Origin of the sequence: Parafrankia elaeagni (assembly GCF_000374165.1) — a bacterium.
Lineage (GTDB): Bacteria > Actinomycetota > Actinomycetes > Frankiales > Frankiaceae > Parafrankia > Parafrankia elaeagni.
Window position 1 is genome coordinate 1 of the sequence record NZ_KB893750.1, and the last position, 56,358, is coordinate 56,358.

The window sequence follows — 56,358 nt, forward strand, 5'->3', positions numbered from 1 at the left end:
GCTTGGAGAATGTTTGCCGGTGGCGTGTAACGTCGTTGCCGTGCTTCCGACCTGGGGAGTACACGCCGGGTGGCACGCCGAATCCCGCCCCGCCCGGCGCACACCAGATCTGAGGGTGGGAGCGGGGGACCCAGTGTTCCCGGGCGTTCTTTCCGGACGTCCTCGGGGTGAAGCCGTCAGCGCTTTGTGGCGCGGATACGTGTGTGCGGCCGGGCGATTCCCAGCCCGAACCCGACAGCTAACTTCGTAGGCGTGGGGAAGGACATTCATTTTGTCCGTTATGACTTCGGGTGCCCGTAAGAACCGTCGTTCGATCCGCCGTGGCCGCGCTCTGCTGGTCGCCCCGGTGCTGGCCGCGACGATCGGTGGCGGAATCGCGATGTCCCAGCCGGCCAGTGCCGCCGCCCGGCCGAACGCGCATCACTTCCTGAGCGCTGTCGTTCCATGTGAGTCCGGGGGTAACCCCCGTGTGGTCAACTCGATCGGTGCGGGCGGGCTGTTCCAGTTCCTCCCGAGCACCTGGCACTCCGTCGGCGGGAAGGGCCTGCCGCAGAACGCGAGCGTGGCCGAGCAGTGGAAGCGCGCGCACATCCTCTACGCCCAGCAGGGCACCAGCCCGTGGTACAGCTCGCAGGGCTGCTGGGGCCACAAGGTCTGAGCCCAGCGGTCCCCGTAACACGCCGGTGTGCCCGGACGTCCGATGACGTCCGGGCACACCGGCGTTTCGGCGGGTCTGACAGACCTGGGGTCGTGGGGATGGGCTCGCCAGACGTGTGCTGCGTATCTGACGTGGCTCCGGGTGGGCCCCGCTCTCGCGCCGGGCGCGACCCTCGCGGCCTGTGCGCGCAATGATGCATATAGTCAGGGTTGGTCACGGCTTGGGCTGAATGACCGATGTCGGGGGCTGTCGCGCGAGCTGCCCGGGCATCTGTGCTGATCCCGACCCTGAGGGAGACGATGAGCGGGACGCCGGCTGGCACCCCTGGAACGCCCGGCACCCCTGGAACGCCTGGTGGCTCGGGCCCGGTCCTGGACGCCGTGTTCAGCCCCCTCACGCCAGAGGATCCGCGTGAGATCAGCGGTTATCGTCTCCGGGCCCGCATCGGTGCGGGCGGGATGGGCGCGGTGTACCTGTCCTACACCCCAGGCGGGCGGCCGGTCGCGTTCAAGGTCGCCCGGCCGGAGTACGCCTCCGACCCCGAGTTCCGGCGTCGTTTCGAGAAGGAAGTGGCGATCGCGCAACGCGTCCAGGGCCTGTACACGGCACCGGTCGTCGACTGCGACGCGCACGCCCCGCGCCCATGGATGGCGACCGCCTATGTCGCCGCGCCCTCGCTGGCCGTGGCCGTCGCCCGGCAGGGCGCGCTGCCGGCGGAGAGCGTCCTGGTACTCGTCGCCGGAGTCGCCGAGGCGCTGGCATCCATTCATGTCGTCGGCGTGATCCACCGGGACCTGAAACCGGGGAATGTCATCCTCGCCGCCGACGGCCCCCGCGTCATCGATTTCGGTATCTCGCGCGCTGTCGAGGCCTCCTCGGTGCCGCTGACCAGAACGGGTGAACCGGTCGGCACGCCCGCCTTCATGGCACCCGAGCAGATCCGCGGGAAGGCCGTGGACAGCGCCGGGGACGTCTTCTCCCTCGGTGCAACCGCCTACTACGCGGCCACCGGGGAACTGCCGTTCGGTGCGGACGTCGCCGTCTTCCACCGCATCGTGCACGAGCAACCCGACTGGGATCGCTGCCCGGGGCAGCTCCGCGGCATTCTGGAAGTCTGCCTGGAGAAGGATCCGGCGGCCCGGCCCACTCCCGCCGAGCTGATCAGGCTGTGCCAGGAAGTCTCCACCGACGAAAGGCTCCGCATCGGTGAAAGCTGGCTGCCCCCAACCATCCTCGCTGACCTGACCCGCTATGTCATTGCTCCGTCAGAGCGATCCGGAGCCGCTGAAGGCGTGGAATCCGCTGAACCCGCCGACCAGGCAGCCGCAGCCGCAGCCGCTGCTGCAGCAGCAGTTCCCGCAGTCCTCGCAGTCCCCGCGGCCGCCGGGCCGGTGGAGCGGGCTCAGGGCGCGGATTCGCCGACTCCGACACGGTCCGACCGCCAGGGCCGGCGGGGTGCGTCCCGCTTTCTCGGCCCCCTGGTGGCGGCGGCGTTTGCGGCTCTGGCCGCCGCTGCGGTCGTGCTTGTGCTGGCACTGAAGGGCGGACCAGTCGATAGCCCGGCCGGAGGCGACGACGAGCCAGGGGTGCTCCCGGCCGCCGTGGCGGAGGCGGCGCAGGGTGCCGCGCAGCCAGGACCACCCCTGGCCGGTTCCGCGCCAGGCGCCGTGCTGCCGGGAAGCGACCTGCCGCCCGGTGCTTCGGTGCCGCCCGGCCTCGAGCTGTCCACCGCGCCGCCGTCGGTCCAGGCGGCGGCGTCCGGCCCGCCAGCACAGCAGCAGGCACGCCCCACGACCTCGCGCGGCAGTGTGTACCGGCTGGCGCCCAACCAGACCGGCATCGAGATGTACTCGGGATCGGGCGCGGACTGGATTCCGATTGGTGGGCCCACCGGAAAGCTCTACGGCGGGGGCTACGGCCTCTTCGCGACCAGCCGGGAAAGCGGTGACATCTCGCGCTATCTCGGCGCGGCCGGGAGATGGGAGGTCATCGGCGGTCCCGGCGCGCAGTTCGTGGTGACGAGGGACCGTTTGTACTCGCTTACGCCGGATCGGCAGGGTGTGTACATGTATTCCGGGTCGGGTACGAACTGGGTTCAGATCGGTGGGCCCGGGGGGACGTTGTACGGCGGGGGTTATGGTTTGTTCTCGACGAGTCCGGGTTCGGGTGATCTTTACCGGTATACGGGAACGTCGACGCACTGGGAGTTGGTGGGTGGNCCTGGTGCGCAGTTCGTGGTGACGNCGGACCGTTTGTACTCGCTTACGCCGGATCGGCAGGGTGTGTACATGTATTCCGGGTCGGGTACGAACTGGGTTCAGATCGGTGGGCCCGGGGGGACGTTGTACGGCGGGGGTTATGGTTTGTTCTCGACGAGTCCGGGTTCGGGTGATCTTTACCGGTATACGGGAACGTCGACGCACTGGGAGTTGGTGGGTGGNCCTGGTGCGCAGTTCGTGGTGACGGCGGACCGTTTGTACTCCCTCACGCCCGACCAGCAGGGCGTGTACCTGTACTCCGGGTCCGGCACCGACTGGATTCGTATCGGCGGGCCCGCCCGGAGCATCGCCCCCGGGTCGTAGTCGGGCCGGCCGAGTGACCGCACGGCCGAGTGACCGAGTGGTCGAGTGGCCGAGTGGTCGAGCCCGGCGATCTACGCATAAAGCTGTTAGTTGCTCTATGCTAAATAGTTGGACGACTCCGGGTCTGGTCTTGGCCCTGACTGTCCGCGGGTCGGCCGTCAGGCCGGCGGCGCAGAGGCGCACAGCTGCAGTCAGCCCGGGAGGTGGTCCGGATGGCCGAACTGACCATGCGCCGCAAGTTCGCCGTGCTGGCGATCTGCTCGATGAGCCTGCTCATCGTCGGGCTCGACATCACGATCGTGAACATCGCGCTGCCCTCGCTGCGGCGTGACTTCGACGCGTCACCGGCCGGGCTGCAGTGGAGCATCGACAGCTACACCATCGTCCTGGCCAGCCTGCTCATGCTCGCCGGTTCCGCGGGGGACAGGCTCGGCCGCCGGAAGGTGTTCCAGACCGGGCTGGTGCTGTTCACAGTGGGCTCCCTGCTGTGCAGCCTCGCGCCCGGGCTCGGCTGGCTGGTGGCCTTCCGCATGGTCCAGGCCGTCGGCGGTTCGATGCTCAATCCGGTGGCGATGTCGATCATTACCAACACGTTCACCGATCCTCGCGAGCGCGCGCGGGCCATCGGTGTGTGGGGTGCGGTGGTCGGCATCAGCATGGCGTTGGGCCCGGTGCTGGGCGGGGTTCTGGTCGAGTGGGTGAACTGGCGCGCGATCTTCTGGATCAACATCCCGTTCGGCCTGCTCGCGCTGGTGCTGGCGCGGCTGTTCGTCCCCGAGTCGAGGGCCGCGCGGCCGCGTCGGCTCGACCCCGTCGGCCAGCTGCTGGTGATCACGGCGCTCGCCACGCTGACCTACTCGCTCATCGCGGCTCCCGAGGCGGGCTGGACGTCGGCCCGCACCCTGGTTCTGTTCTCGGTCGCCGGTATCGCCACAGTGCTGCTGGTGCGCTACGAGTCCCGCCGGGCCGAGCCGTTGCTGGACGTCCGCCTCTTCCGCGTCCCGTCGTTCTCGGGCGCGACGGCCACGGCGGTCTGCGTGTTCGGCGCCCTCGGCGGGGCGCTGCTCCTCAACACGATCTACCTGCAGGATGTCCGCGGCTACTCGCCGTTGCACGCGGGTCTTGTGACCCTGCCGATGGCCGTGGCCATCATCGTCGGCGCGCCCCTGTCCGGACGGGCGGTGGCGCGGTTCGGCCCGCGGCCGTCCCTGCTCGCCGCCGGGGTCGGGCTCACAGCCGGCAGCCTGGTGATGACCGTGTTCGACGCCGGAACCTCGACCGGTGTGCTCGTCGTCGCCTACATCCTGTTCGGGACGGGCTTCGGGCTGGTGAACGCGCCGATCACGAACACGGCCGTCTCCGGGATGCCGGTGGAGCAGGCGGGGGTCGCCGCGGCGGTGGCCTCGACCAGCCGTCAGGTGGGCCAGTCGCTGGGTGTCGCGCTGATCGGTTCGGTCGCTGCCGTGACGGCTGCGGCGACGACGGGCGCGGCCATGGTCGCCACCGCGGGCGCCGCGGGCGCGGGGGAGGGGACAGTGAGTGGCCCGGCCGGGGGAGGGCCGGTGACCATGATCGATTCCACTGGCGCGGCGGGCCGGTGGGTGGTCGTCGCTGCCTGCGCGGCCGCTCTCGTCCTGGGCCTCACGACGGCGCCTCGCTCCGGGCGGGGCGGTGCTGCCCCCGCCGCCGCTGCCGGGTCCGCTGCCGGTGTCGTCCCCTCAGCCGGGATCCCCTCAGCCGGGGTTGCGTCAGCCGGGATCCCCTCAGCCGGGGTTGCGTCAGCCGGGATCCCCTCGGCCGGGGTTGCGCAGGCCGGCCGCGATGCCGTGCCGGACGGACCGCCGCGGGCTGGGCGCCCGAGGTGACGCCGCCGGGGCGTCAGGGTGATCCTCTCAGACGAGGAGGAGCACGGCAGGGGTGAGGAAGACCGCCGCGGCGCCGAGGTAGGCGGAGCCGGGCAGCCAGATCGGCACCTCGGGCGGGTCGAGGAGGCGGGAGATCCGCGCGACGACCGGAGTCCGCACCGGCTCGGGCCGGGCTGTGTCGGGTCGTGATCCGCCGGGTTTCGCACCGCCGGAGCGTGCCGCGCCGGGCCGGTCACCCGCGATGGCGATCATCGTGGCGACGAGGCGACTGGCGCCTCCGATCACCCCCAGCGTCGCCGGCGAGCCGGGGACGGGGCGCGGCCCGGTCACCCCGAGGGCACCGGACGGGACAGGGGCGCGGGTGACCCCGAGCCGGGCGAGTGCGCGGGCCAGTGTCCGCCCGCTGGTGCGCCGGGCGGCGGCGTCGTCCGCGAGCATCTCGACGAGCAGTGACACCGCGGCCGTCGCCTCCCGGGCCGGGCGCAGGAAGGGGAAGGTGCGCTCCCAGGCGACGAACGGCTGGATGACCAGGTCATGACGCCCGTTCACATGCGCCTCCTCATGGGCGAGGACGGCGTCCAGCTCCTCCGGGGTCAGCGTCCGCAGCAGCCCTTCGGAGACGACGACCCGCGCGTGGCGCACGCCGGGCACGCAGTAGGCGACGGCGAGCGGGTGGTCGAGAATCCGCAGCCGGGCGCCGGTCCGCTCCCGGTGTTCGCACAGCCGGCATCCCTCGGCCGGCTGGTCGTCCTCACCGGCGCGGTCTCGGGGAGTGGGCCTGGTGCCGTGGCGGCGGTGGCGGTGGCCGGCGAGGTCGACGAGATGCCGGTGCCGGTGCCGGTCGCGCAGGGTGGCGGCTGTCGAGACGCACAGCACGCCGAACAGGCGGGCTGCCAGCGCGGCGGCGATGGCGAGGCCGAGGAGGTTCGTCCGGCCCAGCCCGACGAGGGGCTCACCGGCCGCGAGGTTGGCCGCATGGTCGGCGACCGCGGACGGAATGCCCTGGGACAGCGGTGCCACGGTGAACGCGATCGCGGCGAGAAGAGCGGACACCCCGCCGGCGAGCCCGACCGCCTGCCACAGCACGATGGCGGCCCGCGGGCACCGGTACGGCCATCGGGCGGAGGCCAGCAGGCGTGGGACTGGCCAGGCCAGCGCGCACGCGAACAGGGCGAGAAGGACCGCGGTCGTCATGTCCCGCCAGACGCTACCGCTCGGGCGCCCGCGGCGGCGGTGCTGGCGGACGGCGCGCGGGGGCCGGTAGACCGAACCTGCTGGCCCGGGCCTTCAGGCCCCCGCGCAGGGTGACGTCGGTGACGTCCGGTAGCCCCCTGACGGTGGTCGTGTGGCCGGGGCCGAAGGTCACGGTGCGGTGGCGGGGTCGTCGCCCGGTGCGCCGGTGCTGTCGTCAGCGGCTGCCGCGGCCGAGCCGCCGTGGGCTGCGGTGGCCGGTGGGGCTGCGGTGACCGAGGCATCGGTGCCCGGAGCGCTGGCCTCGTCGGTGTGGCCGCCGGTGGAGTGCAGGCCGATGACCTGTGGGTCGGTGGCCTGTGGGTCGGTGGCGTCCACCCCGGCCGGCTCCAGCGCGCGGCGCAGGATCTCGGCCTCCTCCGCGGACACCGAGCCGACGAAACGGACCAGTGCGGAGCCCCGGTCGTCGGCGGTGCCGAGCGCTTCCAGCATCGCCTCGGCGACGACGGTCTCGCGGCTGTCCGTGGCGGCGTAGCGGTGGGCGCGTGCGGCCCGCTGGCGCCGGACGAAGCCCTTGCGCTCCAGGCGCTCCAGCACTGTCAGAACGGTGGTGTAGGCGAGGTCGCGCTCATGGTCGAGCCGGGCCGCCACGTCGCGCGCGGTCAGCCAGTCGTCCGCGGACCACAGGACGTCCATGACAGACCGTTCCAGGTCACCCAGGCGTGCCATGACAACGATCCTACGCCGCGTAGAAGTTCTTGCCCGCAAGTTCGGTGAGGTCGATCGATCTCATGGTCCGGTCGTTCGATCTCACAAGGAAAAATCTTCTACGCAACGTAGAATGTTCTACGTAATGTAGAAGAACGCGACGGGCGTGCTGCCGCCCACGGTGGAGGAGGTCCAGATGGTCCAAGCCGCCGAAGTGCTCTCCCACGTCGCGGCGCTCGCGCAGACCGGAGACCTGAACCCGGCCAGCGCGACGTCCACCGGCCTGGCCCGTGGGCAGACCGCCATCTCCCTGGCGTTCCACATCTGCTTCGCGGTGTTCGGTGTCGGGATGCCGTGGCTGCTCCTGTACGTCGAGGGGCGGTGGGTGCGTACCCGGGACCCGGTCTGGCTGGCGCTGACCCGCAAGTGGGCACGGGCCTTCGCGGTCCTGTTCGCCGTCGGCGCCGTCTCCGGGACGGCCCTGTCCTTCGAGTTCGGGCTGCTGTGGCCGGCCTTCATGGCCCGGTACGGCGGTGTGCTGGGACTGTCGTTCACGCTGGAGGGCTTCGCGTTCTTCACCGAGGCGATCTTCATCGGCATGTACCTCTACGGCTGGAAGCGTCTCTCGCCACGCGCGCACTGGCTCACGCTGTGGCCGATCGCCATCGCCGGCACGTTCTCGACCCTCTTCATCATCACGGCCAACGCCTGGATGAACACCCCTGGTCACGTCACAGAGGTCGATGGCAAGGTCGTTTCGGCGGAGCCGTTCGCCCCGTTCCTGGCCGCGACCGCGCCGCACCAGCTCATCCACATGCTGCTGGCTGCGATGATGTGCACCGGCGGAATCGTCGCGGGGGTGTACGCGGTCGGCATGCTGCGTGGCCGGCGCGACGCGTATCACCAGCGCGGACTGCGCATCGGTCTGACCGTCCTGCTCGTCTGTGCCCCCCTGCAGCTGATCGTCGGCGACTGGGCCGCCCGCGTGGTCGGCAACGAGCAGCCGATCAAGCTCGCGGCGATGGAGGGCCTCGGTCACACCACGACCCACGCCCCGCTGACCCTCGGCGGGATCTACGACGAGCAGACCGGCGAGGTCCGGCACGGCATCGAGATCCCCAACCTGCTGTCGCTGATGCAGGGCTTCAGCGCCGACAAGGAGATCATCGGCCTGGCCGCCGTCCCACCGGAGGAACGGCCGAACGCGCTGCTGGTGCACCTGGCCTTCAACGTGATGGTCGGGCTCGGCATGGCCCTGATCGCGCTGTCGGCCGCCGTCGGGTTCGTCGTCCTGCTCCGCCGACGGCGAGGGCAACGACCGCTGGTGCCCACCGGGAGACCGTGGCTGTGGGCCGCCGCCGCGTCGGGACCGGCGTCCGTGCTGGCGATGATGGCCGGCTGGGAGGTCACCGAGGGCGGCCGCCAGCCCTGGATCGTCTACGGCCGGATGCGGGTGGACGAGGCGGTGACCACCAGCTCGGGCATGCCGGCGATCTTCACCGGCACGGTGCTGCTCTACCTGGGCCTCGCGACCGCCCTGATCCTCATCCTGCGCCGGATGGCGACCGGTGGACCGGAACTCGGTGGGTCCGTCGGCGAGGCCACACGGGCGCCGGACATCCCGGCCGCCCGCCCCGCGCCCGACCAGTCGGCGCCGAACCTGCCCGCCTCCGCCGCCGCGGGTGACGGGAGCGGGAACGGCACCGGGACCGGGACCGACCCGTCCGGACGCGAGGAGGACACCCGATGACCGCCGCCGACCTGCTCGCCGTCGTGATGGTGCTCGGACTGACCGCCTACGCCCTCACCGGGGGCGCGGACTTCGGCGGCGGCGTCTGGGACCTGCTGGCCCGCGGCCGCGACGCCGCCGACCAGCGCCGGCTGGTCTCCGCCGCGCTCGGGCCGATCTGGGAGGCCAACCACGTCTGGCTGATCTTCGTCGTGGTGATGATGTTCAGCGGCTTCCCGGAGGCCTTCGGGATCGTCGGCTCCACGCTGGAGATCCCGCTGATCTGCGCGCTGGCGGGCATCGTGCTGCGCGGGGCCGCCTACGTCTACCGGGCCTACGGCTCCGGCGCCGCCGGGCCGGACCACTGGTGGGGCCATGTCTTCGCCGTCTCGTCCGCGATCACACCGGTCGCGCTGGGGGTCGCCGGTGCCGCGCTGGCCACCGGCGACGTCGCCGAGGGCGCGCCGCTGACCCCGGTGACCAGCGCTTTCGGGATCGTCTGCGGTGTCTTCGCGCTCGCCGCAACGGCGTTCCTCGCCGCCGTCTACCTGTGCCGCGACGCGGCCGCCAGCCCGGAGACGGAACACCTGGTGCCGGGGATGCGCCGGCGTGCGCTCGGCAGCGCCGTGGCCTGCGGACTGCTCGCGGCGGTGCTGCTGCCGCTGCTGTGGTCCGAGGCGCCGGTGGTCGCCGATCGGTTCGCGGACCGTTCGGTGCCGTTCGTCGTCCTCTCGGCCATCGGCGGGGTGACCTCGCTGGTGGCGCTGTGGCAGCACCGCTTCACGGTCGCGCGGGTGACAGCGGGGATCGCCGTCGCCGGAGTGCTGTGGGGATGGGCTGCCGCGCAGTACCCCGACCTCGTCGTGGGCCGGGCCACGGTCGACTCGGCCGCTGCGCCGGAAGCCAACATCGTCGCGATGCTGATCGCGGTCTGCTGCGGGCTGGTCGTGCTGGTGCCGTCGCTGTGGATGCTGTTCCGGCTGTTCGCGAACCCGGAGCCCGAGGCGGAAGCCGAAGCCAGGTCCTGACCCCGCCGGCCCGCCGAGGGCCGGGCAGCCATACCGGCCCGGGAGCCGTCCGCACCACCGGGGCGGTCTCCCGGGCCTTCGCCTGTGTCCGGTGCGACCCGTCCTGGCACGACTACCTTCGACGGGTGACGAGGGCCGGTTCCGGGAGCAGCCAGGCGGACAGCGCCGCCGTACCGGCGACGGACGGGCGTGAGCCGCCGTCCGATGCCCGCGGCGGCCCGCCGGGCGCACTGTCCGGCGAACTGCCGGGCGGTTCACCGGGCGGTTCACCGGGCGGTTCACCAGGCGGTTCATCGGGCGGTTCGCCGGGAGGGCTGCCTGCCGGGGCGCCCGGTCGCCGGTTGCTGCGCAACGAGGTGCTGCTGGTTCTGGGCGTCTCGTTCGGGGCGTCCGGCCTGTTCGCACTGATCCGCTATGTCGGTGTGCTCACCGCCGACCAGTCGGTGCGGTCACAGGTCGCGCGGCTGAACCCGTCCGCCGCGCCCGGTCGCCCCTGGCTGGATCTCGCCCTGCAGGTCGCCTCGATCGCCACCGCGCTCGTGCCGGTGTTCCTTGTCGTCCACCTGCTGGGCAGGCATGGCGGCGGCGCGGGTGCCATCGGGCTGGACCGGCGGCGCCCGCGCGCGGACACCACCTGGGGCGCGGCGCTGGCCGCGGCCGTCGGCGGGACCGGGCTGGCCTTCTATCTGCTCGCCTGGCACAGCGGCGCGAACCTCACGGTCGCCCCGTCGAACCTGCCGGACGTCTGGTGGCGGATCCCGGTGCTGATCGCCTCGGCGGCCGAGAACGGCCTGGCGGAGGAGGTGGTGGTCGCCGGCTATCTGCTGGTGCGCCTGCGCGAGCTGGGATGGGGCGCCAACCGGGCCCTGCTCGCCAGCGCGCTGCTGCGCGGCTCCTACCACCTGTACCAGGGGCTCGGCGGGTTCGCCGGCAACGTGCTGATGGGCCTGCTGTTCGGGCGGATCTTCCAGCGCACCGGCCGGGTGCTACCACTGGTGATCGCTCACACACTCATTGACGTGGTGGCGTTCGTCGGATATGTGACATTGGCCGGAAAGGTCTCGTGGATACCGGTTCCGCGGTAATGTGCTGCCGGCGTTAGGTTAACAATAGGCAAACAAGGATCGCTCTGTCGTGTGTTGATGGTGCTCCTCTGTTGTGTCCCCAGTCCCCGGGCCTGCCTGGCGACCGGCGAACGAGGGCGTGTCCCATATGGGGAAGGGGCTGGCATGGGTTCAGTTCGCGAGATCGAGCGCAAGTACTCAGTGGACCCGGGGTTCGTTCTCCCCCGGCTGGCGGATGTGCCCGGAGTAGCCACGGCGCGCACCCGCCGGGCCGTCACGCTCGAAGCCGTCTACTACGACACCGACGACCTGCGGCTGGCCCGCAACCGCATCACGCTGCGCCGGCGCACCGGCGGGGCCGACGCCGGCTGGCACCTCAAACTGCCGGTCGCCCCCGGAGCCCGCGACGAGATCCAGCGGCCGCTGGGCGGCGCCGGCCCGGTGCCGGAGGAGCTCACCGACCTCGTCACCGTGCACCTTCGCGGTGCCGAGCTGCGCCCTGTCGCCCGCGTGGTCACGCTGCGCACGGCCCGTCGCCTGCGTGACGCAGCCGGCGCCGACCTGGCCGAGGTCGTCGACGACCAGGTCTCCGCCACCACGATGGGCTCCACGATGGCCGCCCAGAAATGGCGCGAGATCGAGGTCGAGCTCGGCAGCGGCGCTCCCGGCCTGCTCGACGATGTCGAGCAGGTGCTGCTGTCCGCCGGCGCGGACCGGTCCGCCTCGTCGTCCAAACTGGCGCAGGTGCTCGGCCCCGCCCTCGACGCGGCGGCCGGTCCGGACGTCCCGGCGCCCCCCCGGAAGCTGCGCCGGCGCACTCCGGCCGGCACCGTCATCCGCGCCTATCTCATCGCGCAGGTCGAGGCGCTGCTGGCGACCGACCCGCGGGTCCGTCTGGACGCTCCGGACGCCGTTCACCGCATGCGGGTCGCCTGCCGCCGCACCCGCAGCACGCTGCGGACCTTCGCGCCCTTCTTCCCGGCCGATCTCGTCGGTCACCTCGACGGGGAGCTGCGGGACCTGGCCGGAGCACTGTCCGCCGCGCGCGACGCCGAGGTCCAGATCGCCTATTTCGCCGAGCGGCTCGACGCGGTCCCCGCCGACCTGGTCCGCGGGGACGTCACGGCGGTGATCAGCGGGCATCTCGCCGCCGACCAGACCGCCGCGCGGGAGCAGGCCCTCGCGATGCTGCGCAGCGAGCGGTACCTGACGCTCGTGCGGGACCTGCTCGCGCTCGTCAACAGCCCGCTGGTGGGGAAGGCGCGCAAGCCCGCGGAGAAGGTCCTGCCCGGCCTGCTGCGCGAGGCCGACCGCCGGCTGAGCCGCAAGGTGTCCCGGGCCGCCGCGCTGCCCGTCGGCACCGAGCGGGACGAGCTGCTGCACTCCGCCCGCAAGCAGGCGAAGCGGCTGCGCTACGCGGCCGAGGCGGTCGGCCCGGTCTACGGCGCGTCGGCGGCCGCGTTCGCCCGGCTGGCGGAGGAGATGCAGGAGCTGCTCGGCACCCATCAGGACGCGACGATCGCTCGCGACCTGCTGCAGGACTGGGGTGTGCGGGCGCAGGTGGCGGGCGAGTCGTCGGCCTTCACCCTCGGTGTGCTGTACGGGCTGGAGGAGCACCGGGCACGCACCGCGGAACGGGACTTCTTCGACCTGTGGCCGGCCGCCTCCGCGCGCCGCCACCGCCGCTGGTTCGGCTGACCGAGTCGCTGGTTCGGCTGACCGAGTCGCTGGTCCGGACGGCCGAGCCTCCGTCCGGACGGCCGAGCCGCTGAAACTGCCGACCGCATCACCCCGTGTACGGGATGTCGGGCATGCGGTGTCGCAGGGCAAGCTCGATTCTTGATCATTATGTAGCGTCGTGTGCGTACCGCGCCGGGAAGACCCTCGGCGCGCGAGCGTCCTCGGCCGTGCGTGCCCGTGCGTGCCCGTGTCATGAGTGCCGTGTCATCAGTGCGCGGTGCCCTCGTCGACGAGGAGATGCCCGATGACCGCTCCCGAAGCTCTCCCCACCACCCGGCTCGGCCGGACTGACATGTACGTCACCCGGGCCGGATTCGGTGCCTGGGCCATCGGCGGGGCTGACTGGGCGTTCGGCTGGGGCCCCCAGGACGACGTCGAGGCCGTCGAGGCGATCCGGGCGGCGGTGCGGGCCGGGGTCAACTGGATCGACACCGCCGCGGTCTACGGCCTCGGCCACTCCGAGGAGCTGGTCGGCCGGGCGCTGGCGGATCTGCCTGCGGCCGAGCGCCCGTACGTCTTCACGAAGTGCGGCCTCGCCTGGGACGTGAACGACCCCTCCCGCCGACCGGCCCGGGTCGGTGCACCGGACTCGATCCGCGCCGAGGCGGACGCCTCGCTGCGACGGCTGCGGGTCGAGCGCATCGACCTCTACCAGCTTCACTGGCCGCCGGAGGACGGAGCGTCGGTCGCGGACGCCGTGGGCACCCTCCACGAGCTCCGGGCCGCCGGCAAGATCCGGGCGGTGGGTGTGTCGAACCTTTCGGTGAGCCAGCTGGAGGAGGCGGCCACGGTGGGCGGCGCCGACGTCCTGCAGCCGCCGTTCTCGCTCGTCAACCGGCAGGCCGCGGCCGACCTGCTGCCGTACTGCGCGCTGCGCGACATCGGGGTGATCGTCTACAGCCCGATGCAGTCGGGGCTGCTGAGCGGCCGGTGGACGCCCGAGCGGACCGCCTCGCTGCCGGCGGGTGACTGGCGCCGGGAAGCCGCCGAGTTCAACCCGCCCGCGCTGGACCGGAACCTGGCCCTGGTCGAGGCGCTCCGTCCGGTCGCGGCGCGGCACGACACGACCGTCGCCGCGGTCGCGGTGGCCTGGACGTTGTCCTTCGACGGAGTGACCGCCGCCATCGTCGGGGCTCGTCGCCCCGACCAGATCGACGCCTGGCTGCCGGCGGCCGGTGGGGTGACCCTCACTGCCGTCGATCTTGACGAGATTGCGGCTGCGATCGAGCGTTTCGGCGCCGGGGCGGGTCCGGCGCGGCAGAGCCCGGCCCTGCCCGGTAGTGCCCTTGTGTGAGACACGAGGGGTGTTACTTCGGCAGCGGCGAAGTAGCGTTCAACTGGCCGCTCGGCTTCGGCACGGTGGACTGTGAGACACCGGGGCGACGCAGTGGACGTTCGCAATGCCGAGCCGTGAAGTGGACTTCTTCTGCTGGAGGACTCCCGTCCGGGGCCGCATCCGTGTAGCGTCAGGCGTGGCCGGTGTTCGTCGGTTCGTGGCTCAACCGAGACACAGCGGAACAACGCGGCGGCGAATCGCATCGCCGACGCGGTTAGGCCCGGGGCCCGCGCGGTGCGGGTCCTGACTGCACCAGCAGGGAGAACGGCACGTGGCTCAGGGCACGGTGAAATGGTTCAACTCGGAGAAGGGCTTCGGCTTCATCTCCGTGGACGGCGGCGGGTCTGACGTCTTCGTCCACTACAGCGCAATCGTGATGGACGGCTACAAGGCACTCGAGGAGGGCCAGCGGGTCGAGTTCCAGGTGACCCAGGGCCAGAAGGGCCCGCAGGCCGACGCCGTCCGCGTCGTCTGAGCCACGAGTAGCAGTAGAACCAGAGTTGGGCAGCCCGTTCGTCGGATCACTCCGGGGGGCGGGCTGTCCGCTTTTCACAGGCTGTGCGCCCGTGATCTGTCTGGATCTGTCCGGTGCTGTCCTGCCTGCGTCTTCTGTGTGGCAGGCCGGGTGTTCACCGGAACGTGCTGGCTCGTGATCTGTCTCGGTGATCGCGTCGGTGGAACGAACATGTTCCGCTAACATGATCCGGGCTGATCCGGTCACAGGATTTGGATGAGACCCGCCCTCCGATGAATGGTGGGTGGGCTTCGTTCCCGGGTAGGTGCGTGCTTTTGTTGATCCGCTCCAAGCATCTCTCTGATTGCCCGGATCCGTAAAAGCTGATGCCTGGAATGCGCTTGGGCCGTACGTGGTTAACGGCTGTTCCGTGGTTAACGGCTGTTCATGGTCCGGTCAGCGCATCGCTATCACCTGAGTGCAGGGCTATCACCTGGTCGGCCGGCGGCAGTCGCATGCTCTGATTTGCCTCGTACCGCGGCCGGCGCCGTGACCGGCGCGGGGCCCCGCCGTGCGGGACAGGGCAGCTGTCCGCCCTGTCCCTGTGCCTGCCCCATCCCCGGGACTCAGCCGCCGGCGAGGAACTCGGCGATCTGCAGGGTGTTGAGCGCCGCGCCCTTGCGCAGGTTGTCCCCACAGACGAACAGAGCGATCTCGTGCGGATCGTCCGGCGACTGCCGGATACGCCCGACCCAGGTCGGGTCCGTGCCCACCACATCCGCCGGGGTCGGGAACTCGCCCGCGGACGGATCATCCAGCACCGCCACCCCCGGCGCCGACGCCAGCACCTCCCGCGCCTGCCCGGCGGTGACCGGCTGGCCGAACCACGCGTGCACCGCCACCGCGTGCGTGGTGACCACCGGAACCCGCACGCAGGTCGCGGAGACCCGCAGGCCGGGCAGCCCGAGGATCTTCCGCGACTCGTTGCGGATCTTGAGCTCCTCGGAGGACCAGCCGCCGTCCTTCAGGGAGCCGGCCCACGGCACCACGTTCAGCGCCAGCGGGGCCGGGAACGGCCCGAGGCCTTCCTCCCCGACGGCCTTGCGCACGTCACCGGCGGTCTGCCCCAGCTCCCGGGTGCCGCCGACCAGCCGCAGCTGGTCGTAGAGCGTGTCGATGCCGGACTGCCCGGCGCCGCTCGCCGCCTGGTAGGACGTGGCGACGAGCGACTCCAGGCCGAAGGCCCGGTGCAGCGCGCCGACCGCCACGATCATCGACAGCGTCGTGCAGTTCGGGTTCGCGATGATGCCGCGCGGCCGGTCAGCGACCGCGTCGGCGTTCACCTCCGGGACGACGAGGGGCACGTCCGGGTCCATGCGGAAGGCACCGGAGTTGTCCACCGCGACCGCGCCCCGCGCGGCGGCGACCGGAGCCCACTGCGCGGACACCTCGTCCGGGACGTCGAAGACGGCGATGTCGACACCGTCGAACACCTCCGGGACCAGCGCCCGGACCGGCACGTCCTCGCCGCGCACGCGCAGCGTGCGGCCGGCCGAACGGGCGGAGGCCACCAGCCGGATCTCGCCCCACACGTCCGGGCGTTCGGTCAGCAGCGCGAGCATCACCGTGCCCACCGCCCCGGTCGCTCCCACCACGGCCAGCGTGGGGCGCTGGGGGATGTCGCTCATGTCCTGCCTCCGGTACTCGTCCTGCGTGCCCTGCCAGTAGTTCTGCGTGCCCTGCGGTGCGGACCCGCTCAGCGGCCCGTGCCGGCGTACACGACGGCGCTCTCGTCCGGGTCGCCAAGTTCGAAGGCGGCATGGACGGCGCGGACCGCCACCGGCAGGTCCGTGTCACGCACGACCACCGAGATCCGGATCTCGGACGTCGAGATGATCTCGACGTTGACGCCGGCGTCGGCGAGAGACCCGAAGAACCGGGCGGACACACCTGGATGCGACTTCATCCCGGCGCCGATCAGTGACAGCTTGCCGATGTGGTCGTCGTAGAGGGTGCGGTCGAAGCCGATCTGGCTGTGGACCTTCTCCAGCGCGGCGAGCGCGGTCTTCCCCTGGGTCTTCGGCAGGGTGAAGGAGATGTCCGTCCGCCCGGAACCGGCCACCGAGCCGACCTGGACGATCATGTCGAGGTTGACGTCGGCGTCGGCGACGGCGCGGAACACCGCGGCGGCCACACCCGGCTTGTCCGGGCAGCCCACGACGGTCACCTTCGCCTCGCTCAGGTCGTGCGCGACACCACGGATGATGGCCTGTTCCACGAGCTGTGCCTCCGGAGTCTCGATGACCCACGTGCCCGGCTTCGACGAGAACGAGGAGCGGACGTGCACGGGGACGCTGTACCGGCGGGCGTACTCGACGCACCGCAGCATGAGGACCTTCGCCCCGCAGGCCGCCATCTCCAGCATCTCCTCGTAGGAGATGCGGTCGATGCGGCGGGCGTCCGGGACGATGCGCGGATCGGCGCTGTACACGCCGTCCACGTCGGTGTAGATCTCGCAGACGTCGGCCTCCAGCGCGGCGGCGAGCGCCACGGCGGTGGTGTCGGAACCGCCCCGCCCCAGCGTGGTGATGTCCTTCGTGTCCTGGCTGACACCCTGGAAACCGGCGACGATGGCGATGGCGCCCTCGTCCAGCGCGGTGCGGATGCGGCCCGGGGTGACGTCGATGATGCGGGCCCTGCCGTGCACCGAGTCGGTGATCACGCCGGCCTGGGAGCCGGTGAAGGAGCGCGCCTCGGCGCCCAGCTTGGTGATCGCCATCGCGAGCAGGGCCATCGAGATCCGCTCGCCGGCGGTGAGCAGCATGTCCAGCTCACGGGCCGGCGGGAGCGGGCTCACCTGCTCGGCGAGGTCGAGCAGATCGTCGGTGGTGTCACCCATCGCGCTGACGACGACGACCACGTCGTTGCCGGCCCGGCGCGTCTCCACCATCCGTTCGGCCACCCGCTTGATGCGATCAGCGTCCGCGACCGAGGATCCGCCGAACTTCGCGACCAGGAGCGCCATGGGTGCCAGATTACCGAGACCGACGACACTTCCGCGCGGTTGCGAACCGTGACAACGGTCCCTGGTCGTCCCCCGGGCCACCTGCTGCCCGGACCGCGGGCCATTCTCGCGCCGTACCCCGGGGTGGCACGTGTGTCATCCGACCGACCGCCTGCCCGCCGGGTTCACGTTCGTGTGCAAGGGTGGCACGAGAAGTGACCGTGTTGGCCCGATGGTCCTCACCGTGGAGGATCGTCGGTGTAGAGGGATCCTTCAGGAAGGACATTCGTCATGGCGATCAGCCTTGCCAAGGGCGGCAACGTCAGCCTCACGAAGCAGGCCGCCGAGGCGGGAACCGGAGCGCTGACCGCGCTCACCGTCGGGCTCGGGTGGGACGCCCGGACCACGACCGGCACCGACTTCGACCTCGACGCCTCCGCCATCGGCGTCAAGAGTGACGGGAAGGTGCTGTCCGACGGGCATTTCATCTTCTTCAACAACATGAAGAGCCCGGAGGGCGCCATCTCGCTCACCGGCGACAACACCACCGGTGCCGGCGAGGGCGACGACGAGTCCATCAACATCGACCTGGGGCTGGTCCCGGCCGAGATCGACAAGATCGTCGTTCCGGTGTCGATCTACGACGCGGCGAACCGGGCCCAGAACTTCGGCCAGGTGCGCAACGCCTACATCCGCGTGGTGGACCAGGCCGGCGCCGAGCTCGTCCGCTACGACCTCTCCGAGGACTACTCCGTCGAAACGGTCGTGATCTTCGGTGAGGTCTACCGCAACGGGGCGGACTGGAAGTTCCGCGCCGTCGGCCAGGGGCACAACGACCTCAGCGGCCTCGCCCGCGACCACGGCGTGAACGTCTGACAGCCGGTTCCGCACCTTCCTGATCCCCGGATCCCACGGGCCCACGGGCCCACGGGCTCGCGGGATCTGCGGATCGCCCGGCCTCGGGGCGCCCGGATGTCCCGGGCGCCCGTACAGGTCGCTGGGCGCTCGGGCGTCCGGTCGGGGACGACCGGGCCGGCCTGGCGTTGCCGTGGGTCCCTGCCCGGGGCCCGGCGCACGGGGGTGAGTGATCGATGTTGGTCTGGCAGGTGGCCATCCCGGGGCCGATGGCCTCGGGCCCGCTGCGAGCGGTGGATCGCCCGGTGCCCGAACCCGGGCCCGGCCAGGTCCGGCTGAAGGTGGCCGCGTGCGGCGTGTGCCGGACGGATCTGCACCTCGCTGAGGGCGATCTCGCCCCGCGCCGCCCGCACACGGTGCCCGGCCATGAGGTCGTCGGCTACGTCGACGCGATCGGCCCGGCCCCGTCGACGAGGGCCGGTGGGGCGCAGCCCGCGGTGCGGCTGGGTGACCGGCTCGGCATCGCCTGGCTCGCCGGCACCGACGGGACGTGCGCCTACTGCCGCCGCGGGGCCGAGAACCTCTGCCCCGCGTCGGTCTACACCGGCTGGGACGTCGACGGAGGCTACGCGCAGTACGCCGTCGTTGATGCCACCTACGCCTACCCGCTGCCGGCCGGGTACAGCGACGGTGAGCTCGCCCCGCTGCTGTGCGCGGGCATCGTCGGTTACCGGGCGCTGCTGCGGGCGGATCTGCCGCCCGGCGGCCGGCTCGGTATCTACGGGTTCGGCGCGTCCGCCCACCTCGCGGCCCAGGTGGCGCTCGCCCAGGGCGCGATCGTCCACGTCATGACCCGCTCCGAGCGGGCCCGGCAGCTCGCCCTCGAGCTCGGCGCCGCCTCGGTGACCGGCGCCTACGACAGCCCGCCCGAGCCGCTCGACGCCGCCGTCCTGTTCGCTCCCGTCGGCGATCTCGTCCCGGCCGCGCTGGCGGCGCTGGACCGCGGCGGGACGCTGTCGATCGCCGGGATCCACCTGACCGACATCCCGCCCCTGAACTACCGGCGTCACCTGTTCCAGGAACGGACGGTGCGCAGCACGACAGCCAACACCCGGGCCGACGGCCAGGAGTTCCTGGCCGTCGCCGCCCGGCACCGGCTGGCGGTCACCGTGACCCCGTACTCGCTGGCGCAGGCGGACCGGGCACTCGATGACCTGGCCCGGGACCGCGTCAACGGCGCAGCCGTCCTGTTCCCCGACGACGGCTGAGCTCCCCTGGCGGGTGGGGCGGTCAGGGGGCGAGGGGCGGTCAGGGGACGAGGCGATAGAAGCGGAAGAAGTCGTGCTCGACTGGCAGTGTCGAGGTGGCGCTGAACCCGGCCAGTTCGGCGTACCCGGCCAGGGTCGACGGGCGCATCACCGTGCCGGTTCCGACCGACGGCTGCCGGGACATGCCGTCCGGCAGGCATCCGGTCAGCGAGTAGCCGTAGAGCAGCCGCTCCAGCTCGCTGCCGGGCGCCTGGAAGGTCTCGGCGCACCGCTCGTCCATGACGATCACGCTGCCGCCTTCGGTGAGCAGGCGGCGGGCCGCGTCGAGCACCGCGACCGGGTCCGGCATGTCGTGGACGCACTCGAAGGCGAAGACGAGGTCGTAGCTGCCAGCGCCGTCGCCGTCCGCGAGGTCGGCGGCGTCGATGTCGGAGAAGGTCACCCGGTCAGCCACCCCGAAGCTGGCGGCGTTGCGCTCGGCGAGACGGATCGCGACGGTGTCCGGGTCGAACCCGTCCACCGTCACGCCCGGGTAGCCGCGGGCGATGGCGACAGCGGACCAGCCCGCGCCGCAGCCGATGTCCGCGACCCTGGCCCCGGCGGTCAGCACGGCGTGCACCTCGGGGGCTCCTGGCAGCAGCTCCTGGCACAGTGCGGAGAGGAACATCGGGCGGTTCATCGCGGCCTGGGCCTCCCGGGCATCCGCGCCGAAGTGCTCCCAGCTGACTCCGCCGCCGGTCCGGTAGGCCGTGACGATCTCGCCGAGCTGCCGGCCCGCGCCGGCGACGAACCGCGCGAGCGGTGCCAGGTAGTTCAGGCTGTCGACGTCGGTGAGCACCTCCGCGTGGCCGCTGGGCAGCAGGTAGCGGCGGGACAGCGCGCCCGCGCCGCCGGTGCCGGTGCCCGAGTCCGAGTCCGAGTCACCGGCCTGGTCGGTTGCCGGCGCCTGCACCGTGAGGTATCCGCAGACGGCCTGGTGCTCGAGCCACTCGCGGGCGTACCGCTCCGAGCTGCCGGTCGCCGCCGCCAGCTCGGTGGAGGTGAGCGGTCCGCCGGCGGCGAGGGCGGTGTAGTAGCCGAGCCTGTCGCCCAGGTAGAGCGCCTGGACCTCCTGCGCTCCGAGCACGGCGTCGAAGACCCGCTGTGCGAAGTCCGCAACTGTCATGCCGGCCCCGGCCCCGGCCCCGGTCTCGGTGTCGGTGTCGGTGTCGGTGGCCGTGGCGGGGCTGCCCGCCGCCGGGTCGGTGCTGACTGTCATGGTCAATCGTCTCCCTCGGTCCGCGAGATCCGCCGATGTCGCTGAGCGCCACCTGCGTGCTCTCGTCCTGTCGCTCTCGTCCTGTCAACCAGGGTGCGGACGGAGGTTGCAGCAGCGCTGCGGTCGGCTTGCATGCTCGATGCCTTCCCGGTTGCGCGGGGATCGCGCGCCGGCGGTGCGGGGAGCGGCGGTATGGCGCGCATCGCGCCTGGGCATGTGTGTCCGGCGTGTGACGAGTTGTTGCCGCGTGTGGCTCCTATGATCGGTTGCGTGCGCGTGCGCCTGCTGGGCCCGGTGGACGTCGTGGACGGCGCCGGGAGAACGATCGTCATCGGCAGCCCGACGCAGCGGCTGCTGCTTGCCGTCCTGGGCTCCCGCCCGGGGGACGTGGTCCCCCCGTCGCGGCTGGTCGACGCGGTGTGGGGGGAGTGCCCGCCACCATCCGCGGATGCGACGCTGCGTTCGTACATCTCGCGGCTGCGGCGCGTTCTCGGGGACGCGCTGCCGACCCGTCCCGGCGGCTGGTCCTTGCATCTTGCCCCGGAGCAGATCGACATCGCGGTGTTCGACCGACTGGTCAGGCTCTCCCGCGAGCTGCCTGACGCCGCGGAGCAGCTCGCCGTCCTGGACGATGCCCTCGCACTCTGGCGGGGCCCCGCCTTCGGCGAGCTGACCGACGACCCGGTGCTGCGACCCGTCGCGGTGCGCCTCGCCGAGGCCCGGGACGCGGCGCGTGAGTCCCGGGCCGCGCTGCTGCTGCAGGCCGGGTATCCCGCCGACGCGGTGGGCGCCGCGGAGGAGGTGCTCGCCGAACTCCCGTGGCGCGAGTCGGCCTGGGTGACGCTGGTGGAGGCGCTGTGCCGGGCGGGGCGCGCGGCCGACGCGGCTGCCGCCTACCGCCGGGCGCACGAGGCCCTGGCCGTTGCGGGCCTGGAGCCGGGCCCCGCGCTGCGCGCCGCGCAGGCCACGGCGCTCGCCGCGGGGAGCGGCCGCGCCCCGGCGTCGCGGGAGGCGGCCCCGGCCCCGGCCGAGTCCCCGGCGTTGCCGCCGCGGGTGCCGCGGGTGCCGCGGGTGCGGCGGCAACGCCGGCCCGTCACGTCCCTGTGGGGGAGGGCGGCTGATCTGGCCGCGGTGAGCGACCTGCTGGGTTCGGCGCGCCTCGTCACGCTGTTCGGGCCGGGCGGGGTCGGTAAGACCCGGCTGGCGCTGCATCTCGCCGACGGCCTCGCCGAGCGGTTCGCGCACGGCGTCCACCTGATCGAGCTGGCGACCGTCAGTGATCCGGGCGCCGTCGCCGCCGTGGTCGCCGACGGGTTCGGGGGACGCGGGACGGATGGCGACGTCGCCGCCGCGCTCGAGGCCGTCGCGGACCTCGACGCGCTGGTGATCCTGGACAACTGTGAGCACGTCGTCGCCGAGGCGGCGGCCGTCGCGGCCGCGCTGGTCGAGGGCGGCAGCGGTGTGCGGGTCCTGGCCACGAGCCGTGAGCTGCTCGGCGTCGACGGCGAGCACTGCTGGCCGGTGCGCCCGCTGCGGGTCGACGGGCCCGAGGCACCCGCGCTCGCCCTGTTCTGGGACCGCGTCAACGCGGCCCGGCCCGCAGCGGCCCGGCCCGCGCCAGTGCGGCCGGCAGCGGGGCTGGCGGCAACGGCGCGGGAGGCAACGGCGTGGGAGGCGGACCGGGCGGCGGCCGAGCGCATCGTCCGTCGGTTGGACGGCCTGCCGCTCGGCATCGAGATGGCGGCGGCGCGCAGCGCCGCGATGTCGCTGCCCGACCTCGCTGATCGTCTCGACAGCCATCTCGGCCTGCTCCGGGACAGTCGCCGTGGCGGCGCGGCTCGGCACCGCACCCTCACCGACGTCGTGGGCTGGTCGGCCTCGATGCTGGACCAGCCGCACCGGGCAATGCTGCGGACGATGGGCGTGTTCGCCGGCCCGGTTGTCGCCACGGACGTCGCCAGGCTCGCCGGGCTGAGCGAGACCGCGGCCCTGGACCTGCTCGACGCGCTGGTCGCGCGCTCGCTGGTGGCCGCGGATCCGTCCACCAGCCCGACCCGCTACTCGTTACTGGACATCATCCGCGACTATGCGCGGCGCCAGCTCGGAGGGGCGGACGACGAGCTGTTCACGGCGCATGCGCGGCACATCCTCGCCGAGCTGCGCGCTGCCGACCTGCTCCTGCGGACGCCGTCCGAGGCCGAGGGCCACCAACGGATGGTCGCCCTGCTCGCCGAGGCCCGGGCGGCCCAGAGCTGGGCGCTGGCGAACGACCCGCCGCTGGCGATCGACATCGCGGCAGCCCTGCACGTGTTCGCGATGTCGCGGCTGCGGATCGAGCCGCTGGCCGCCGCCGTCGAGCTGGTCCGGGCATTCGGGCTGCACCCGCCGACCGGCGCCCAGGTGCACAGCCTGGCGGGCCTGGTCGCCGATCTGACGGCGGGCCTGGCCCCCGGGGTCGCCGCCGGTGCGCTGTCGACCGTGCTGGCGACCGCCGCGGCCTGGTACGTCAGCGCCGGCGATCTGGAGACAGCCGAGGCGTGCGCCCAGCGCGGCCGGCTGATCGCAGGCGACGCCCCGGAACGCCGGTTCGCCCTCGAACTGCTCAGCGACATCGCCTCGTACCGGGGCCGGATCGGTGAGGCGGTGGACCACGGCTGGGAGCTGGTAGCGGCCTCCCGGTCCTGCGGCGACCGTCACACCGAGGTCGCCGGACTGCTCAACATCATGATCGCCCACGCGTACGCCGGGAACGCCGAGGCCGGACGTGCCGTGAGCACCCAGTCTCCGGAGGGACCGCTGGCCCCGTCCGACCTCGGCTGGCTGGCCTACGGCGAGGCCGAGCTCATCCTCGACCGCGACCCGGCCCGCTGCCTGGGGCTGCTGGACCGTGCGATCGCCCTGGCCGACGGGGCCGGCAACGCCTTCCTGGGCGGGGTCGCCCGGGTCTCGGCGGTGTCCGTCCGGGCGCGCTGCGCGGATCCGGTCGAGGCGGTCGAGGCGTTCGCGCAGGTGCTGCGGGACTGGCGCGAACAGCACGCCCTCACCCACCTGTTGACCACGTTGCGTAACCTCGTTGTGCTCTTCCAGCGCCTGGACCGGCCGCGGTCGGCGGCCTGGCTGCTCGGCGCCGTGACGGCACGGGCAAGCAAGCCCAGCTTCGGTGCGGAGGCTGCGATGCTGTCGGCCGTGAGCGGCTGGGTCGACGAGGTTCTCGGATCCGAGGCCGCCGCGCGGGAGCGGGCACGTGGGACGGGCCTGAGCCCGGACGCGGCCGCGGCGATGGCCCTGGACGACCTCGCGCAGGTCGCCGGCGCCTCGCGACCGGCCGGTTCGGGCCGCCCGGAGAGCCGCTCAGTGTGAGCGCGCGGCCAGCAGACGCAGGGTGAGCGCGCCCGCGACCGTGAGCGCCGCCGCGGTCGCGACCTCCCGTGGCAGGCGGTGCCGGGCCTCGTTCTGGATCGCCTCGTGGAACCGGTCGAAGCGGGCCGGCCAGGGACTCGACCCGACGAAGTAGCGGCCGACCTTGTCGGTGTCCGGCAGGCAGGCGCCGACCATCCCGGCGAAAACGCCTACCCGGCGGTCAGCCGGGGCCACCGCGGTGAGCAGCGCCATCTCCGCGAGGCCGGCGACGCCGTCCCTGCGGGCGATCGGCAGCCATTCGGGTTCGGTGCCGGGCCCGGTGCCCCAGTGCGGCATCGCGTCCATGACGAGGTGGGAGAGGAAGCCGAGAGCCAGCGCCGGTCCCGGTTTCCGCGCGGCCATGCCGACAAACGCCCCGGCGCCGACATGGGAACTGATGATCATGAAGGACGGCTCCTGCTCAGGTGATCGAGATCGGTCCTGGCCTGGACCACCAGGCATGGTTCCACCCTGTCCCTCGGCCGGGAGTCAGCCGCACCGGGGTGCGCCCACCCGTTCGGGAGGTGGTCGTCGCCGATGTCCGTTCGTGGCTGGATGTCGATCCGTTGTGCCCTGGCCGGACCTCGGCCGGGGAATGTGTGCCCATAGGACTCCGGACAGTCGGCGCACCACGTAGCATCTGTATGCATAGCGCAGTGGCGCAGTGCCGGAGGCCGAACCTGCGGACGGCGCCGGCTCGCCTCCGTCGACGGGGTGTGACACATCGACCTGAATAAGCTGACTACCTGGGCGGATACCGGGCCCTGGGGGTTGGAAGGTGAAGCGTGACAGCCGTCCCTCGCGGACGCGTGTTCACTGGCACCGGCACGTGCAGCAGCAGGAGTACGTGCACCGGCGTCTGCACTCCATTCTATGGTCAGGCCTGCGCGGCACTGTCCGCTCGTCCGGTCGTGCCCGGTCGGGATGGCTAGGCGGGTGTCGAACATGAGGGTGAACGCCTCGGTGGTCACACCAGCGGATTTCCCGGGCACGCCGGCGGGTGCGATCGTCTCGGTGGCCTGGCGTCTGGAGGGCGCCGGCCCGGTGATCGGCGGCCTGCTGCCGCGCGGGCATCCCGACGGCGGCACCCTGGGTAAGCGGATCCTGCGCGGCGAGCGGGTCTGGGCCGCTGATCTGCATCCCTGGGACCAGGAGATCTCCGCCGAGGCCAGCCTCGTCGAGCCAGGCCCCCCCGGCAGCCCGGCGCGGATAGTCGTCCATGGGCCGGGCGGCGACATCGTCGGCTACCTGGACCAGCCGAGGCTTCCGTCCGGGCGGCTGGCCCGGATCACGACCGGGCTGCGTCGTGACGCGCGGCAGATCCGGATCCGGGCGGGCGGGCGGGTCTGGTGGGTGCGGGCGACGGACATGTTCGGCGTGCGGGTGATGCGGGACGCCGACACCGTGGTCTACGCGACACGAGGTCTGCACGCCGAGTTCGGCTCGGCAGCCGACCCGCTGGACGTCAGCATCGTGCTGCTGACGCTCGCGTCCATCCCGAGCTCCGCCTACGCGCCCATCCTGGGCTTCTGACCGCGGGGTCGGCGGGCCCCGCGGTCAGGCAGTCAGGCGCTGACGACCCGGCGGCCCTCGAAGGCGCGACCGAGCGTCACCTCGTCGGCCCACTCGAGGTCGCCGCCCATGGGCAGCCCGCTCGCGAGCCGGGTGACCGTGAGACCCATCGGCGCGATCTGGCGTGCCAGATAGGACGCCGTGACCTCACCCTCCGTGTTCGGGTCCGTAGCAAGGATGATCTCGGTGACGACCCCGTCCGCGAGCCGGGCCACCAGCTCGCGGATGTGCAGGTCATCCGGCCCCACGCCACCGATCGGGTTGATCGCTCCGCCGAGCACGTGGTATCTGCCGCGGAACTCGCGGGTCCGCTCGATCGCGACGACGTCCTTCGACTCCTCGACGACACAGATGGCCGCCGGATCACGACGCGGATCCGTACAGATCCGGCACAGCTCGGACTGGGCCACGTTGAAGCAGGTCCGGCAGAACCGGACCTTCTCCTTGAGCTCGTTCAGCGCGTGGACCAGCCGGCGGACGTCGGCCGGGTCCGCCGCGAGCAGATGGAACGCAATGCGCTGCGCGCTCTTCGGCCCGATGCCGGGAAGCTGGCCCAGCTCGTCGATCACGTCCTGGACGACGCCTTCGTACACGGCGGCGGCTGACTCAGCCGAGCCCGGGAATACCCAGGCCGCCCAGCGTGCCCCCACCGGGCAGGGCACCGGGCGCCGGCGCTCCGGCACCGAGACCGCCGCCGAGCCCACCCAGCCCGCCGAGCCCACCCAGCGCGCCGCCGAGGCCGCCGGTGGCTGCGCTCATCTTCTCGGCCGCGAGCCGGTGCGCGTTGGTGGTGGCGTCCCGCACCGCGGCGAGGACGAGGTCGGCGAGGGTCTCGGTGTCGTCCGGATCCACCGCCGCCGGCTCGATCACGAGATCGACCAGCTCGCCGCCGCCGTTCACGGTCGCGACGACGAGCTCACCGCCGGCCGAGCCGGTGACACGGGTCTCGGCCAGTTCCTGCTGGGCGTTGAACAGCGCGGCCTGCATCCGCTGCGCCTGCTCGAGAATGTGCCCCAGGTTGGCCCCGCCCCCGGCGGGGATCTGTGGGTTCGACATGACCGTGAGCCTACGTGGCCCCGGATGGAGATCCGAGGGCAGCCGATGCCCGGATTCGGCCGGTCAGCCCGCCTGCTCGATCACCGTGGCACCGAGGCTCGTGCGGAGCAGGGCCATCGCGGCCTCCTCGCCGCCTCGGGCGCCACCGAGGTGGGTGGGTGCGTCCTCGTCGTCGAGGGAGACCTCATCCACCACCGGGGTGTCGCCGACGGCGCCGGCCACCGTTGCTCCGCCCGCCACCCGGTGACCCACGCCGGTCGCCGCGCTCGCCGTCGCGGAGCCAGGCCCGCGGCCAGGTGTGCCCTGCCCGGCCCTGGCGGTCATCACCGCCGCCCGGGCCGCCGCGGCACCGCCGCCGCCACCGCCACCGCCCGGGCGGACCCCGGCTTCCTGCATCGGCCCTGGCCCGGCTTCCGGCGCCGCGCCCTGCCCTGGTACCTGGCCCATCCCGGGGCCTGGTGCCGGCGGGCCACCCGCGGTCACCACGGCACCGGCTCTCACGACGGTGCGCGGCCCGGCTGTCTGAACACCACCGGTGCCGGGCACGCCTACCGCGGCGGAGGTGTCAGCGACGGTGGGTGTGGGGGGCATCGCCGTGTGCGCCCGCGGCCCGCCTCCGCCCCCGGCCTGGTCGGTGACAGGCCCGGACCACCCGCTCGCGGAACCGACGCCGTTCGTCGGCCCACCCGGGCCGTCCCCGTTCCCCGGAACGGGGACGGGGACGGGGACGGCAGGGCTGGATACCGCGCCGTTGTAGGGGCCGCCGGGTGACCCGCCGCCGGGCTGCCCGACCGCCGCCATCTGCGACATGTAGCCAGGGCCCGACCCGTTTCCGTTTCCGTTCCCGTACTCGACCGGCGCAGGTGCGCCCTGCCCGCCGGGGCCGCCGTGAAAGTCCGGCCCGGAGCTGCGGCCGGGTCCGCCGGCGGCCGGCCGCCCGGTGCCGCCGGCCCCACCGGGAGGCGGCTGCGGACGCCCTCCCGACGGCCCGGGACCGCCACCGCCGATCGTGATCCGCCACGACCCACCGAACCTGTCCGCGATCGCGGCGGCCAGGATCTCGATGTTGTTTCCCTGACCGAACATCTTGGCCATCGCCGGCGCGGAGAACGCGATGACGACCTCGTCGCCGCGGACCTCGGTGACCGACGCGTAGTCCTTGAGGATCGCGTGGGTGCGGCGGCTGCGCCGGCCGGCGAACGCGAGCACCTCCTCCCACACCGCGGCGAGCCCCGCTGCGTCGAGACCGCCGACACCCGCCGCGGGCACCGGCCCGCGACCCCGCGGAGCCATGGACGCCACCGGCTGGGAGGGCGGCCCGCCCGCGGCCGGCAGGGGCGCGGGCGCGGAGGGCTGGCCCTGCGGCACGTAGGCGGCCCGCGCGGGCACCGGCGCCCCGTCGGCAGCGCCAGGGGAGTGGGGGCCGCCTGCGTACTCCCGGGCGCCGTCGACGCCCGCCGGGCCTGCCGGCGCCGCCGCACCGGCGGGGGCGGGCGCGGGACGACGCTCGAGCCGTTCGAGCCGAACGGCAAGCGCCGCCGGGTCCGCCGCGGCGCCGGGGAGCAGCGCGCGGGCCAGGATCAGTTCGAGCAGCAGCCGGGGGCTCGCCGTTCCGCGCATCTCGACGAGGCCGGTGTGCAGGACGTCGGCCGTGCGGGAGAGCTCCACCGGCCCGATGCGGCCCGCCTGGGCGCGCATCCGGTCGACCTGGTCGCTGGAGAACGACTCCAGCAGACCGCGCTCGGCGGCGTCGGGCACCGCGGCGACCACGATGAGATCACGGAGCCGGTCGAGCAGGTCCGTCGCGAACCGTCGCGGATCATGGCCGGACGAGACCACCCGGTCGACCACAGTGAACAGTGCGGCGCCGTCGCGCTCGGCCAGGGCGTCCACGGTCTCGTCGAGCAGGATCCCGTCGGTCATGCCCAGCAGCGCCACCGCGCGCTCGTAGCTGAGACCGCCCTCTCCGGCGCCGGCCAGCAGCTGGTCGAGGACGGACAGCGAATCCCGGACGGAGCCCGCTCCCGCCCGCACCACCAGCGGGAGCACCGCCGGGTCGACGACGACACCCTCCTGCTCGCAGATCGACTCCAGGTGATTGCGAAGGACACCGGGAGGCACCAGCCGGAAGGCGTAGTGATGCGTCCGGGACCGGATGGTGGCGATCACCTTGTCCGGCTCGGTGGTGGCGAAGACGAACTTCAGGTATGGCGGCGGCTCCTCGACCACCTTCAGCAGCGCGTTGAACGCCGCCGCGGTGACCATGTGCGCCTCGTCGACCACGAAGACCTTGAACCGTGCCGAGGCCGGTGCGAAGAAGGCGCGTTCCCGCAGGTCACGCGCATCATCGACGAGACCGTGCGAGGCGGCGTCGATCTCGGTGACGTCCATCGACGAACCGGTGCGGATCGAGACGCACTGGTCACACACCCCGCAGGGCTCCGGCGTCGGGCCCTTCTCACAGTTCAGCGACGCCGCCAGAATCCGGGCCGAGGAGGTCTTCCCGCAGCCTCGGGGGCCGCTGAACAGGTAGGCGTGGTGCAGCCGCCCGCTCCGCAGCGCGTGCCCGAGTGCGTCGGTGACGTGCTCCTGGCCGACCACCTGGGCGAAGGTGGCGGGCCGGTACCTGTTGTACAGCGCAGTGCTCACTCGTCTGCTCCGGATGCTCGCAAGGCTCGCCCGAACGAGGAGGACCCCCCGCACACCCGCCAGAGCCCGCTTACCCTTGCTGCCTTCCGGCCCTGGGGGAGTTCACGAGGGTAGCGCCGCACGAGGGGTCTGCTGGGCAGTCTAGCGGTCCACCGGCGATCATGGTGGCGGGGGTCCGGCGGCCGCCTGTGACCTCGTTCGCGCCCCCCGGCGCCCCGCTCCGCGCCACCGTCGGATAGGCTCCCCCACGGAGGATTCGCCTAGTGGCCTAGGGCGCACGCTTGGAAAGCGTGTTGGGGGCAACCCCTCGAGAGTTCGAATCTCTCATCCTCCGCCGTGATCTTCTTGGGTCCGCTGGCCTGCTCAGGCTCTTGACCAGGCGCAACGTGTCGGCCCCGTTCTCGCTCGACGCCTCCCCCGTCCTGCTGAGGACATGGTGCGGACGTCGTGTCGCACGCGGTACCGCAGCTGCGACCGTCTCGGCCGCTTTCTGGCCCGCCGAGCGCAACAGATGCGTGTAGAGCGTCCCCGCCCCCACCGGGTCCCGGTAGCGCACCCCGACGACCAGCTCGACGGCACCGGCTGCCGTGGGATGAGCGTGGCCGAATCCAGATCGACCTTCCGACGGAGCCCTTCTGCTCGGATGCCCCCACCGGGTCGTCGCTATCCGAATCCAAATGATTGCGATACGCTTCCATTGGGGGGATGTGAGCGATGTCCGGACTCCGTAGGGGTGTCGTCGCTGTACACGGCCTGTGGCGCCCGGGCGGCGCGGGTTGCCGGCCACGGGCTTTGAGGTCTGCCGTCGCCGTCGCCCTGACGCTGCTGGGGCTGGATGTTGCTTTCGCGGTGCTGCTGGACCTGCGCTCCGCCCGTGTCGCCACGGACCTCGTCTCCGTCGCCGCCCAGTTCGCCGCCGCGGCCGCCTGTTTCTGGACCGCCCGGTGGGTGGGCGGGGCGGAGCGCCGCTGGCGGGTGCTCGTCGGTCTCACCGCCACCGGAGCGATGCTCGCCAGCCTCGCGATCGTACCGACGTTGCTGGCCGGAGACCTGCCCCACAGGCAAGGCATGTCCCCGGGGTACGCCGTCTTCCTCTCCCTCTACGGGGTGGCCCTTGCCGGGCTGCTGTCCGTGCCCACCGACCCGGTGGATGACCGGGGCGGGAGTGCTGGCGGGCGGCGGCGCGGCGTCTACCGCTGGTATGCGATCACTCTGCTGGACTGCCTGCTGATCGCGGGCTCGCTCGTCCTGTTGCAGTGGGGGACGGTGCTCTCCGCGGTCGTCCAGACGGGCCCCGACATCAGACCGTTCCGGCTCGCCCTGACCCACCAGGGTGCCGGCCTGATCCTCGCCACCGCCGTCGTGCTGATCGCCAGCTTCCGCCGACCCCGCGCCCCCGCGACACTGGCACTGCTGGGCACTGGCCTGCTGGCCTACGGACTCACCACCAACATCATTTCCTACGTCGCCGCGGAGCACGGGTTCCACCTGCCGCCCTGGGGCCTGATCGGGTTCGCTTTCGCCTTCCTGCTGATCTTCCTTGCCGCGTTCGTCCCGGTCCCGACCCGCACGCCCTCCGAGGGCCCCGCCCCGCCCAGCCCGCGGGTGATGTGGGCACACGCCGCGCTGCCCTACGCCGCGCTCACCGCCGCGGGCCTGCTGATCCTGGGCAAGCTGGCCACCGGTGCCCGCCTCGACTGGTTCGAGACCTACGGGATGATCACACTGCTGGTGCTCGCCCTGCTCCGGCAGATGGTCACCCTCGCCGAGAACACCCGGCTGCTCGCCGAGATCCGGGAACGCGAACGGCAACTGCACCACCAGGCGTTCCACGACCCGCTGACCGGCCTGGCGAACCGGGCACTGTTCACCCGCCGGCTGCAACGAGCCCTCACCCAGGGCACCGACAGCGACGCCACCAACGCTCCCGCCGACGGCACGGTGTCTGTCCTGTTCCTGGACCTCGACGGCTTCAAACGGGTCAACGACGCCTTCGGCCACGCCATCGGTGACGAACTCCTCCAGATCAGCGCCGACCGGCTACGCGCGGAAACCCGCGCCATCGACACCGTCGCCCGCCTCGGCGGCGACGAGTTCGGCGTCATCCTCGACGGCGGCGGCCCCGACGACCCCCGCCGTATCGGCGAACGGCTCGCCACCGCCATCCAGGCCCCCTGCCTGCTGGCGGGGCGGCCCTACACCCCCCATGCCAGTCTCGGCCTGGTCACCCTCGACAGCGCCGCCCACCGACCCGCCACTCCCGACATCCTGATCCACCAGGCCGACCTGGCCATGTACGCCGCCAAACGGGAACAAGCCGGCGGACTCGTCATCTACGAACCCGAGATACCCACCCCCACCCACCGCCCCGGCCGCCCTGGGCAGTCATAGACAGCCAACGCGCTGGCGCAGGCGCTGCTACGCCGGTCGCGGCCAGATCCGGAGCAGGCCGCGGACGCCGCATCCCGGGCCCACAGGCGGGCACTGCCAGCAGGGAGCAGCGGATGACCATCGTGTTCGGCCAGCCAGACACCCACGGTGTTCCGACCGTGCTGACGCCGCGGCTGGTGCTGCGCGGCTGGCGTGCGGACGACGTCCCTGCCTACCTGGAGATCGTGACCGGGGAAGGGATGGCCGACCACACTCCCCAGCCGAAGATGGAGGCCGCCGCCTGGTCGCAGACCGCGTTTCAGACCGGGCGCTGGGCCCTGCGCGGGTACGAAGGTGCTGGCCGCTGACATCCTCAGGCACTGGGAGACCCGCTCGGGACGACCGGAACCCACGCGGCGGGTCGCCCGTCGTGTACTGGGCGGTCGCCGACCTGGATGCCGTCCGCGGACAGCTCCTCGACGCCGGCTGCCTCCACCACCGCGGGCCGCTCACGGTCGCGGAGGGGCGGCGAATCTGCCAGGTCGTCGATCCCTTCGGGGCAGTCATCGGCCTCGAAGGGCCTTGAGGCGATCGGCGGGCTCGGCCACACCGCCCAGGCCGCGACCAACCATGACCAGGCTGACGACGCCCATGACCTGGGCAATCACTGCGGCGGACCATCCAAGTGCCGAGGCGCCCACCGCTCCTGGCGGACCAGCCAGGTCCTCCACGGCAGCCCACGCCCCGCCACGGCCGTCTGGTCGCCGCATCGTCGGTCCTGCGACCATTGGTAAGGAGTATGACACCAAGAGTATGGTCTCTTGTATGGCAACGAAGAAGATCACGGTGACGATTCCCGAGGATCTCCTGGACGAGATCCGCGCGGAGGCGGCAGAGCGGGGCCTGTCGGCGTACGTCGCTGACGCGCTGCGCTTCAAGCGCGACCGGGACCGGCTCCTCGAACTGGTCGACTGGCTGCAGGAAGAACACGGCCCCGTCGCCGAGGACGAGCGTGCGGCGGCGCTCGACGAGTTGGAGGATCTCGACGCCGAACATGAGCGGCGCCGTGCCGCCGGGCAGAACAACGCCGGAGAGGCGGCGTGAAGGAGCGGACCGGTGAGTACGGGCAGCGCCCGCTCCGTGTCTTCGTACTGGACTGTGAAGCACTGTCCCTCGCGGTACGCGGCGATCGGAAGATGATCGCCTGGCTCGACCTCGCGGCGCGAGGGGAGGCCGAGGTGGTGACCTCTCCGATGACACTGGTCGAGGCGTACGACGGCAGAACGACCGAACAGCGCTGGGACTGGGTACTGTCCCGGCTTCAGGTCGTCGACATCGGGAAGGACGAGGCCCGCCAGGCGCGCCGACTTCTGGCCAACGCCAGGTTGCACGGCCACAAGTACGCGATCGATGCCGTGCTCGCCGTCATCGCGCGACAGCAGAGGGGACAGGTCACCGTCTTCACGTCGGACGTCGACGACCTGGAGAAGCTGGTTCCGGACACGATCGTCGTCAAGAAGGTGTGACCGGCCCGCGGTGGTCTCAGTGCTGGTCTCATGCACCCACGTCCAGCACCGTCCGGAACCCCACCATCACCCGCTCCGCCGCAGGCCAGACCGACGCCAGCACGACGCCCGCAGGATGGTGGCGATGCTCGGGAAGGGAGGGGTGGCCGTGGCCGCGCTGGAAGTGGGTGGGCGTGCCGCAGCCGGTCAGCGCCTCGGTTGGTCGTCAGCGTTTGACGGGGTGGTCGGCCGTCTCGCGGAGGGTGGCGAGGCGGGCGCGGTACTCCTGTTCGTCGATCTCACCGCGGGCGAAGCGGTCGGCCAGGACCTGCTCGGGGGACAGCCCGGTGGGTCCCCCGGTTTCCGCAGGCCCGGCGGGTGGCCGCACCGGGGGACGAGCGCGGTCGCCGGCGTGGGCCAGTGCCCGTACCACCAGCACCGCCCCGATGATGAGCACAGCCCAGAACAGCAGCATGCCCAGGGACATGGCGAACCAGCCCCAGCCGTTCATGCCGTGGCCGTCATGCCAGTACATCATCACTGCCACCTTCCGGAGTGAGTGGACGGACGGCCCGAATCGGATCCCGCTCCGCACTCCCTCCCACCTCCAGGGTGCGGCGACTCGCGCGAGAGCGCAGGTGCTGGACGACCCGCGGCCACCGGGCGGTCCGGACCCGGACCGTGGGGGCTTCAGCTGGATATCTTCGGGGTGTCTCGGCGGGATGGGGAGATGGGCGCTGCCGTGGTGGCCGGGGCGTCGACCTGTGCGGTGAAGCGGCGCAGGCGCAGGCTGTTGGCGACGACGAACACCGAGCTGAACGCCATGGAGGCACCGGCGATCATCGGGTTGAGCAGGCCTGCCGCGGCCAGGGGCAGCGCCGCGAGGTTGTAGGCGAATGCCCAGAACAGGTTGCCCTTGATGGTCGCCAGGGTGCGGCGGGAGAGCCGGATCGCGTCGACAGCGGCCCGCAGGTCGCCGCGGACGAGAGTGAGATCGCTGGCCTCGATGGCGACGTCGGTGCCGGTGCCCATGGCGAGGCCGAGGTCGGCCTGGGCGAGGGCGGGGGCGTCGTTGACGCCGTCGCCGACCATCGCGACGACCTTGCCCTCGGCCTGCAGGCGCCTGACCACGTCGACCTTGTCGGCCGGCAGCACCTCCGCGATGAGGGTGCCCGGGCCGGTCTCGATGCCGACCTCTGCCGCGACCGTGCGGGCGACGGCCGTGTTGTCGCCGGTGAGCAGCACGGGGGTGAGCCCCAGCCGGCGGAGCTGGGCGACGGCCTGGGCCGAGGTGGGTTTCACGACGTCCGCGACGACGAGGACGGCGCGGGCCTTCCCGTCCCAGGCGACGCCGACGGCGGTGCGGCCGGCCGCCTCGGCGGTGGTCCTGGCCGTGGTGAGGTCGGGCGGCAGCGGCTGGCTCCACTTCTCCAGGAGAGCCGCCCGCCCGATGAGGACGGCGTGCCCGTCGACGACCCCCTGGACACCGAGTCCTTCGAGGTTGCTGAACTGCTCGACGTCGGGCAGGTCGCCGACCCGTTCGCGGGCGCCGCGGGCGACCGCGGCGGCGATCGGGTGTTCGGACGCGTTCTCCAACGCTCCGGCGAGCCGCAGCATCTCGGTCTCGTCGACGCCGGCGGCGACGTGGATCTCGACCAGGTTCATGCGTCCCGTGGTGACGGTGCCGGTCTTGTCGAGCACGATCGTGTCGACGCGTCGGGTGGATTCGAGTACTTCGGGGCCCTTGATGAGGATGCCGAGCTGCGCTCCCCGGCCTGTTCCGACCAGCAGCGCCGTCGGGGTGGCCAGCCCGAGGGCACACGGGCAGGCGATGATCAGCACGGCGACCGCGGCGGTGAACGCGGCGGCCGGGCCGGCGCCCGCGCCGAGCCAGAAGGCCAGGGTGGCCGCGGCCAGGGTGATGACGACCGGCACGAACACGCCGGAGATCCGGTCGGCGAGCCGCTGCGCGGCGGCCTTGCCGTTCTGGGCGTCCTCGACGAGCCGGGCCATCTGGGCCAGCTGGGTGTCGGCGCCGACCCGGGTGGCGCGTACGACCAGTCGCCCGCCGGCGTTCACCGTCGCTCCGGTGACGGAGTCGCCCGGGGCGACCTCCACGGGGACGGACTCGCCGGTCAGCATCGAGGCGTCGACGGCCGAGGAGCCTTCGTCGACCACACCGTCGGTGGCGATCCGCTCGCCGGGCCGGACGACGAACCGCTCGCCGACGGCCAGCTGCCCGATCGGGAGCCGGACCTCCGTGCCGTCCCGCAGGACCGCCACGTCCTTGGCACCGAGCTCGAGCAGCGCGCGCAGCGCGGCGCCGGCCTGCCGCCTGGCCCGCGCCTCGAAGTAGCGGCCGGCGAGGATGAAGGTGGTGACTCCGGCCGCGACTTCCAGGTAGATGTTGCCGGTGCCGTCGCCGCGGGCGATCGTCAGCTCGAACGGGTGCGTCATCCCCGGCGTCCCGGCTGTGCCGAACTGCAGCGCGTACAACGACCAGCCGAACGCCGCACCGACCCCGATCGAGATCAGCGTGTCCATCGTCGCGGCGCCGTGTCGCAGGTTCGTCCAGGCGGCGCGGTGGAAGGGCCAGGCGGCCCAGGTCACGACGGGGCTCGCCAGGGCGAGCGAGAACCACTGCCAGTTCGTGAACTGCAGCGCTGGGACCATCGCCAGCACGATGACCGGAACCGCGAGCACGATGCTGGTGACCAGGCGGTGGCGCAGTGGTCGAGCCGGATCGGGTTCGGAGCCCGCCACACCCGCTGCCGCTGCCGATTCCAGGCCCGCGGCCGGTGGTCGGGGCAGTTCGGCGGTGTAGCCGGCTGCCTGCACCTGGGCGACCAGCACGGCCGGGTCGACGCCCTCGGGGGCGCTCACCCGGGCCTTCTCAGTGGCGTAGTTGACGGTGGCGGTGACGCCGTCGAGCTTGTTCAGCCTGCGTTCGATCCGGTTGGCGCAGGAGGCACAGGTCATCCCGCCGATCGCGAGCTCGATCTCGGTGACCGGGGCGTCGGTGGCGTGCGCCGTGGTGGTGGTGTCGGTTGTGGTTGTGGTTGTGGTTGTGGCGGTGGCGCTCATGCCGGTCGATGTCTCCTCTCGCGATCAGTGTCCATGGCCGTCGTCGGCGTGCCCCGCCGCGGGCGATGCCGTGGGCGATGTCGTGGGCGATGCGGTGGCGGCGTCCGGCACGGCCGGTCCGGTGGGCACCGTGAACTCCGCTGTGCGGACGACTCCGTCGTGCCGGAAGTCGAGGAACAGCCGGTAGCGGCCTTCGGTCGGCACATCGGCCACGAACGGGATGTCCGGGCCGGCCGACGTTTCCTCACCGTCTGGATGTACGTGCAGGTAGGCCAGGTCGCCCTCACGCAGCGCCACCAGGTGCCCGTGGGCGCCGAGGTAGGGCTCCAGGTCCGTCACCGGCCGTCCGTCCCTGCGAACCGTCAGGGTGAGCGGCGACGCCTGCCCGCCGACCAGGTCACCGGCGAGAGTCACCTCGTAGCCGTCCACCGAAGCGCTGCGTGTCGGCAGGTGGGTGATCGGCTCGAACAGGCCCGGGGCGGTCAGGTCGACGCCCAGGGTGGTGGCCGCGGCGCCGGTGGGGGTGAAGTCCGCGAACGCCCGGTAGGAACCGGCTGTGCGCACCGGCAGGGGAACGGACCAGGTCCCGTCGGGCGCCATCGTCGGATGGAGGTGCTGGAACGCGCTGCCGTCACGGCGCACCACGATCAGGTGCATCCGCCTGTCGTGCTCGACGTCGAAGGCGGTGACGGTTTCCCCGCCGGGCCCGGTGATCCGGAACGTGAAGTCGTCCGTGTCATCCAGTGACAAGGTCGACACGGTGGGCGTGAAGGTGTAGCCGCTCAGGCTCGACGCCAACCCGCCCGGCAGGTCCGGGTCGTTGTCCGGGTCGTTGTCCGAGGCGTCATCCGGGGCGGTGCCGCCGTGGCCGTCCCCGTGGCCGGTGCCGCCGGTGTCGGAGCTGTGCTCCGGGCTGGCGGTGACCGCGTCCAACGGACCGACCGCCGCGCCGACGCCGTAGGCGCCGCCGATGACCAGGGCGAGCGCTGCGCCGAAGGCGGACAGTCTCGTGATCGTGTTCATTCGCGTTCCCTTCTCTCCCCTCTCGCGGGGCCTGGCCGTGGGCCGCGTCCCGCAGGGGCGCCGGCCTCAGCCGACGAGCTGGTAGCCGGCCTCCTCGACCGCGGTGCGCACCTTGGCCGGATCGAGCTCCTGGCCGCTGGTCACGGTGACCGCGCCGGAGCCCAGGTCCACGGCCACGTCGGTGACGCCGGCGATCTCGCCGAGTTCCTCGGTGACCGAGGCGACGCAGTGGGCGCAGGTCATGCCCGTGACCGTGTAAGTGATCTCGCTCATCAGAGGTCCTCTCCCAAGGCTGGACGCTTCAGGGGCTGGGGCGATGCGCCGGAACCCCGACGCATTCAAACCATACCCCCGGGGGGTATCCAGGGGAAGGGTGGGGGCCGGGGAAGAGTGGGAACTCGGACTCAGTCGTCGTGAGGTGCGGTGCCCGGAGAATGGGCGTGGCCCGACGTGGGCTGGGGCTGCTGCTCCGGCTCGCGGCTCTCACCCGCCACCGGCGGTGTGGGAGTCACCCCGCCCTCGCCGCCGGCGGGTGTCGCCGGATGCTCCTCGCCATCACTGTGGGGATGCGGGACGGACTCCTCTGTCACCTCGTGGCCGTGGCCATGGCTGTGCGAACCGGCGAGTTCCACGGCGGGCAGCGCGAGACCGGTGACCCCGGCGCCGGCGGCACCGATCACGACGGCCGCGCTGAACGAGGAGCGGAACCCGCGCGTGTGCCGGGACCACAGGCTCCACAGCACGAGGACGCAGACCGCTGCCTCGAACGCGACCGTGGTGAGGTCGACTCTGTCGACCTGTTCGGGCAGGCCGGAGTGGGGGCCGACGGGCAGCCCGGAGGTCCGGCTGACCGCCCACAACAGGATCGACCCGGTGTTGACCAGTAGGCCCGCCGCCATCGTCGGCAGGCTGGCCGTCCGCATCACGGCGAGGGCCCAGCCCACCTGGAAGATCGCGGTCGCGAAGAAGAACACCCCTGACAGCGGCCAGTCCCCGAAGTGGCTCGGCGCGACGGCGAGATGGGTGGCGGCGGCGCCGAGCGAGGCGAACGACGCCGTGATCCTGCCTGCCCCGAGGTCGGTCATGATCCGAGGAGCGGCTCGCTCGTACCCGTACCGGGTATCCGAACCAGGCCGCTCGGAACCAGGCCGCTCGGAGGCCGTCCCCGGCCGGCGGGGTGGCCTCCTGGTCGGGGTCGCGTTGCGGGCGGCGTGGCGCCCCGGCCGGCGGATCACAAGTGGTGCGGTGGGTGCACCGTCCACGGCCCGTCTCATGTGGTCAGGCGGGACGGCGCGGTAGTCGTACGGGCCGGTGGGCGGTGCCGTGTCGATGGGCCACTCCCCGGCCGAACGCCCGTGGTGTCGTCCACCCGGAGCTTCGTCCGCGGCGGCGTGCCGCCGGCTCGTGTGTCCGTTGCTCAGGTCCGTCAGATCCGTCAGGTCCGTTCCGCCCGTCAAATCCGTCACGGCAGCGGCGCGGCCCGGTAGCCGAGATCTTCGATCACCCTGACCACGTCCTGCGGCCTGTTCTGGCTGAGGTCGAGCTCGACCGTGGTGCGCCCCTGCCTGAGCGTGGTCCGGGTGCTGCGCACGCCTGGCAGGTCCTCCAGCGCGTCGTCGATGAGCAGCGAGCAGCTGCCGCAGTGCATTCCCTCGACGCGGAACGTGTGTGTGGTGACGGGCACCGTGGGTACTCCGTTCTCCTTGTTCGATCGAAGCGGACGCGGTCGGACGGCGGGACGCGGACGTGGTCGGACGACGGTGATGGTGTGGTCAGACGACGGTGATGGTGTGGTCAGACGACGGTGATGAGGCCGGTGTACATGCCCATGCCGCACGCGTAGCGCAGCCGGCCGGGCTCCAGGACGCCCAGGTCGATCGTCGTGTCGCCCTGGGCCGGCAGGATCTCCTCGACGTCGCGGTCGGGGATGACGAAGGACTGGATGCAGCCCCGCACGTCGTCCGAGTGCACGATCAGCGTGGTGGGCACGCCGGCCCGCACCTGGACGTTGCCCGGGCTGTAGGAGTCGGCGCGCGCGGTGATCTCCACGGTCTGGCGGCCCTCGGTGGTCGAGGCTGCTGCCGTGTCGGCCGCCGGCGGCCGGGCGAGACCGAGGGATTCGGCGAGCCGGCCGGCGGCCAGGGGCGAGCCGGCGAGCTGCAGGCCGCCGTTGAGGGTGTAGAGCCCCATCGCCAGCACGACCAGCCCGGTGACCACGGCCAGCCGGCTGCGCCATGCGGTCGCGGCCCTGCGGGCGGCGTAGCCGAGGACGGCGAACAGCGGGCCGGTGCCGAGGACGAACACCCCCATCGTGGCCGCGCCCGCCAGCGCGGACCCGGACGCGAGTGCCAGCGCCTCCACCGACAGCGTCACGCCGCACGGGATGAGCACGGTGGCCAGGCCGAGCAGCGCCGGTGCCAGGGCGGCCTGCGAGCGGGCGCGCCTGCGGACGATCTTCGTCCACGACGCGGGCGGTTCGACGACGACGCGGCGGAATCCGGGTACGCCCAGCTGGGCGAGACCGAACAGCACGATCAGCAGGCCGGCGCCGATCTGCAGCCAGGTGCGCGCGTCGACCGAGAGCTCCACCACGCTGCCGGCCGCTCCCAGCAAAGCCCCGAGCAGCACGTGCGAGACCAGCTTGCCGGCCAGGAACCCCCCGACCGGCGCGAGGTCGTCGCCGAGCCGCGTGTGCCAGTCCGGTTCCCTTCCCGCCTGCGGCGAGTACGCCCCCGGACGGGGCCGTGCGCGTTGGGCACGGGCCGAGTGGCGGCCTCGTGCAGGCGGGCGGCCGGGCAGCCGCGCCGATCCCGTCGCCGCGGCATGTTGCCGGGTGATCAGACCGGTCAGCAGCCCGCCCTGTACCGCGGCACAGGACACCCCGCCCGCGAAGAGGCCGGTCACGAGAACAGTTGCGAGATTCAACGAACCTCCGCGACGGCGGACGTGGGCCCGACTGCCTGTCGAAGGGAGCGCCGGGACCGGGGGCAGGATCGGCACGCGGTCCCGGCGCGAGTGGCCGAAGGCCAGGCTAAACCACTACTGCATGTAGTAGACAAACGGGTCGACGGTGACCGGAGGCGGTGCCCTGTGCCGCTGGCGGCGCAGGGCGGCGGCGACCGGAGCACTCGCTCCATCCAGTTCACGGCCGCCGAGACGGCGGAACTTCGTCGCGCGGACAGGTACGGTCCAACGACCCGAGGGGGCGAGTGGCCCGCACCATCTACTACGAAAGTTAGTAGATGGTGAAGGTCGGCGGTTCGTCGCTCTCGGTCCGTCTCCGGGCCAGGTCGCGGGCCAGGCGCGGTTGTTCGCGGGAGGAGCCGGTCATGTCTTCACGGGTGGACGACGGCCGGACGTCGACCGTGGTTCTGGAGGTCTCCGGGCTGCGGTGGGCGACGGAGAAGGCGCGCGTGGAGGCCATGCTGGGCCGGCGCCCAGGGGTGGTCGAGGTGGCGGCGAACCCGGTGGCGCAGACCGCGCTGGTCCGGTTCGACCCGGAACGGACCTCGACGGCGCAGCTGGCGGGCTGGATTCGCGACTGCGGGTACCACTGCGACGGACGGTCCGTTCCGGCGCACATCTGTGATCCCCTCGCCGAACCGGGGCGGCCCCCGGAAGCGGAGGTGGTGCTCATGCGCTCCGACCCGCTGGACGTTCCCGCCGCCCTGCTCGTCGGCCGCGCCACCGTCCGCAAGATGCGCCAGAACCTGGCCTGGGCCATCGGCTACAACACGGTCGCGTTGCCGATCGCCGCAGGTGCCTTCGAACCCGTCGTCGGGCTCACGCTACGACCCGAGATCGCCGCGCTGACCATGTCCGGGTCCAGCCTCCTGGTCGCCGTGAACGCCCTGCTGCTCAAACGACAGAAGCTGCCGAGGACGTCGGGCGGGCGGCAAGGTGTCGCAGCGGCCGATCTCGCCTGAGCCGAGGGCGGGTGGCCGACGAGCCCTCGAACGGAACATCCACTATGCAGCGTAGTAGTCGTCCTCCGGAATGTCGCTGCGCGGTGGCCTTGTCGTGCCCCTGCGACCAAGGAGCCCTGGGCATTCTCGCCAGGGGAGAAGGACTGATGGCTCCTCCTGGGAGGCACCTCGCACGCACCCATGGGCGAACGGTCGCGGCGTCGACAACTAGCCGCGGTAGTAGTCTGCGGGCGACGGCCGGGGAAGAGGTGACGTGACGCGCTGCGAAGCACCGGCACGACACGGCGGGCTCTGGGCTCGGCTCACACTCGTGTCAGCCGTCCTGCTCGGGCTGCTGGCGATGCACGCCGGCCTGGCCGCGCCGGCGCACACGCGCGCTTCGCCGCCCTGCGTCGAGAAAACCGATCGCGACCTTCACCCCCACTGGTCCCACTCGCACGAGCCCGGGGCCGAACACCACGGCCACCAGGGCGCGCTCTGCTCGGCGGTGTTCCGTGACGACCCCGAACCGGTTTCCCCGGGCGGCGAACAGCATGGCCTGGCGGCCACCTCCGTCTCCTTCGGAGCCTCCGCCTTCACCAGGGCGCGGGGAGACCCACCGCGGACGCCGCCGCCTCGGCACGTGACCGACCTGTCTGTCCATTGCGTGTGGCGGCTGTGAGCGGATCGGCGCCGGACGTCGCGCACGCCTGTCGGCGCGCTCGACGGCTCCGGCCTCAGCTCCGTTGGCAACCCGACACCGAGGACGACTCGTGCGAAGAAGACACCACCCTGGACTCGCCGCCGTAGCACTGGCCCTGACGGCCACGCTCACGGCGTGTGGGGGCGACGGCACCCCGACGGCGCCTTCGTCCGCGACGGCGGGAAGCAGCAGCGGCGTCGACGACGCCGTCAACGCCGACGACTACAACAACGCGGACGTGATGTTCGCCCAGATGATGATCCCGCACCACCAGCAGGCTGTGGAGATGGCGGAGCTGGCACCCGGCCGTGCTGCCGACCCGGCGGTGCTCACGCTGGCCCAGCAGATCGGGACCGCGCAGGCACCGGAGATCGAGACGATGACCGGCTGGCTTGCGACGTGGGGTCGACCCACCGCCATGCCCGGCGCCGGGGGTCACGGCGGCGGCCACAGCACCGACGGCATGGGAATGATGTCGGAGGACGACATGACCGCTCTCCGGAGAGCGTCCGGTCAGGACTTCGACCGCATGTTCCTGGAGATGATGATCCGGCACCACGGGGGTGCGATCGCGATGGCACGCACCGAACAGCGGGACGGGCGGTTCCCCGACGCCGTCGCCCTGGCAGGGGCGATCGAGTCCACCCAGGCCGCAGAAGTCGAAACCATGAAGGGTCTGCTCGGTACCGGATAGCCGATGCAGGGCCCTGGGGCGCCGGCGTACGGCCCGCGCCCCAGGGCCCCTCGGGTCCCAGGTGCGACACTCGGCACGACGAGAACGAGATGTCCGTCGCGGGGAGGGCCCTGGCGACGGGGCGGCTGACGACCGGAAGGGCGGAACGGTGGAACGGCTGGGAGACCTCGAAAGTGAGGTCATGGACCAGTTGTGGGCGGCCCGCGGCCCGGTCTCCGTGCGCGGCGTGCGAGACGCCCTGCAGTCCACGAGGCCGCTCGCCTACACCACCGTCATGACCGTCATGGACCGGCTCTTCCACAAGGGGTGGCTCGTCCGGGATCGTGTCGGCCGTTCCTACCAGTACCGCCCCGCGCTCAGCAGGGGCGAGTACACCGCCAGAATGATGCGCGACGTGCTGTCCATGACCGACGACAGAGGGCTGGCGCTGCTGCACTTCGTCGACACCATGGCCCCCGCCGAATACGAGGCACTCCAGGAAGCCCTGCGCTGGCACCGAAGCCGTCCTCCCCGGGCGGCCGAACCACCGTGCGTCGAGGACGGGACCTCGTGAGTCTCGCCCTCCTGGTCGCCTATGTCACCGCCGTCGGAGTCCTGTTCCCTCGCCGGCTCGCCCGGGCCGCCTGGACCTCGCACGCACCCCGCCTGGCCGCAGGCACCTGGCTCGTCACGGCTGTCTCCGTCCTGAGCGTCGCTTTGCTGGCCGCGGCGGTCCTCGTGACCCCGCTGCACACCCTCGGTGACGCCTTCGTGCTCCTCCTGCAGGGCTGCGGGTGGCCACCGCAACTGCGTGCGCCGTCCGGACCGGGCGAGTACGCCGGCCTGGCCATCATCAGCTGGATGGTGGGCAGGACCGTCCTCTCGGGCTTCGTGGTCTGCCGGGCAGCGCGGCGCGAACGCCGTCGACATCGCTGCGACCTCCACCTGCTGGGCGAGCCGGCCGGGACCGGCGTGGTCGTCCTCGACCATCCGCAGCCGAGCGCGTTCTGCGTTCCCGGTGACGGCGGGCACATCGTGCTGACGCGCGGGGCCCTGGATGTCCTCTCACCCGCGGAACTGGCAGCCGTCCTCGCCCACGAACGAGCCCACCTGAGCGGCCGTCACCACGTCATCGTCCTTCTCCCCGCCATCCTCGCCACCGCGTTCCCGCGCCTGCCGCTCTTCACCCTCGCGCTGAGCGAGGTCCGTCGGCTCGTGGAGCTCGCAGCCGACGACAGGGCGCTGCGCCGCGCCACTCCGGTCACCCTCGCGCAGGCCGTCCTCCGCCTTGCCGCACCCGCCTCGGCCCAGCACCCGGCTACGGGCACGTTCCACGCGGCCGGCACCGCAACCACCGAACGAGTGCTCCGCCTCGTCACTCCACGGCCCCGCCGCGCACGGCTCGCCATGCTCTCCAGGCTGTTGGTCGCGGTCTCGCTCGCGGCCACACCACTGGCGGCCGTCGTCCTGCCGGCCGTTACCGACCTCGCCTCCCACTGCACTGAGGTGACCACTTCACGTCATCCTGCCGAGATCGACCGCGGATAGACGACGTCGAGGCTGCCGCGCGTCAGCTGAGTTCGGTGGGCAGAGGGAGACGGGCGAGGCCGCGGTCCGCGAGGGAGCCGAAGGTGACGTGGCCGTCGTGGGGCAGGGCGGAGCTGACCGCCCAGAAGCGGCCGGTGGTGTCGTGGAAGCTGAACACCGGTTCGCCTTCGGGGCTGAGGACCTGGGCGAAGCCGTACTGCCCGCGCAGGCCCTCCCCCTCGCCCGGGGGCAGCGCGGCGATCTGCCGGCGCAGGTCGGCGCTGGTGGCCAGCGCGTCGACGGCGTCCGAGCGAAGGTCGCTGCCGCCGACCCACACCCGGCCCCGGTCGTCGATGACGATGTTGTCGGGGCCGTTGACGAGCGACGGCCCGAACTGTTCCGTCGTGCCTTCTCGCCCGTCGTCGAGCCACACCCGGGTGAGACGGAAGCGGAACGACTCGGCGACGAGGACATGGCTCTCGTCGGCGGCGACGTCCACCCCGTTCGCGAAGTACAGGCCGTCGGCCACGACGTCGGTGACGCCGGTCGCCGGCTCGTAGCGCAACAGCCGGCCGCTGGGCCGACCGTCGAGAAAGTCGTTCGGGAACCCGGGGAGGTAGACGGTGCTGGCCTCGGTGAAGTAGATCGTTCCGTCATCGGCGATCGTGACCTCGTCGGCGAAGAAGATCAGGTTGCCGTCGATCCGGTCGGTGAGGACCCAGGAGTCCCCGGTGGTGACGTTCACCGCCATGATGCCCTGTTCGACGACGGCGGCGATCAGGACGTCTCGCGAGTAGGCGGCGAGGCCGAGCGCCCGGCCGTCCAGGGCGGCGACGCGTTCGATGGTCCCGATGCCGCCGCCGGCGTCCTGGGTGAGGCGCCAGATGCCGCCGTCGGCGGTGGCGGTGTAGAGATGGCCGTCGAGGCCGACGGCGACGTCCTCGGCGCCCTCGAGTTCCTCCTCGCCGACGATCTGCGCGTTCTCGATCAGCTGGTTCGCCGCCAGTGGTCCGTCCAACGCGGGTCGGGGTGGGAGGTCCGTCCACACCACGGGCTCGAAGCCGGGTGGCAGCACCTCGACGTGACGGTCCACCGCCGGGCCCGACGGTTCCCGGCGGGGAAGCTCGGGCCGCCCGTCGGGCCCGACGGCGTCCGAAGCGGTGGAGGCGCCGGTGGCTGGGCCGCTCGCGGCGGAAGCGGCGGAAGCGCTGTCGGAGTCACCGCCGGAGCAGGCGGCAGCGGCGAGCAGGCCCGTGACGAGCAGGGCGGCCGCGAGGGGGCGGTGGAGGTTTCTCATGGTCGAGAGCAGAACAGCCCGGCCTCAGCCGGCGCTCCGCGCAACCTCAGGCCTCCCTCAGGACGCGTGGACGAGCCGCCTTCGTCCTGAGCCCGTCCTGAGGTCGGGATGTTTGACTGTCCGGTATGCGGCCCCGACTGCTCCTGGTCGACGACGACGACGCCATCCGCGACATGGTCGGGACGGCGCTGCGGTACGCGGGCTTCGAGACGACCGTCGCGGTGGACGGCCGCGATGCGCTGGCCAGGCTCGCGGAGATGACACCCGATCTGATCGTCCTCGACGTGCTGATGCCGGGGCTGGACGGCCTCGAGGTGTGCCGGCGTCTGCGCGGGCGGGGTGAGACGACGCCGATCATCTTCCTCACGGCACGGGCCTCGAGCCGCGACGTCCTCGAGGGGTTCGGGCGGGGCGGGGACGACTACGTGACCAAGCCGTTCGTCCTCGACGAGCTGGTGGCGCGCATCCGCGCGGTGCTGCACCGGGCCGGGTCGTCGACGTCCGGGACGTCGCTGACCTGCGCCGACCTGGTGCTGCACGAGGAGCGCCACGAGGTGCGCCGCGCCGGGCAGCGGATCGAGCTGTCGCCCACCGAGTTCAGCCTGCTGCGCTACCTGATGACCAACCAGGGCCGGGTGCTGTCCAAGCACCAGATTCTGGACCGGGTGTGGAACCAGGATCTCGACGGTGACGGACACGTCGTGGAGACGTACATCAGCACGCTGCGCCGCCGTCTGGACGTGGGCGGCGACGGGCCGCTGATCCACACGATCCGAGGCGTGGGCTACACGCTCCGGCCCGCCGGGGAGTGATCCCTTGCACCTGCGCACGAAGCTGACCCTGGGCATCCTGACAGTGACGTTCGTGGTCTTCCTGGTGGTCGGGTCCGTCGCCATCCCCACTGCCAAGCATGCGCTGCGCGACCGCATCGACGACCGGTTGCGTGCCGACCTGCCGGAGATCCGGACGTCGGTCCTCGCCACGGGCGGGTCCGTGCCAGGCGGATCCGTGCCCGGCGGGTCCGTGGACAGCGGATTACCGGGCGGCGGATTACCGGGTGGCGGCGCCGGGCCGGACGAGCGCGGCTACGCGCTGGTGGTGATCGAGGGCATGACGGCGACCGTGCTGGCCACTCCGGGGACGTCCGCCCCGCCGGACCTGCGGGGGATCACCGCCCCTGCCCGCAGCGGCGAGATCGAGTACGTGACGGCGCCCGACGGCACGACCTACCGCTACACCACCACCGACCTCGGCGACGGGCGCCTGCTGGCTGTGGCCGCCCCCGTCGACGACCTCGCCGGTCTCGTCGACGATCTCATCGGCACCTTCATCGTCATCGGTACCGGTGGCGCGGCGGCGCTGGCGGTCCTGGCGTGGCTGTGGATCCGGCACGGCACCCGTCAGATCGAGCACCTGACCCGGCGGGCGGAGGCAGTCGCCAACGGTGATCCCGACCGCAGCCTCGTCGTGGCCGCCACGACCACCGAGCTCCGCCAGCTCAGCCACGCCCTCGACGCCATGGTCACCGGCATCGACCAGTCGCTGGTGGCACAGACGCGGTCGGAGGTCCGGCTTCGGGAGTTCATCGCCAACGCATCCCACGAGCTGCGCACTCCGCTCACGAGCGTGAGCGGCTATCTGCAGCTCGACCTCGATGGTGCCTTCGCCGACGGCGAGCACCACCAGCGCTCGATGCGACGCGCTCTGGCCGAGGCCAGCCGGATGCGGCGCATCGTCACCGACCTCCAGCTGCTCACCGAACTCGACGAGCACCCCCTGCCCACGGCCGTCGAAGTGGACGTCAACCCGCTGCTGCGCGAGGCCGTGCACGACATGCGCACGCTGGATCCGACGCGGACCTGGACCCTGGACCTGTCGGCGCAACCGCTCGTCGTGGCCGGTGACGCCCACCAGCTCCGCCAGGTCGTGACCAATCTGCTGGTCAACGTGCGCGTCCACACGCCACCCGCCACCGTCACCACCGCGCGGGCGAGCCCGAGGGACGGCTCCATCGTCATCGAGGTTTCCGACGACGGGCCCGGGCTTCCCACCGACGACCTCGAACGGGTCTTCGACCGGTTCTGGCGCCACGACCCGTCCCGATCGCGCGCCTCGGGTGGCAGCGGGCTCGGCCTTTCCATCGTCGCCGCTGTCGTCTCGGCGCATGGCGGCGCTGCCGAAGCGGTCCATGCCCCCGCCGGCGGGCTCACCGTCCGGATCGTGCTTCCCGCGCCCGGCGCCCCAGCCAGACGACCATGATCGGACCAAGGGGGTGGGCGGCCGGGGGAGCGGCGGGCGGTCAGGGACCCTGATGAGCGGTCAGGGACTTCAGACGAGGCGGATCTGCGAGACGAGGCGGATCTGCGCCCTGAGTGGTGCCGCGCTCAGTCGGGTGCGACGCGAGCGGGGACCGACGTCGGCCGCGCGGCGAGGGGCGGCGCCGGCGGCCATGGCGGCCCGCTCGTCCACGATGCTCTTGTTGATCAGGGTGAGCAGGCGGTCGCGGTCGACATCGCCGAAATCCCGTAGCAGGCTGGCCAGCAGAGTCATGTGATGCCCTCGTTGTCCTGTCTTCGTGCCACGAAAACAGGATCCGCAGCTGCTGCTTTACCTACCCGCTCAACCGTGTCCCACACCCGTGCGACCTGATCCGCCGTTTCCTGCCGGGGAACGGGTCGAAATCCTCCTCCGACAGATTCGAGCTTCGAGGTGGATCGTGCGTCTCATCGGCGTGGATGGACTCGTTCCGGAGGTGTTCGAGAATCCTCGGCTCGTCAACGCGGAGTGCGGCTGCTCCGTGGTGAGGCGATCCCGTTTTGCGCTGACGTTATCGCCGAGGTGCCACGCGGCGACGAATAATACGGCGACGACCGTCTCCGCACGCCTGCCGCGGCCCTCGCGGTGGGTCGCCCGTCGCTCGTCGCCGGCCACCGGCCGCCGCGCCCGCAGTCGGTCTCCTTTCCGGGCGGCATCGCAATCCGCGTGGCCGGCCTGCCACGCGAACCCGGTCAGCGCTGACTGGCCGGGGCGTTTCCCGGAAACTTTCCCACGCCGCCGCTCGTTGCTGTCTCGTGTGGAGCGATCCGCCGATTGGATATATCTCGGGTTCGCGATGGGGGTGCCGAGAAGTATTGTGTTTCTTATTTCGCGGAGGCGGTCCGGAAGCTCCTGGGCTGATGCGCCGGTTACGGGTCGGGGCGGTGGCGGTGGTGTACCCTGCGTGATGGCAGGGGTGGGTGTGCTACCGACAAAACTCCGGAACAGCTGATAAAAGGTCTGGCCAGTCCCCTCCACGGGCCTGCCTGTGATGAAGGAGATTGGTGCTGGGTACCAGAGCTCTCCTCGGCGCTGTAGCGGCTTCGATGGCAAGCCCACTGAGACCGGATGACTACTGGGCGACGGTGAATCCGCTGTGGTCACGGCGCCGGTTGTCCGGGCGCGTCGAGGCGGTTTCGCCGGAGACGCCCGACACCTCGACGGTCGTTGTCCGGCCCGGTCTGGGCTGGCGGGGAGGCCTGGCCGGCCAGCACATCGAGGTAGGCGTGGGAATCGACGGGGTGTGGCATCGGCGGCCGTTCTCGCTGTCGTCTCCGCCGCGCCGCCCCGACGGTCTCATCACCATCACGGTGAAAGCCAGGCCGGGTGGCCTGGTGTCCAGGAACATCGTGCACGCGCTTGCGCCGGGCCGGACCATTCGTATCGGCCATCCGGCGGGCAGGTTCGTGTTGCCGGAAAAGCTGCCGCCCCGTCTTCTTTTCGTGACCGCCGGTAGTGGAATCACTCCGGTGATGGCGATGCTGCGCGAACTGGCCGAAAGCCGGCGGATGCCCGATGTCCTCCTCGCGCATTCCGCGCGGGACGCCTCGGAGGTCATCTTCGGCGAGGAGCTCCGGCGGCTGGCTGTCCGCTTCCCCAGCCTGCGGCTGCACGAGCACCACACCTGCCCCGGCGGCCGGCGTGAGCCTCGGCTGACGATGGCAGCCCTGGCCGCGGTCTGTACCGACCTCCCGGAGCGGATGGCCTGGGTCTGTGGGCCTCCCGGTCTGGTCGACGACGCTGAGGCGTACTGGCGGGCGGGTGGCATCGCCGACCGCCTGCTGACGGAACGCTTTCATCCGGCTGTGCGGCCTGGCTCCGTATCGGGTGGCCCGACGAGACAGGACAGCGGAGAAGAGCAGGTCAGCCCGGACGGGCCGGTCAGGCAGGCCGGGCAGGCCGGGCGGGCCGGGCGGGCCGGGCGGGCCGGGAGCGGCCGGCGGAAGGGACAGGGCGGAGACGGCGGGCGGGTGCGTTTCGTCAGGAGCGGCCGCGAGATCACCGTGACAGCGGGCACCACACTGCTCGCGGCGGGCGAGGAGGCGGGCGTCGCCCTGCCGAGCGGCTGCCGGATGGGTATCTGCTACAGCTGTCTGGTGCCCCTAGCCGGCGGCCGGGTCCGTGACCTGCGCACCGGCGAGGAACACGGAGCTCCGGGCGATCTCATCCAGACCTGCGTGTCCGCTGCCGGCGGCGACGTCGATATCGATCTGTGAGGAACAGGCTGATGCCAGCACCGACCCATCTCAGCGCCGGTGACATCGAGGAGCTCGGCCGGGAGCTCGACCGCATCCGGGCGGAGGTCCTCGCGAGTCGAGGGGAGAGCGATGCCCGGTACATCCGGCGGGTGATCGCGCTCCAGCGAGGACTCGAGGTCGGTGGGCGGGCGGTGATGTTCGCCGCCGCGCTGCCGCCGGCGTGGCTGGCCGGCACGGCGATGCTCTCGCTCGCCAAGATTCTCGAGAACATGGAGATCGGTCACAACGTCCTGCACGGGCAGTGGGACTGGATGCGTGATCCCGACATCCACTCGACCACCTGGGAATGGGATTCCGCGGCTCCCGCGAGTCAGTGGAAGTACTCGCACAACTTCGTGCACCACACCTACACGAACGTGCTCGGCCGAGACCGTGACCTCGGGTACAGCATCCTTCGGGTGACTCCCGAGCAGCCGTGGAACCCGGTCTACCTGGCGCAGCCGCTCTATAATCTGGGGCTCGCGTTCACCTTCGAGTGGGGAATCGCGCTCTTTGATGTGGAGATCGATAAGGCCTTTCGCGGTGAGAAGGCGTGGAGCGACACTCTGGGTCAGCTCGGTGAAGCGGCCAGGAAGGCCGGCCGGCAGGGCCTGAAGGACTACGTCGTGTTTCCGCTTCTCGCTGGCCCGGCGTTTCTCCCTGTTCTGTTGGGAAATCTCGCCGCGAACATCACCAGAAACATATGGGCACACGCCATTATTTTCTGTGGCCATTTCCCCGACGGGACCTCCACGTTCACCGAGGAGGATATCGAGGGCGAGAGTCGGGGTGAATGGTATCTCCGGCAGCTGCTTGGCTCGGCGAACATCAGCGGCCCGGGGGTGCTTCACCTCCTCAGCGGCAACCTCAGCCATCAGATCGAGCACCACCTCTTTCCTGACCTGCCCAGCAACCGTTACGCGCAGATCGCCCCGCGGGTCCGCGCCCTCTGCGAGCGGTTCGAACTCCCGTACACGACGGGCTCGCTGCCTCGGCAGACCGCCCGGGTCTGGAAGCGCATCTGCCGGCTGGCTCTTCCCGGGTCAGGCCGGCGGATGACAGCTGAGACCTCGCCCGAGCGGGTGCTCACCGCCCGCGCTGCATGAGCCGCCGGCCGGTCCCTGCCCGGGCGCCGGTCCCTGCTCGGGCGCCGGTCCCTGCTCGGGCGGTGGACGACCCACCGGAGACGCCGGTCTGGCCAGGTGCGGACCCGTCTGCACGCCAAGGCCCGGTGGCACCAGGCTGGCCCTGCCCTGCGTGCGCCGCGTCTGCGAGCTGCCCGGCGGGCGCCTCGAGCTCACCAGCAGCCTCGACAGGGCCGAAACGGGCCCCCGCGCCCGAGTAGCCACCGGTTCGTCTGCGTCGCGTCGGCACCGCTTCAGCGCCGTCCCGTCACCCCTGTCGTGACCTGGGAGGTTGACGCCTGCGCACGGGGGCAACCCGAAGCCGGGAGCCGACTGCAGGGAGCCGACGGAGGAGCTCACGGAGGGGTTCACATGGACATCAGCGCACTGCGTTCTCTCTACACCTCGCCTGGCCGGTTCGTGACCGCCTACGCGAGTATCGACCCGGTGCTGGAGAACGCGGCGCACCAGTACGACCTGCGGTGGCGCGATCTGGCCACGGAGCTGGAACGGCGAGGCGCCGGGCGCGAGGTCTGCGAGCTGTTTCTCGCCGAACGAGGAGACCCGCACCAGCGCGAGGGCGGCACCCGGGTGGTGGTCGTTTCCGGCGAGGGGAAGCAGGCGCACGTGCCGTTCGCGCACTGGCTGCCGGGACGGTCCGACGTCGACCTCGTCGACGTCGGCGCCCTGCCGCATCTGCTCCCCGTGCTGAACTGGATGGATTCGCGGCTGCCCCATGCGGTCGCCGTCGTGGACCGGCTCGGCGTCGACGTGCTCGGCTATGTGGACGGCCCGCTCCCGACCGCGGCGGTCTCCCAGGACACGACCCGGCCGCCGTGGCACAAGGCGCGCCAGGGCGGCTGGGCGCAGCGCCGCTTCGAAAGCCACGTCGAGGAACACTGGAAGCGCGGTGCGAAGGACGACGCGGAGCTGATCGCGAGAGCTACCCACGAGACGGCCGCCGAGGTCGTGATTCTCGCGGGCGATACGAAGGCACTCAGCCTGGTCCGCGAGGAGCTGCCCCGTGACGTGGCCGCGAGAGTGGTGGTCGTCCAGGGCAGCCGGGCTCGGGACGGCTCGGTCGACCACCTGGCGGATCGCGTCATGGGCGTTCTCGCGGCGGAGGTGGAACGGCGCCGGGCCGGACTCCTGGACGAGTTCCAGCAGTATCGCTCCCGGGCCAGGTCCCTCGTCGGCGCGCGAAGAGGTGCCGGCGCCGGCCGTGGTCCGGGCAACGGCGCCGGTGCTGATGCCGGTGTGGAACGCTCCGCCACGGGTGCCCCCGCGGAGGGTCGGCCGATGCTGGCTGCCGCCGACGGTCCCGCGGCGACGGCCTACGCCCTCAGCCTGAGCCAGGTGAGCCACCTCCTGCTGGCCGAGGACGGGGCGGGAGACGGTCCCGCCTGGGTCGGCGATGATGTCACCGAGATCGCCGTCGACCCGTCCGGGGCTGACGGTCTGCGGCACCCGGTACGTGCGTCGCGGGTGGATGCACTGGTCCGCGCGGCGCTGGGAACGGGCGCCACCGTCCACACCGTCGTGAGCGGCGCACCCGGGTCGCCGGGCGACGGGGTCGGCGCCCTCCTCCGGTACTCGGCCGCGCATCCGCCGACCCTGGACTGACGACGCCGACCCTGGACTGACGACGCCGGTTCCGGAGTGACGACGGTGGACGTTCACAGCTCGTTCGGGTGGGTACTCTCCGCCGCGGGGCGCGTCACGACCGCGGAGGATTCATGGGCCACGGGCGGCGAGCGCGGGTCCTCGCCGGCACGGTCGCGACGGCCCTGCTCACAGTGCTGGTGATCGCGGTCCTCGGCCGGCAGGGCGTCCCGTTCGCCGTGGATGACACGTTGCACCAGTGGGTGCTCGTCCAACGCGCCGCCGCCGGTACGGACGCGGCGGTCGCGTTGACGGTGACGGCCAGCGGGCCGCCCGCCTACCTCCTGGGCGTGCTGGCGGGGATGATGGCGGCACCTCGGGCCCGGTGGTGGGCCGCCGCGCTCGCGGTCGGCGCACTCGCCGCAGGGCAGCTGGTGCGCCTGGTACTGGCCCATGCGGTGGACCGGGCGCGCCCGCCTGAGCCGGACTGGGCCTGGCAGGCAGCCGGGCCGGCCCTCCCGTCCGGTCACACCACGACGTCCGCGCTGGTGGCGGCAGGCCTGGCCGCCGCGCTGCTGCGGCACGCCCGGCGGTGTCTGACCCGGATCCTGGCCGTGGTGACGCCGGTGCTCTGGGCCTGCGCGGTCGGCACCAGTCGGGTCTACCTCGGGATGCACTGGCCCAGCGACGTCGTCGCCGGCTGGCTGCTGAGCATCGTGATCATCTGTGTGGCGCTGCCGCTCCTCGGGAGGCTCCTGCCACGCGATCCCCACCCGTCATGATCACAGCAGTGGGCCCGGGTACTGGCCCTGGACCCGCTGCCGAAGGCCCCGCCGCCGAAGGCCTCCGGTGTGCCTGTCGCTTCGGTACCAGGGCCTCCGGGGCGGGTGCCGATTCAGTCGCTGGACTGCTTCATGAGATAGACGGCGGCCTGGGTGCGGCTGGCCAGCCCGAGCTTCTCCAGAATGCTGGACACGTAGTTCTTCACCGTCTTCTCCGACAGCCCCAACCGGGTGCCGATCTGCCGGTTGGTGAGTCCGTCCGCAATCAGTTGGAGAATTTCGCGCTCTCGCTGGTTCAGCGTGGCCATGGCCGGATCCTCGTTCGGCCCGTCCCGCAGCCGCTCCAGCACGCGGCGCGTCACTGACGGGGCGAGCAGCGACTGACCGGACGCCACCGTCCGGATCGCCCCCACCAGATCGTTGCCGCGGATCTCCTTCAGCACATACCCCGCCGCACCAGCCATGATCGCCGAGAACAGCGCCTCGTCGTCGTCGTAGGACGTCAGGATCAGGCAGACCACACCCGGCAGGTTCGACCGGATCTCCCGGCAGACGTCGATGCCGCTGCCATCGGGCAGCCGCCCGTCCAGCACCGCCACATGGGGCTGCAGGGCGGGAATGCGCCGCAGCGCCTCCGCCGCCAGCCCGGCCTCTCCGACGACCTCGATATCGTCATGCCGGGCGAGCGTCTGACGCAGACCATTCCGCACGATCTCATGGTCATCGAGAACGAACACCCGGATCTTCTCCACGACAGTGACGATACGGACTCCGGAACGCATCGACAATTCCACCGGCACTGCCTGGCGCCCGTCGGAAAGCTTTGTAACCCAGCTAACGCGCGAGCGAGCGGGAAGACGACGGGAGCGCCCACCCCGGCTTCCCCGCCCCGCCCCGCTCGGCCGGGCCCTGCCGCTGCTGCGTGGCCTGGTCGCCGACCCGCCCGCGGTGCGGACACCGTCCCCGAAGGGTCAGCCCGGGTGACGGGATGGGCCCCGGATGCCCGGGTGCCCTCAGCGGGCGGCGGCGCCGGGGCGAGTCGACTGCCGCCCGCGGCGGATCTCCGCGTCGGGACCGGGGTAGATGAAGCTCACGTGGCCGTTGTCGGACCAGCGCACGGCGAAGGGCGGGTAGCCGGCTGTGGAACGGACCTCGAAGATCTCTCCGGTCCGGTCCGGCTGCCCGGTGTTGTGGTGATGGACGACGAGCGTGTCACCGGGCCGCGCCCGCACCGCCCACCGCCGCACGGGCGGTTCGAGCCCGGCGCCGCCGGACCCGGCGCCGTGGCGCGCCCCCGCTGGCACGCTGTCGGCCACGATCGCGGGCGGGCTGGCCTCGTGGTGCGGCGCGCACGCCTCGTCGGCAAGCGGGTGGACGAGGTCCGCGATCGCGCGTTCACTGTGGATCAGCAGGTCGTCGACGGAGAGAAGTCCGACGACCTGGCGTCCCTCGACGACGGGGAGGCGGCGGAAGGCATGGTCGCGGAACAGCTCGTGGGCATGCTCGACGTCCACCCCGGCGGGGACCGTGATCACCTCGGTGGTCATCAGAGTGTCGATCCGGCCGTCGGTGGGGACAGCGCGGGCGACGCCCCGCAGCACGATGTCCCGGTCGGTGACGATCCCGACGAGACGGCCGTCGTCCATGACGAGGAGCGCGCCCACACCGCGGCGTTCCATCTCCTGAGCCGCGTGCTGGACGCTGGCGGCCCGGTCGACCGTGGCCGGCTCTTTGGTGATCATGTTGCGAATCTCCGTCATGCCTGCATCCCGTCTCTGGTCGCGCCTGCTTCCCGGGTCCGAGCGGATATCCACGGCAGCATTTAGTGTTCCTCTGTGTACAGGTAGCTACCCGGGTCCGGATCTGTGAACCGCGCGACGGCTGCGGCGGCTGCGACGGTTGCGGCGGCTGCGACGGTCGTGGGCGCGCTCCGCCACTCCGCCACTCCGCCGCCTCGCCCTTGTCGTCTCCTTCGTCGTGTCCCTTGCCGCAGGCGATCGGTGCGGCGGATCCTGTGACAGCGGCGCGGGTCCGGCCCAGGCGGCTGGGGCTGGATGGCCTGGCTGCCGATCCGCCTGACGCGATCCGCCTGACGCGATCCGCCTGACGCGATCTGCCTGACCCTTATGCCGACGTCGACCTGTCCGCCGGATGGAAGCCCGAGGACCGTGTATGCCCGCCCTTGACCGCCACAGCGACGTCTTCGTCCTCGATCTCGGGGATGGGGAGAACCGGTTCCATCCCGACTGGATCGCCGCCGTCAACACGGCCCTCGACGAGGTCGAGAAAGCCGACGGTGCCCGCGCACTGGTGACCGCCGCGACGGGCCGGATCTACTCGAACGGGCTCGACCTGACCTGGCTGTCCGCCAACCCCGAGCGGCACCGGGAGTACGTCGACTCGGTACACGAGCTCCTCGCTCGGATGCTCGCGCTGCCGGTGGTCACTGTCGCCGCGGTACAGGGGCACGCGTTCGCCGCCGGCGCGATGTTCGCCCTGGCCCACGACTTCCGGGTCATGCGGGCCGACCGTGGCTACTGGTGTCTTCCCGAGATCGACATCAGGATCCCGTTCACCGCGGGGATGGCTGCGCTCATCCAGGCCCGGCTCGCCCCGCAGACCGCGCACGAGGCGATGCTCACCGGCCGCCGCTACGGCGGGACGGAGGCCGCGGCCGCCGGCATCGTCGACCGAGCGGTCGCCGAGGACTCCGTGCGCCCGAGCGCCGTCGAGACGGCGCTCGCGCACACCGGGAGAGCGGGCGAAACCCTCGGCGCGATCAAGGAGCGCATGT

General features: G+C 72.0%; 48 protein-coding genes, 1 tRNA gene, 1 other RNA gene, 2 pseudogenes and 1 riboswitch (1 of these 53 only partly in view). Of the genes and pseudogenes, 30 read left to right on the forward strand and 22 right to left on the reverse strand.

Annotation, left to right across the window (positions count from 1 at the left end; all coding sequences use genetic code 11):
- Positions 1-65 precede the first annotated feature (65 nt).
- Positions 66-267, forward strand: a riboswitch (cyclic di-AMP (ydaO/yuaA leader).
- A gap of 13 nt (positions 268-280) precedes the next feature.
- The 3 genes from B207_RS0123300 to B207_RS0123310 all read left to right on the forward strand — a co-directional run bounded on the left by B207_RS0123300 (position 281) and on the right by B207_RS0123310 (position 5,105).
- Positions 281-658 carry a transglycosylase family protein gene (locus B207_RS0123300; protein WP_018639014.1) on the forward strand — a complete coding sequence of 126 codons (378 nt, stop codon included), beginning with the start codon at positions 281-283 and terminating at the stop codon, positions 656-658.
- A gap of 458 nt (positions 659-1,116) precedes the next feature.
- Complete coding sequence (locus B207_RS40065) at positions 1,117-3,240, forward strand: serine/threonine protein kinase (protein ID WP_456095353.1); 2,124 nt, start codon at positions 1,117-1,119, stop codon at positions 3,238-3,240.
- A gap of 212 nt (positions 3,241-3,452) precedes the next feature.
- A complete protein-coding gene (locus B207_RS0123310; RefSeq protein ID WP_018639015.1) occupies positions 3,453-5,105 on the forward strand; it encodes an MFS transporter in 1,653 nt (550 codons plus the stop codon).
- A 27-nt stretch (positions 5,106-5,132) separates the two neighbouring features.
- Here the strand turns inward: B207_RS0123310 and B207_RS0123315 are convergent, their stop codons facing one another.
- Positions 5,133-6,299, reverse strand: a complete 1,167-nt coding sequence (locus B207_RS0123315; RefSeq protein ID WP_018639016.1) for a M56 family metallopeptidase — start codon at positions 6,297-6,299, stop codon at positions 5,133-5,135.
- A gap of 168 nt (positions 6,300-6,467) precedes the next feature.
- The gene (locus tag B207_RS37210; RefSeq protein WP_018639018.1) at positions 6,468-7,025 is read right to left on the reverse strand and encodes a BlaI/MecI/CopY family transcriptional regulator; all 558 of its coding nucleotides are present in this window, start codon (positions 7,023-7,025) and stop codon (positions 6,468-6,470) included.
- A gap of 175 nt (positions 7,026-7,200) precedes the next feature.
- Between B207_RS37210 and B207_RS0123330 the strand changes: the two genes are divergently transcribed.
- From B207_RS0123330 to B207_RS0123360, 6 genes are all read left to right on the forward strand, one after another.
- Positions 7,201-8,754 carry a cytochrome ubiquinol oxidase subunit I gene (locus B207_RS0123330; RefSeq protein ID WP_084692303.1) on the forward strand — a complete coding sequence of 518 codons (1,554 nt, stop codon included), beginning with the start codon at positions 7,201-7,203 and terminating at the stop codon, positions 8,752-8,754.
- Entirely contained in the window at positions 8,751-9,761 is a 1,011-nt protein-coding gene (locus B207_RS0123335; RefSeq protein WP_018639020.1) for a cytochrome d ubiquinol oxidase subunit II, read from the forward strand. Before B207_RS0123330 ends, B207_RS0123335 begins: the two co-directional genes overlap by 4 nt.
- A gap of 314 nt (positions 9,762-10,075) precedes the next feature.
- Positions 10,076-10,846, forward strand: a complete 771-nt coding sequence (locus tag B207_RS0123340; protein WP_230205196.1) for a CPBP family intramembrane glutamic endopeptidase — start codon at positions 10,076-10,078, stop codon at positions 10,844-10,846.
- A gap of 144 nt (positions 10,847-10,990) precedes the next feature.
- Entirely contained in the window at positions 10,991-12,523 is a 1,533-nt protein-coding gene (locus tag B207_RS0123345) for a CYTH and CHAD domain-containing protein (RefSeq protein ID WP_018639022.1), read from the forward strand.
- Positions 12,524-12,809: 286 nt separating this feature from the next.
- Complete coding sequence (locus tag B207_RS0123355) at positions 12,810-13,859, forward strand: aldo/keto reductase (RefSeq protein ID WP_018639024.1); 1,050 nt, start codon at positions 12,810-12,812, stop codon at positions 13,857-13,859.
- A 313-nt stretch (positions 13,860-14,172) separates the two neighbouring features.
- Positions 14,173-14,376, forward strand: coding sequence for a cold-shock protein (locus B207_RS0123360; RefSeq protein ID WP_006540798.1), 204 nt, complete (start codon positions 14,173-14,175; stop codon positions 14,374-14,376).
- A gap of 605 nt (positions 14,377-14,981) precedes the next feature.
- On the opposite strand, the gene B207_RS0123365 is transcribed toward B207_RS0123360, so the two are convergent.
- The gene (locus B207_RS0123365; RefSeq protein ID WP_018639025.1) at positions 14,982-16,043 is read right to left on the reverse strand and encodes an aspartate-semialdehyde dehydrogenase; all 1,062 of its coding nucleotides are present in this window, start codon (positions 16,041-16,043) and stop codon (positions 14,982-14,984) included.
- A gap of 68 nt (positions 16,044-16,111) precedes the next feature.
- A complete protein-coding gene (locus tag B207_RS0123370; RefSeq protein WP_018639026.1) occupies positions 16,112-17,380 on the reverse strand; it encodes an aspartate kinase in 1,269 nt (422 codons plus the stop codon).
- A 270-nt stretch (positions 17,381-17,650) separates the two neighbouring features.
- Here B207_RS0123370 and B207_RS0123375 point away from each other — a divergent pair, with 270 nt between their 5' ends.
- Together B207_RS0123375 and B207_RS0123380 are read left to right on the forward strand one after the other, a co-directional pair.
- Positions 17,651-18,235 carry a TerD family protein gene (locus B207_RS0123375; protein ID WP_018639027.1) on the forward strand — a complete coding sequence of 195 codons (585 nt, stop codon included), beginning with the start codon at positions 17,651-17,653 and terminating at the stop codon, positions 18,233-18,235.
- Between the two features lie 215 nt (positions 18,236-18,450).
- Positions 18,451-19,482 carry a zinc-dependent alcohol dehydrogenase family protein gene (locus B207_RS0123380; protein WP_026311366.1) on the forward strand — a complete coding sequence of 344 codons (1,032 nt, stop codon included), beginning with the start codon at positions 18,451-18,453 and terminating at the stop codon, positions 19,480-19,482.
- Positions 19,483-19,522: 40 nt separating this feature from the next.
- Here B207_RS0123380 and B207_RS0123385 read toward each other — a convergent pair whose 3' ends face one another.
- On the reverse strand, positions 19,523-20,740 hold the full coding sequence (locus B207_RS0123385; RefSeq protein ID WP_018639029.1) for a class I SAM-dependent methyltransferase: 1,218 nt from the start codon (positions 20,738-20,740) through the stop codon (positions 19,523-19,525).
- Positions 20,741-20,998: 258 nt separating this feature from the next.
- On the opposite strand from B207_RS0123385, the gene B207_RS0123390 reads away from it, so the two are divergent.
- A complete protein-coding gene (locus B207_RS0123390; RefSeq protein WP_018639030.1) occupies positions 20,999-24,100 on the forward strand; it encodes an AfsR/SARP family transcriptional regulator in 3,102 nt (1,033 codons plus the stop codon).
- Here B207_RS0123390 and B207_RS0123395 read toward each other — a convergent pair.
- Positions 24,092-24,544, reverse strand: a complete 453-nt coding sequence (locus tag B207_RS0123395) for a hypothetical protein (protein ID WP_018639031.1) — start codon at positions 24,542-24,544, stop codon at positions 24,092-24,094. The genes B207_RS0123390 and B207_RS0123395 overlap by 9 nt on opposite strands.
- Before the next feature lie 540 nt (positions 24,545-25,084).
- Here B207_RS0123395 and B207_RS0123400 point away from each other — a divergent pair.
- Positions 25,085-25,672, forward strand: a complete 588-nt coding sequence (locus B207_RS0123400; protein WP_035741969.1) for a hypothetical protein — start codon at positions 25,085-25,087, stop codon at positions 25,670-25,672.
- Positions 25,673-25,704: 32 nt separating this feature from the next.
- On the opposite strand, the gene recR is transcribed toward B207_RS0123400, so the two are convergent.
- From recR to ffs, 4 genes are all read right to left on the reverse strand, one after another.
- Complete coding sequence (recR, locus tag B207_RS0123405) at positions 25,705-26,304, reverse strand: recombination mediator RecR (RefSeq protein WP_018639033.1); 600 nt, start codon at positions 26,302-26,304, stop codon at positions 25,705-25,707.
- A gap of 13 nt (positions 26,305-26,317) precedes the next feature.
- Entirely contained in the window at positions 26,318-26,767 is a 450-nt protein-coding gene (locus tag B207_RS0123410) for a YbaB/EbfC family nucleoid-associated protein (RefSeq protein ID WP_018639034.1), read from the reverse strand.
- 63 nt (positions 26,768-26,830) lie between these two features.
- On the reverse strand, positions 26,831-29,416 hold the full coding sequence (locus B207_RS0123415) for a DNA polymerase III subunit gamma and tau (RefSeq protein ID WP_018639035.1): 2,586 nt from the start codon (positions 29,414-29,416) through the stop codon (positions 26,831-26,833).
- A 36-nt stretch (positions 29,417-29,452) separates the two neighbouring features.
- An RNA gene (gene ffs, locus B207_RS37600) (signal recognition particle sRNA small type) lies at positions 29,453-29,549 on the reverse strand.
- Between the two features lie 116 nt (positions 29,550-29,665).
- Between ffs and B207_RS0123420 the strand changes: the two genes are divergently transcribed.
- The 5 genes from B207_RS0123420 to B207_RS0123445 all read left to right on the forward strand — a co-directional run bounded on the left by B207_RS0123420 (position 29,666) and on the right by B207_RS0123445 (position 33,312).
- Positions 29,666-29,750: transfer RNA gene (locus B207_RS0123420), tRNA-Ser, on the forward strand.
- Positions 29,751-30,130: 380 nt separating this feature from the next.
- Positions 30,131-31,807 (forward strand): GGDEF domain-containing protein, encoded by a 1,677-nt coding sequence (locus tag B207_RS0123425; RefSeq protein WP_026311368.1) that lies wholly within the window; start codon positions 30,131-30,133, stop codon positions 31,805-31,807.
- 113 nt (positions 31,808-31,920) lie between these two features.
- A complete protein-coding gene (locus B207_RS0123430; RefSeq protein WP_018639037.1) occupies positions 31,921-32,154 on the forward strand; it encodes a GNAT family N-acetyltransferase in 234 nt (77 codons plus the stop codon).
- Between the two features lie 457 nt (positions 32,155-32,611).
- Entirely contained in the window at positions 32,612-32,890 is a 279-nt protein-coding gene (locus B207_RS0123440; protein WP_018639039.1) for a ribbon-helix-helix domain-containing protein, read from the forward strand.
- A complete protein-coding gene (locus B207_RS0123445; protein ID WP_018639040.1) occupies positions 32,887-33,312 on the forward strand; it encodes a PIN domain-containing protein in 426 nt (141 codons plus the stop codon). Before B207_RS0123440 ends, B207_RS0123445 begins: the two co-directional genes overlap by 4 nt.
- A gap of 205 nt (positions 33,313-33,517) precedes the next feature.
- On the opposite strand, the gene B207_RS0123450 is transcribed toward B207_RS0123445, so the two are convergent.
- The 7 genes from B207_RS0123450 to B207_RS0123480 all read right to left on the reverse strand — a co-directional run bounded on the left by B207_RS0123450 (position 33,518) and on the right by B207_RS0123480 (position 40,323).
- Positions 33,518-33,829, reverse strand: a complete 312-nt coding sequence (locus tag B207_RS0123450; protein ID WP_018639041.1) for an SHOCT domain-containing protein — start codon at positions 33,827-33,829, stop codon at positions 33,518-33,520.
- 152 nt (positions 33,830-33,981) lie between these two features.
- Positions 33,982-36,375: a heavy metal translocating P-type ATPase gene (locus B207_RS0123455; protein ID WP_018639042.1), complete on the reverse strand. Its 2,394-nt coding sequence runs from the start codon at positions 36,373-36,375 to the stop codon at positions 33,982-33,984.
- 24 nt (positions 36,376-36,399) lie between these two features.
- Complete coding sequence (locus B207_RS0123460) at positions 36,400-37,398, reverse strand: hypothetical protein (protein WP_018639043.1); 999 nt, start codon at positions 37,396-37,398, stop codon at positions 36,400-36,402.
- Positions 37,399-37,464: 66 nt separating this feature from the next.
- Complete coding sequence (locus B207_RS0123465; protein WP_018639044.1) at positions 37,465-37,671, reverse strand: heavy-metal-associated domain-containing protein; 207 nt, start codon at positions 37,669-37,671, stop codon at positions 37,465-37,467.
- Between the two features lie 131 nt (positions 37,672-37,802).
- Positions 37,803-38,483 (reverse strand): hypothetical protein, encoded by a 681-nt coding sequence (locus B207_RS0123470; RefSeq protein WP_018639045.1) that lies wholly within the window; start codon positions 38,481-38,483, stop codon positions 37,803-37,805.
- A 377-nt stretch (positions 38,484-38,860) separates the two neighbouring features.
- A complete protein-coding gene (locus tag B207_RS0123475; protein WP_018639046.1) occupies positions 38,861-39,082 on the reverse strand; it encodes a heavy-metal-associated domain-containing protein in 222 nt (73 codons plus the stop codon).
- 110 nt (positions 39,083-39,192) lie between these two features.
- Positions 39,193-40,323, reverse strand: coding sequence for an urease accessory protein UreH domain-containing protein (locus tag B207_RS0123480; RefSeq protein ID WP_026311369.1), 1,131 nt, complete (start codon positions 40,321-40,323; stop codon positions 39,193-39,195).
- Between the two features lie 404 nt (positions 40,324-40,727).
- On the opposite strand from B207_RS0123480, the pseudogene B207_RS43005 reads away from it, so the two are divergent.
- A pseudogene (locus B207_RS43005) lies at positions 40,728-40,940 on the forward strand (cation transporter); the annotation flags it as partial.
- Between the two features lie 78 nt (positions 40,941-41,018).
- Positions 41,019-41,324 (forward strand): annotated as a pseudogene (locus B207_RS43010) (ATPase P); the annotation flags it as partial.
- Positions 41,325-41,637: 313 nt separating this feature from the next.
- Here B207_RS43010 and B207_RS0123495 read toward each other — a convergent pair.
- Complete coding sequence (locus B207_RS0123495) at positions 41,638-41,859, reverse strand: hypothetical protein (protein ID WP_018639050.1); 222 nt, start codon at positions 41,857-41,859, stop codon at positions 41,638-41,640.
- A gap of 217 nt (positions 41,860-42,076) precedes the next feature.
- On the opposite strand from B207_RS0123495, the gene B207_RS0123500 reads away from it, so the two are divergent.
- From B207_RS0123500 to B207_RS35210, 3 genes are all read left to right on the forward strand, one after another.
- The gene (locus B207_RS0123500) at positions 42,077-42,700 is read left to right on the forward strand and encodes a DUF305 domain-containing protein (RefSeq protein WP_018639051.1); all 624 of its coding nucleotides are present in this window, start codon (positions 42,077-42,079) and stop codon (positions 42,698-42,700) included.
- A 148-nt stretch (positions 42,701-42,848) separates the two neighbouring features.
- On the forward strand, positions 42,849-43,253 hold the full coding sequence (locus B207_RS0123505; RefSeq protein WP_018639052.1) for a BlaI/MecI/CopY family transcriptional regulator: 405 nt from the start codon (positions 42,849-42,851) through the stop codon (positions 43,251-43,253).
- The gene (locus B207_RS35210; RefSeq protein WP_018639053.1) at positions 43,250-44,227 is read left to right on the forward strand and encodes a M56 family metallopeptidase; all 978 of its coding nucleotides are present in this window, start codon (positions 43,250-43,252) and stop codon (positions 44,225-44,227) included. The genes B207_RS0123505 and B207_RS35210 overlap by 4 nt, the downstream gene beginning before the upstream one ends.
- Positions 44,228-44,249: 22 nt before the next feature.
- On the opposite strand, the gene B207_RS0123515 is transcribed toward B207_RS35210, so the two are convergent.
- Positions 44,250-45,503, reverse strand: coding sequence for an SMP-30/gluconolactonase/LRE family protein (locus tag B207_RS0123515; protein ID WP_018639054.1), 1,254 nt, complete (start codon positions 45,501-45,503; stop codon positions 44,250-44,252).
- A gap of 125 nt (positions 45,504-45,628) precedes the next feature.
- On the opposite strand from B207_RS0123515, the gene B207_RS0123520 reads away from it, so the two are divergent.
- Together B207_RS0123520 and B207_RS37215 are read left to right on the forward strand one after the other, a co-directional pair.
- A complete protein-coding gene (locus B207_RS0123520) occupies positions 45,629-46,315 on the forward strand; it encodes a response regulator (RefSeq protein ID WP_018639055.1) in 687 nt (228 codons plus the stop codon).
- Positions 46,316-46,319: 4 nt separating this feature from the next.
- Complete coding sequence (locus B207_RS37215) at positions 46,320-47,762, forward strand: sensor histidine kinase (RefSeq protein WP_018639056.1); 1,443 nt, start codon at positions 46,320-46,322, stop codon at positions 47,760-47,762.
- Between the two features lie 69 nt (positions 47,763-47,831).
- On the opposite strand, the gene B207_RS0123530 is transcribed toward B207_RS37215, so the two are convergent.
- Entirely contained in the window at positions 47,832-48,053 is a 222-nt protein-coding gene (locus tag B207_RS0123530; RefSeq protein ID WP_018639057.1) for a hypothetical protein, read from the reverse strand.
- An 812-nt stretch (positions 48,054-48,865) separates the two neighbouring features.
- On the opposite strand from B207_RS0123530, the gene B207_RS35220 reads away from it, so the two are divergent.
- From B207_RS35220 to B207_RS0123550, 4 genes are all read left to right on the forward strand, one after another.
- Entirely contained in the window at positions 48,866-50,035 is a 1,170-nt protein-coding gene (locus tag B207_RS35220; RefSeq protein ID WP_154675577.1) for a ferredoxin reductase, read from the forward strand.
- 11 nt (positions 50,036-50,046) lie between these two features.
- Positions 50,047-51,162 carry a fatty acid desaturase family protein gene (locus B207_RS0123540; RefSeq protein ID WP_018639059.1) on the forward strand — a complete coding sequence of 372 codons (1,116 nt, stop codon included), beginning with the start codon at positions 50,047-50,049 and terminating at the stop codon, positions 51,160-51,162.
- Between the two features lie 390 nt (positions 51,163-51,552).
- Complete coding sequence (locus tag B207_RS0123545; protein WP_018639060.1) at positions 51,553-52,803, forward strand: baeRF2 domain-containing protein; 1,251 nt, start codon at positions 51,553-51,555, stop codon at positions 52,801-52,803.
- A gap of 113 nt (positions 52,804-52,916) precedes the next feature.
- Positions 52,917-53,564 (forward strand): phosphatase PAP2 family protein, encoded by a 648-nt coding sequence (locus tag B207_RS0123550; RefSeq protein WP_018639061.1) that lies wholly within the window; start codon positions 52,917-52,919, stop codon positions 53,562-53,564.
- Between the two features lie 113 nt (positions 53,565-53,677).
- Here the strand turns inward: B207_RS0123550 and B207_RS0123555 are convergent, their stop codons facing one another.
- A complete protein-coding gene (locus B207_RS0123555; protein WP_407671460.1) occupies positions 53,678-54,316 on the reverse strand; it encodes a response regulator in 639 nt (212 codons plus the stop codon).
- Positions 54,317-54,577: 261 nt separating this feature from the next.
- Positions 54,578-55,324, reverse strand: a complete 747-nt coding sequence (locus B207_RS0123560) for a CBS domain-containing protein (RefSeq protein ID WP_018639063.1) — start codon at positions 55,322-55,324, stop codon at positions 54,578-54,580.
- A 412-nt stretch (positions 55,325-55,736) separates the two neighbouring features.
- On the opposite strand from B207_RS0123560, the gene B207_RS0123570 reads away from it, so the two are divergent.
- Positions 55,737-56,358, forward strand: partial view of an enoyl-CoA hydratase-related protein gene (locus tag B207_RS0123570; RefSeq protein ID WP_018639065.1) — the 5' portion only. Its footprint extends 38 nt past the window's final position; the window shows 622 of its 660 coding nt (coding positions 1-622); the start codon lies at positions 55,737-55,739; its stop codon lies off the right edge, out of view.

Coding starts and splice junctions, on each gene's coding strand:
- B207_RS0123300 (WP_018639014.1), top strand. CDS start 281: ATGACTTCGGGTGCCCGTAAGAACCGTCGTTCGATCCGCCGTGGCCGC.
- B207_RS0123310 (WP_018639015.1), top strand. CDS start 3,453: ATGGCCGAACTGACCATGCGCCGCAAGTTCGCCGTGCTGGCGATCTGC.
- B207_RS0123315 (WP_018639016.1), bottom strand. CDS start 6,299: ATGACGACCGCGGTCCTTCTCGCCCTGTTCGCGTGCGCGCTGGCCTGG.
- B207_RS37210 (WP_018639018.1), bottom strand. CDS start 7,025: ATGGCACGCCTGGGTGACCTGGAACGGTCTGTCATGGACGTCCTGTGG.
- B207_RS0123330 (WP_084692303.1), top strand. CDS start 7,201: ATGGTCCAAGCCGCCGAAGTGCTCTCCCACGTCGCGGCGCTCGCGCAG.
- B207_RS0123335 (WP_018639020.1), top strand. CDS start 8,751: ATGACCGCCGCCGACCTGCTCGCCGTCGTGATGGTGCTCGGACTGACC.
- B207_RS0123345 (WP_018639022.1), top strand. CDS start 10,991: ATGGGTTCAGTTCGCGAGATCGAGCGCAAGTACTCAGTGGACCCGGGG.
- B207_RS0123355 (WP_018639024.1), top strand. CDS start 12,810: ATGACCGCTCCCGAAGCTCTCCCCACCACCCGGCTCGGCCGGACTGAC.
- B207_RS0123365 (WP_018639025.1), bottom strand. CDS start 16,043: ATGAGCGACATCCCCCAGCGCCCCACGCTGGCCGTGGTGGGAGCGACC.
- B207_RS0123370 (WP_018639026.1), bottom strand. CDS start 17,380: ATGGCGCTCCTGGTCGCGAAGTTCGGCGGATCCTCGGTCGCGGACGCT.
- B207_RS0123375 (WP_018639027.1), top strand. CDS start 17,651: ATGGCGATCAGCCTTGCCAAGGGCGGCAACGTCAGCCTCACGAAGCAG.
- B207_RS0123380 (WP_026311366.1), top strand. CDS start 18,451: ATGTTGGTCTGGCAGGTGGCCATCCCGGGGCCGATGGCCTCGGGCCCG.
- B207_RS0123385 (WP_018639029.1), bottom strand. CDS start 20,740: ATGACAGTCAGCACCGACCCGGCGGCGGGCAGCCCCGCCACGGCCACC.
- B207_RS0123390 (WP_018639030.1), top strand. CDS start 20,999: ATGATCGGTTGCGTGCGCGTGCGCCTGCTGGGCCCGGTGGACGTCGTG.
- B207_RS0123395 (WP_018639031.1), bottom strand. CDS start 24,544: ATGATCATCAGTTCCCATGTCGGCGCCGGGGCGTTTGTCGGCATGGCC.
- B207_RS0123400 (WP_035741969.1), top strand. CDS start 25,085: ATGAGGGTGAACGCCTCGGTGGTCACACCAGCGGATTTCCCGGGCACG.
- B207_RS0123410 (WP_018639034.1), bottom strand. CDS start 26,767: ATGTCGAACCCACAGATCCCCGCCGGGGGCGGGGCCAACCTGGGGCAC.
- B207_RS0123425 (WP_026311368.1), top strand. CDS start 30,131: ATGTCCGGACTCCGTAGGGGTGTCGTCGCTGTACACGGCCTGTGGCGC.
- B207_RS0123430 (WP_018639037.1), top strand. CDS start 31,921: ATGACCATCGTGTTCGGCCAGCCAGACACCCACGGTGTTCCGACCGTG.
- B207_RS0123440 (WP_018639039.1), top strand. CDS start 32,612: ATGGCAACGAAGAAGATCACGGTGACGATTCCCGAGGATCTCCTGGAC.
- B207_RS0123450 (WP_018639041.1), bottom strand. CDS start 33,829: ATGATGTACTGGCATGACGGCCACGGCATGAACGGCTGGGGCTGGTTC.
- B207_RS0123455 (WP_018639042.1), bottom strand. CDS start 36,375: ATGAGCGCCACCGCCACAACCACAACCACAACCACAACCGACACCACC.
- B207_RS0123460 (WP_018639043.1), bottom strand. CDS start 37,398: ATGAACACGATCACGAGACTGTCCGCCTTCGGCGCAGCGCTCGCCCTG.
- B207_RS0123465 (WP_018639044.1), bottom strand. CDS start 37,671: ATGAGCGAGATCACTTACACGGTCACGGGCATGACCTGCGCCCACTGC.
- B207_RS0123470 (WP_018639045.1), bottom strand. CDS start 38,483: ATGACCGACCTCGGGGCAGGCAGGATCACGGCGTCGTTCGCCTCGCTC.
- B207_RS0123495 (WP_018639050.1), bottom strand. CDS start 41,859: ATGCTGTTCGCCGCCCGGGGAAACCGGTTCGGGGTCGTCACGGAACAC.
- B207_RS0123515 (WP_018639054.1), bottom strand. CDS start 45,503: ATGAGAAACCTCCACCGCCCCCTCGCGGCCGCCCTGCTCGTCACGGGC.
- B207_RS0123520 (WP_018639055.1), top strand. CDS start 45,629: ATGCGGCCCCGACTGCTCCTGGTCGACGACGACGACGCCATCCGCGAC.
- B207_RS0123530 (WP_018639057.1), bottom strand. CDS start 48,053: ATGACTCTGCTGGCCAGCCTGCTACGGGATTTCGGCGATGTCGACCGC.
- B207_RS35220 (WP_154675577.1), top strand. CDS start 48,866: ATGGCAAGCCCACTGAGACCGGATGACTACTGGGCGACGGTGAATCCG.
- B207_RS0123540 (WP_018639059.1), top strand. CDS start 50,047: ATGCCAGCACCGACCCATCTCAGCGCCGGTGACATCGAGGAGCTCGGC.
- B207_RS0123545 (WP_018639060.1), top strand. CDS start 51,553: ATGGACATCAGCGCACTGCGTTCTCTCTACACCTCGCCTGGCCGGTTC.
- B207_RS0123550 (WP_018639061.1), top strand. CDS start 52,917: ATGGGCCACGGGCGGCGAGCGCGGGTCCTCGCCGGCACGGTCGCGACG.
- B207_RS0123560 (WP_018639063.1), bottom strand. CDS start 55,324: ATGACGGAGATTCGCAACATGATCACCAAAGAGCCGGCCACGGTCGAC.